Source organism: Mesorhizobium sp. XAP4, assembly GCF_029269325.1.
Taxonomy (GTDB): domain Bacteria; phylum Pseudomonadota; class Alphaproteobacteria; order Rhizobiales; family Rhizobiaceae; genus Mesorhizobium; species Mesorhizobium ciceri.
The window spans coordinates 111064-166981 of sequence record NZ_JARIXW010000001.1 but is presented as its reverse complement, the minus strand read 5'-3'; the positions used below and the strand labels follow the sequence as shown (position 1 = coordinate 166981).

Sequence of the window (55918 nt, the reverse complement as noted above, 5' to 3'; positions counted from 1 at the left end):
TTTCATCGCTGCTTGAGGTGACGATGGCGCGCAGGCCGAACGCAGTGGCGAACTGCAGCGCAAACAGCGACACGCCGCCGGTGCCCTGGATCAGAATGGTCTGACCCGGCACCGGTTTGGTCGCCTCGGCCATGGCGAACCAGGCCGTCAGCGCCGCGATCGGCAATGTCGCGGCCTCGATGTCGCCGAGCGACGGCGGCGCCAGCACCGCGGCGTCCTCGCCGAAGATGACATGATCGGAAAGCATGCCCGACAGCGACGACCCCAGCGTGTGCTTATGCAGCACCGGCGGTGCGTCGCCATCCGGCCAATCGGCGATCACCTGGCCAAGCACGCGCTGGCCGACCTGAAAGCGGCTGACCGCACTGCCGACGGCCACCACTTCGCCCACCGCGTCGGATGTCGGCACGAAGGGAAAGGCAAGGTCGGGGATCAGCACGCCGTCCACGATCATCTTGTCCTTGTAGTTGAGCGATACGGCCTTGGTCCGCACCAGCAAATCGTGCGGCCCTGGCTCGGCCACCTTGCCTTCCACCTGGCTTAGCCTCGACAGGCCAAAACCGCTCATCTGCCAGGATCTGTTGATTGGGGTGCTCATGTCGTCTCGCGCTCCGTGCATTGATGCCAGGCGAGACATTTATGCCTTTCGACTATAGAAAATAGTGCTTCCGTGCGGTATAATTTGACACTGATTGCGGACTAAAAGTCGACAATAGGAAATTGCCATGGAAACGGCCGACCTGCAAGGCACCGTTGCGTTTGTTCAGGCGGTGGAGGCCGGCAGCTTCACTAGCGCCGGCGAGCGGCTGCATGTGACGAAGTCGGCGATCGGCAAATCGATCGCGCAGCTGGAGCAGAGGCTCGGCGTTCGCTTGCTGAACCGCACCACCCGCAGTCTCAGTCCGACCAGCGAAGGCATCAGCTACTATGAAGCCTGCGTCCGGGCCCTGGCCGAGATCGAAGCCGCACAGTCGCTGCTCGCCTCGCGTCGGCAGGTCCCGTCTGGCCGGCTTCGGGTCGACGTGCCGCTGGCCTTCGGCCGACGTTGCGTCGCCCCGGTGCTGTTCGAGATTTCGAGGAAATTTCCGGACCTGACGGTGGAAGTCTCCTTCAATGACCGCCGCGTCGACCTGATCGAGGAGGGCATCGACCTGGCGATCCGCATGGGCGAACTCGATGACAGCCTGTCGCTAGCGGCCAGGCGCCTCTACGCTCAGCGCTCGGCCATATGCGCGGCTCGCGACTATCTCGACAGGCATGGCCGGCCGCAATCGGTCGAGGATCTCGCCGATCACAGCGTCATTGGCTACGGTCGCGAGGGCATCGTCCGCCCCTGGGTGATCAGACATTCCGACGGCCACCTCGCAACCTTCGTGCCCAAGGCGCGGCTCGTTCTCGGCCATGGCGAACCGATGCTGGATGCGGCGCTCGCCGGCTGCGGCATCGCCTTCCTGCCGACATGGCTGGCCGCCGACAGCCTCAAAAGCGGCGATCTCGAAATGGTGCTGTCGGAATGCCTGGTCGAGAACATCGTCGTGCATGCCGTCTGGCCGGTGACGCGCGCGCTCACGCCAAAGGTGCGGGTTGTCGTCGACGCCCTCGTCGAACATTTTTCGGCGCCGCCCTGGGATGCCGCGTGAGCGAAATACCGGTCATTTCTCAAAAATCACGCCGGACTATTTTCGAAGACCGCGCCACAATGCTATTGACCGCTCATGTTATACGTCGAAATCGCTATCGTGGTCGTCCTCATCTGCGTGAACGGCCTTTTGTCGATGTCCGAGCTCGCCATCGTCTCGTCGCGCCCGGCCAGGCTGAAAGCGATGATCGACCGCGGCACCAATGGCGCCGGCCGCGCCCTTGATCTTGGCTCAAATCCCGGCAAGTTCCTGTCCTCGGTGCAGATCGGCATCACCTTGGTCGGCGTCCTCTCCGGCGCCTTTTCCGGCGCCACGCTCGGCGAACGGCTGGCGCAGTTCCTGGCTTCGACCGGCATCCGCGAGACTGTCGCCGACCCGCTAGGCGTCGGCATCGTCGTTGCTATCATCACCTATTTCTCGCTGATCGTCGGCGAGCTGGTGCCCAAGCAGATCGCGTTGCGTGATCCCGAGCGGGTCGCAGCCAGGGTCGCTCCGGCGATGACCATCCTCGCCACGGTCTCGGCGCCGCTGGTCTTCCTGCTCGACTTCTCCGGCCGCACCATATTGTGGCTGCTCGGCCAGCGCGGCGAAAGCGAGGAAAAGGTCACCGACGAGGAGATCAAGATGCTGGTCGCCGAGGCCGAGCATCACGGCACCATCGAATCCGACGAGCGGCGCATGATCGCCGGCGTCATGCGGCTTGGCGACCGCGCCGTGCGCGCGGTGATGACGCCGCGCACCGAAGTCGACTGGATCAATCTGCAATCCGACGAGGCGGCCATCCGCAAGCTGCTCATGGAAACCCAGCATTCGCGCCTGCCGGCAGGCGACGGCGGCGTCGACGTCATGGTCGGCGTCGTCCAGACGCGTGATGTGCTGGCCGCACTGCTTGCCGGCCGCGTGCTCGATCCGCGCAGGCATGTGCGCGCAGCCCCCATCGTCTACGACCAGGCCGACGCGCTCGATGTGCTGCAGAAGCTAAAGGAATCCGACGTGCCGATGGCGCTGGTGCATGACGAATACGGCCATTTCGAAGGCATCGTCACCCCGGCCGACATTCTGGAAGCCATCACCGGCGTGTTCCGCGCCGACACCGACGCCGGCGACGAGGAAAACGCGGTCAAGCGCGAGGACGGCTCGTGGCTGCTCGCCGGCTACATGCAGGCCGACGAGATGGCCGACATTCTCGGCATCGACCTGCCGGAAAACCGCGATTACGAAACCGTCGCCGGCTATGTGCTGTCGCACATGCACCATCTGCCGGCGACTGGCGAGTGCGTCGACGCGCAGGGCTGGCGCTTCGAGGTGGTCGATCTCGACGGCCGCCGCATCGACAAGCTGATCGCCACCCGCCTGGCCGGCGCCCCTCGCGAGGCGGTGCGCTGACGGTCGACGCGATTTGCGGCATTTCGCTCTATCGTTCCCAGAAGGACTTGGCGATCTCTTCCTCGACCTGCTGTATCGTCAGGCCGATATCGTCGATCAGATGCGGATTGTCCTTCGACATTTGCCTGAGCTGCCAGCGAAAGCGTATGCGCTCGCGCCAGGTCCGATCGTGCCAGCTCGCGATGATGCTTCGCAGGGTCTTCAGGAGCCGGCGCGATGCCGGCCGCACGGGCGTTCCCGGCCGCGCTGCACAAGTGAGGGTATTGGTCATGGCAACCTCCATATGGTTTGAGGGCCTGGGGCTCTCGATGAGGTTGAATTCTGCGCGATACGGACGGCGCCGTAATTAAGCCCTCCCAAATAGTTCCCAAAACTTCCAAACGAGCCAGAGCGGCCCTATAGATGCGCCTATGCAGGGATCGCGTTTTGCCTTTGGTCCGTTCGTGCTTGATCCGCGTGCGGGAACGCTGCTTCGGAACGATGTCCCCGTTGCCGTCGGCTATCGCGGGCTGAGCCTGCTTGCGGCACTCGTCGGGCGGCCCGGCGAAATCCTCGGAAAAGCCGAACTGATGGACGCCGCGTGGCCGGGCACGGCCGTCGAGGAAGGCAATCTCACCGTCCAGATCGCGCAGCTGCGCAAGCTGCTTGACCCCGTCGGCGACAACGGCGAATGGATATCCACCGTTCCGCGCGTCGGCTACCGTTTCACGGGGGCCGTCGAACAGCTGGGCGAGGCCAGGCGAAAACCCTTGCCGCTGCCCGACAAACCGTCGATAGCCGTGCTGCCCTTCGTCAATTTCAGCAACGATCCCGAGCAGGATCCCTTCGTGGATGGGTTGACGGAAGACCTGATCACCGACCTGTCCAGAATCTCCGGCCTGTTCGTCATCGCCCGCAACTCGACCTTTGCCTACAAGGGAAAAGCGATGGACGTGCGCGAGATCGCCGGGGATCTTGGCGTGCGCTACCTGTTGGAAGGCAGTGCAAGACGCGCCGCGGGGCGCGTGCGCATCAACGCACAGCTGGTCGACGCCATGAGTGGCGATCATCTGTGGGCGGAACGCTTCGATCGCGGCCTGGAGGATATCTTTGCCGTTCAAGACGAGGTGACAGCCAAGATCGTGGAAGCGCTGCTTGGCCGGCTGCGCGCGCCGCCGCCGCGCAATCGGCCGCGAAATCTGGAGGCCTACGACCTCTGCGTGCGGGCGCGAAAGCTGATCGACGACTCGCCGCAGATGGCGCAGGAAGCGCATCTGATGCTGACGCGCGCGGTGTCGCTCGATCCTGATTATGCCGAGCCCTATCGTTGGCTTGCCATGAACCACTGGATGGGACAGGTGCATTGGGGCGGACCAACCGAGGCTGCCCGCAGCGTTGCCCTGGAACTGGCGCGCAAGGCGGTGGCGATCGATCCCAACGACGCCGGTTGTCGCTGGATCCTGGCTTATCTGCTTGCTTATGAGCGCAGCTTCACTGAAGCGGATGCGGAATTCGCCAAAGCGATCGAGCTCGACCCGAACGAGGCCGACACCTGGGCGGCATTGTCCGACATCGCGGTCCTGGCCGGACGGGTCGAAGAGGGCCTCGAGCACATCGGCAAGGCGTTCCGGCTGAACCCGTTTCCGGCGAGCTGGTACTATCTGACGCTCGGCCAGGCGCAATATGCGGCGCGCGACTACCAAGCCGCTATCGAGACGTTGCGCCGTGACGAGACCTATCGCACAAGCTCACGCCGTTTCCTGGCGGCAAGCATGGCCCAACTCGGCCGGCTCGACGAGGCGCGCGCAGAGGCTGAACTGTTCCTCGTCGGCAACCCGCATTTCACAACCCATCACTGGGCGACGACCGAGCCATTCCGCGACGCCGCTACGCTCGAGCATTTCGTCGATGGTTTTCGCAAGGCCGGTCTTCCGGAGTGACGCGCCGGCATCCGGCCGCCCGCAGCAAAGGCGACGTGGTGGGTCTAGACGTCGGCATGATCTCGGTGGCGCGACACCTTCTCGCGGTTGCCGCAGGTGCGCATGCTGCACCAGCGCCGCTTGCCACCTCGCGACGTATCGAGGAAAAGCCAGCCACAGCGAGGGCAGGAATGCAGCCTGTCGCGCGGCAGGGTGAAGAACGCTTGGATGGACAGCATGGCCAGCAACGCGGTGACGGCGTCCGGATCGCGCCACCGGCCAAGGGCAAGCTCCGGCCTGGTGCCATCCAGCTCGATAGACCCGGCGGCAAGCGAGCTTGCCGTGCGCGAGAACAACACGCCGAGCGGTTCGACCGCAGACGGTTTGCCCGCGGCGATTGGATCGAAAACCTGAAATGACGCCTCCCGCATTTCGCGGACCCCTTCCACGAACCGCCCATCCGCTATCTCGGCAACGGCCTGCGCCTGGCGATCGTCGGCAAGCCCTGAGGCGCTGAACCAGTTCGCAACATCCCGGACGGACTTGAAGAGTTCATTGTCTGCTGCCGGCGCCCGCCGGTCGAACACGGCGTTCGACAGGTCCAAAGCGGGATGCCCGCCTATGAAGTGATCCGGTACCCATTCGGTGTATGCATCGCCCATGGAACATAACCTCATTAACCGGATTATACGGTTACATGATGTAACCACTATCATACGGATACGTGGTGTCAAAGCCAGCGCGTCGCCAGATCGGCGCGGAACCCCTGGGAGGGAGAGGATGTGCAGCAATCGTTACAAGACCCGCCACGAAACCATCAATGTCGACGGCCTCGACATCTTCTACCGTCATGCCGGCGATCCCGGCAGACCGGCAATCCTGCTGCTGCACGGATATCCGACTTCGTCGCACGTCTATCGCAATGTCATCGAACCGCTGGCGGAGACAGCCTATGTGGTGGCGCCGGATCTGCCCGGTTTCGGCTTTTCGTCCGCCCCTTCCACCGATGCCTATGACTACACGTTCGACAACCTGGCCAGCACGATCGAAGCCTTCATCGAGGCCCTCGGCCTCCAGCGATTCTTCCTCCACATCACTGACTTCGGCACGCCCGTCGGCTATCATCTCGCCACACGGCGGCCGGATCGCATCCTCGGCCTGATCGCCCAGGACAGCAACGCTCACGACGAGGGGCTGGGACCGGAATGGGACGCGCCGAAGGCGTTCTTCGCCGAACCGACTGAAGAAAACCGCGCCAAACTGCCGGACTGGATGAATTTCGAGGGGACCCGAAACCAATATATCGGCGGTCTCCCCGAGCGTCTGAAAGTGTTGTTTCCGCCCGAGGGTTGGTATCTCGATACGGAGCGCCTGGCGAGGCCCGGCAACACCGACATTCAGTTCGAACTCTTCACCGATTATGGCTCGCACATCGCGCGCTTCCCGGCCATCCAGGCCTATCTCCGCGACCAACAGCCAGCATGCCTGGTGCTGTGGGGGCGCCACGACGCCTTCTTCGCGCTGGACGAGATCATGGCCTACAGCCGCGACCTCGACGCCGTCGAAATCCATGTCTTTGAGAGCGGGCACATGCTTCTCGAAACGCATCATCGCCAATGCGCGGCTCTCATCGCTCACTTCATGCACGAGGTGGAGACTGGGGTATTTCGCGATCCGGCGGGGCGTTGAACGTCGACGCTCAAACCGCCACTTCGATGGGCTCGGCAAGCCTGGGATTGGCCCGCGCGGCGATCAGGCAGCCGGCGACGATCAGGCACGCTCCCGTCAGCGTGGTCCAGGTCGCCTCCTCGCCGAAGAAGAACCAGCCAAGCGCGACCGCCCAGATGAAGGCCGAGTATTCCGTCGGGATCAGATATTGCGCTTCGGCGCGGGCGTAGGACCAGCTCATCAGGAATTGCCCGGCGAGCGACAGCACCGTCACCCCGGCCAAAGGAAGCCAAAGATCGCTCGGCAGGGCGACGGCAAGCCAGGGTGCCGCGAGGCCGAGCAGGATGGCAACGCAAAGGTTCTGGAACAGCATGATCTCGATCGGCTTGGCCAACTGCGCCTGTTGCCGGGCGAGGATCAGATTGTATCCGTAGAACACCGTCGACACGAGCACCGCTGCCGTGCCGAGCATGGCGTCCTGCGAATAGTCTGCCTGCCCGAACTGGCCGGCCATGATGATGGCGACGCCGGCGATGCCGGCCAACGATGCCCAGACAGCCTGGCGTCGGATCCGTTCGCCCAGCAGCAGCGCGGCGAGAAACAGCGCAAACAAGGGCGCCACGAAGCTGAGCCCGATCGCCTCCGCGAGCGGCAGCCTGGCCAAGCCCCAGAAGAAGGATATCAGCACGACGCCGACAATTGCGGCACGCAGCGCATGCAGCCTCAGCACCGGAATGGTCGGCTTTAAGCGTGGTCCCGCCAACCAGGCTGCGCCCGCGACCACGGCCGCGACCATGCTGCGCCACAGCAAGGTGTTGTAGACCCCGACCGCGATGACCAGGATCTTCATCGCCGCATCCATCCCGGACAGCAGGAAGATCGCAAGCGCGCATACGAGCACCGGGATCATCGGGGAAACGGCGCCGGTCAGGCTGGATGTCTTCACGGCTTCACTCATGTGACGGATCGCAGCCGGATATATCAGGGCAAAGGGCGCGACCAGATGGCAGCCCGGTCGATGTAGCAGTCCAACCCCGATTGGGCCGAGGCTATCGCGACATCAGGGTATCAGCACCATGCCGGCGAGTTGAACGAAACGGACCGCCGCGCCGACTGCATCATCCGGCCACGGCAGGCGACGCACGCACCCATGGCACAGATCGAATTGACGGGGCGGGTTGCCGACGCGGCTGGCCCGTCGCATGTTGCCGGTTGTCTGCAGAACGGATCGGAAAAAATGCACCGCATGGCTTCGGGCGACCTTTATCAGACCTACGATCTTGGTGACTTGCGCATCACCTCCTTGCGCGATGGCTATGTCGACATGCCGATCGGACGGCTTCGGCAACCCGGCGACAAGCCATTTGGCGATGAATTGCCGCAACAAGTCGCATTGGTTGGTGGTCAACTCAGACTGTCCGTCAATGCCTTCGCGATTGACGATGGATACGGAATCATCCTGATCGATACCGGTGCCTCGAACGCTTGGCATCCCACCATGGGCCGACTTCCCGAGGCGCTGGACGAAGCTGGCATCGATGCCGGACGAGTCCGTGCCGTCTGTTTCACCCACACCCATCTCGACCACATCCATGGTCTTGTGCTTGCCGACGGCCGCGACGCTTTCCCGCGCCTGGCGCGTTTGCTCGTTCCCGGGGAAGAACTCGGCTTTTTTCGCGCCGAAGCGCGGCTCGAACGATTTCACGGCATGGCGGAACCCTTCGAAGCCGGAGACCGTATCGGGACACATGTCGACATTGTCGAAGCCCATGGCCATGAAGCGGGACACAGCTGCTTTCGTGTTTCGAGCGGTGGCGAACGCATTCTGATTTGGGGCGACACCGTTCACGTCCCATCGCTTCAGTTCGATCGACCTGAGGTGACGTGGGAATTCGATGCCGATCAGGACCAGGCGCGCGAAAGCCGGTTGCGGTTGCTGGCGCTTGCTGCCGACGATCATTGTTTCGTTGCCGGCGCGCATCTGGATTCGCCCGGTGTCGGCCGCGTCGTCCGATCCGGTGCCAGCTTTCGATTCGAGCCGCTATAATTGAAAAAGGGCGGCGCAAGCGCCGCCCCGGATCCTTGGGAGGATAATTCGAACCGGCGGTCAGGCCGCCTTGACTTCCTCGGCGACGGCGTCGGCCTGACGCGCTGCCTTGAGCACCTTGGCCCACCAGGCAACGTCGTTGACCAGAGCCGTGGCGGCCTGGTTCAGATGCTCGAGGTCTTCCAGCTTCTTCTCGCCCTGGCGGACGGCGAGGAAATCGCCCCAGGCGATATGGACGGCCGACTTGACCGGCGCCATCTGCAATTCGACGGCATGAAGGCGGAGCTGTTCGACGGCGCGAGCGCCACCGACGCTGCCATAGCCGACGAAGCCGGCCGGCTTCTTGTTCCATTCATTGGCGGCGTAGTCGATGGCATTCTTCAGCACCGCCGTCGGGCCGTGATTGTATTCGGCGGCGGTGAAGATGAAGCCGTCGAATTCGGCGACCTTCTTCTGCCAGCGCTGTGCCACTTCGTTCTGCGACGGCGCCCATGCGGAGGATGCGACCTCGTCGAAGAACGGCAGCGGGAAGTCGCGAAGGTCGACGATCTCGACATCGATGTCGGCATGCGACTTGGCGATCTTGGCGATCCACTGGGTTGGCACATCGGCGAAACGAGCGGCGCGCGTCGATCCGACGACGATGGCAATTTTGGGTTTGGACATAAGGGCTCTCCTTGCACGAAGTACTGGTATCATTTGGATACCTGCGCTATATGAGATACTGCAAACGCGATGCACAAGAAGGCACTTTTTTGTTACCGAGGCACCCACACCGCTCTGAAGACTGCCGCGCCATCTCGGAAATCCTGCAGCGCGTCGGCGACAAATGGACCGTTCTGGTCGTCGGCAAGCTGGGCGACGGACCGCTGCGTTTCAACGAATTGCGCGCAGCCGTCGGCGGCATCTCGCAGAAGATGCTGACCACCACCTTGCGCGGGCTGGAGCGTGACGGCTTCGTCACCCGCACCGTGTTTCCAACCATTCCGCCGCGCGTCGATTATGAGCTGACCGAGCTCGGCCACGAGCTGCTGATCCCCGTCAGCGCACTGAGCGAATGGGCGCGCGCCAACACCATGCGCGTCAAGGCGGCGCGCGAAAAATTCGACGGCGCCCGCGTCTGAAACCCTTTCGCCGCAAGGGATTCAGCCCCGCACGCAACATCCGGCTTGTCTGATCGGAAATTCTATCTCGGCTGCGCGGATCGTTGAACCGAATGCACGCGCCGGTTTGGCTGGCGGATTGCCGCTCATGCGGTCCCCTGACGGCTGCCGCTCAGGCTCCTGATGCGCGCACATCGCATCGCGCGGCGGCACAGGTATCACACCGTGCGCCCCGCTCGCCAGGAGCCTGTCCTCCACGCGTGCAGGCGACGCGCGAGATGTCTTCCTTCACCTCCGCGTAAGCGGTCACGCCGAGCAGGCAGGTCGTCGCGACCAGGGCCGCCACGAGCCAACCGTTCAGCAGATGTTGACGCATTGTCTCTCCTCCGATTGCAGCAGGATCGGGCATGGAGGCAACCGTTGGATGTCACGAAACAGGTCCGCCACATGGCCCCTGTTACAAACGGCCATACCCGGCTCGCTCTACCTGATCCCAGCTATGTCGGCGGCAACCGATCCATGGCAGACTGGGTACGATCGGTTGGGTATTTTCCGCCCGGCTGCTACAGGTGAAAGCCGCCATTCGCGTCGAGGTTCATGTCGTCCAAGGAACATCCCGCCATCGACCTGCCATCGGAAGCACTGCTGCCGAGCCCGCTGCTTGTCGTCGAGGACGAGCCGATGATGCAGGTGCGGTTGCGCTCGATCCTGAGGGGCCTTGGCTACGCTCAGGAGGAGCTGTTTTTCGCCGGGTCGATCGCGCAGGCCAAGGCCCTGCTCGTCGACCAACCCTTCGCCATGACGCTGGTCGATGTCGGCCTGCCCGATGGCAACGGCATCGACCTCATCGGCTCCCTGCACGAGCACGACGCGGCGCTGCCGATTCTCGTCATCTCGGCCTGGAGCAACGAAAACACCATCCTCGAAGCCCTGCATGCCGGAGCGACCGGCTATCTCTTGAAGGAGCGCGACGACGTCGAGCTGTCACTTTCGATCCGCAGCACCATTCGCGGCGGCGCGCCGATCGATCCCTTCATCGCCCGGCGCATCCTGGAACTGGTGTCGGCGCCGGCGTCATCCGGGCGCGCCCGTTCCTCCACCGACAGGCCGGGGCGCGGCAAGCCCGCGCTTGCGCCGCCGCCTCCCTTGACGCCGCGCGAGGTCGAGATCCTCAACCTCGTTGCCAAGGGGCTTACCAATCGAGAGATTTCGGGGGTCCTTTCCCTTTCCAGGTTCACGGTCGAATGCCACATTCGCAACATCTACAAGAAGCTGTCGGTCAAATCCCGGACGGAAGCGATTTTCGAGGCGCGGTCGCAAGGCTTCTTGCCCTGATATTCCTGCTCCTCGCGCCGGGCGGCATCGCCCTCGGCGCCGACGGGGCCGTGCCGTTCAAGACGATCGAGGCCGTTCGATCCGGCTGGGACGCCGCCGCGCCGCCGGCCGCCGGCTGGACCAGCGTGACCTTGCCCGATGACTGGGCGACGCGCTGGCCCGGTTTCGACGGCGTGGTCTGGTATCGCCTCACCTTCGACAGGCCCGACGCGGCCGAGCCGCTAGGCCTCGCGCTGAACTACTGGACACTGGCCGGATCGATCTCTGTCAACGGCGCGGAACTCGGCCGCGACGAATTCCTCGTCGAGCCGTTGACGCGCTCATGGAACGTGCCCCGCTACTGGCAGCTCGCTTCCCCGGTCCTGCATGCCGGCACCAACACGCTGCTGATCAGGGTCTCGGGCCTAGCGCCGTACCAGCCAGGCCTTGGTCCGGTCCTGATCGGCCCGCCTTCGGCGACGCGTGCCCATTTTGTCCAGCAATTCTGGATTCGCCGCGAACTGCCGGTCTTCTATCTCGGCGTCACCGCGGCGCTTGGCACCTTTTTCTTCGTCGTCTGGCTGCTGCGCCGAAGCTTGAAGGCCTATGGCTGGTTCGCCCTGATGACGATTGCGTGGTTTTGCTATTCGCTCAATTTCGTGGTGACGAGCCCCTGGCCGTTCGGGGCGACCGACACCTGGCAGCGTTTTATCATGCTCTCCTTCATGGTCATGGCCGCCGCCTTCGTGCTGTTTGTCATCCGCTTTGCCGAGCGCCGCTTTCCCAGGGGGGAAGCCGTGCTGTGGGCCGCGCTGGCGATCGGCGCCGCGGCCCTGTTTGCCACGCCGCATTCCCAACTCGGCCCGATGCTCAACCTGCTGGCCTTGTTGTGGTCGCTGCTTTACATCGGCGCCTGTTTCCTGTCGATCGGCCTGACCTGGCGCAGCAATCGGCTGGACCACATCGTCCTTCACATCGTCAACGCGCTTACCATCGTGGCCATCCTGCATGACCTGATGACCTATCTCGGCATCCTTCTTGGCAATGTCTACTACGTCACGCTGACATCCCACTTTCAGATGGTCGGCATGGCGCTGGTGCTGGCCTGGAACTTCGTCGCCAATATGCGCCGCATCGAGGGGTTCAACGATGAGCTCACGGCCAAGATCGAAACCGCCAGGGAAGAACTCGGCCTCACGCTGCATCAGCAGCATGAGGTCACCCTGGCCAACACCAGGCTGGCCGAGCGCGTCTCCCTTTCCCACAATCTGCACGATGGCATGGGCGGCACCCTGGTCAATTCGATCGCCATGCTGGAGCATGCGCCGCAGAACCTGCCGGCCGATCGCTTCCTGTCCGTCCTCAAGGAACTGCGCGACGAGTTGCGGGTCATCATCGACACCGCCGCCGACGACCAGACGGGCGGCCAGTCGCTGGCCGAGTGGATCGCGCCGCTGCGCCGCCGCCACACGCTGGCATGCGAAAGCCGCGACATCGATTGCGTGTGGAACCTGACCGGGCTGGAGGACTGCCACCTGTCGCTCGCGCGAAGCCTCGATCTCGTCCGCATCCTGCAGGAAGGCCTGACCAACGTGCTCAAGCACAGCCAGGCAAGCCGCGTCGTCATCGACCTGCACCGGCGCGGCGAGACGCTGAGCCTGGCCATAAACGACAATGGCGTCGGCTTCGATGCCGCCTCGCAAGCGCCCGTCCCGGGCACCGGCCTGCGCTCGATGCGGGCACGGGCCGGACGGCTGGGCGGTACGCTCGACACGCGGTCGCGGCGCGGCGAAACCGTGCTGGCCTTGCATGTGCCCGCGGCCTGACCGGCCGATCCCGGCGCGGCGGGCATAGCTAGTTTCAACGATACCCGCCCTTGGTCTCGGGTGCTATGCCCGGGGACATGCACGACTGCGTCGGTGCTGATCTGGGGAGCTTGGCCTTGACAGGAATTGCCATCGTCTCGAAGCGAAGCCTGCTGCGCTCGACCGCTCTCGCGACCTGCCTCCTGGCCCCCCTGGCCTGGAGCCCCGCCATGGCCGACGGTGCTGGCGGACATGGCGCGACCAACTCCGCGGGCCGGGGCGGCGGCCAGGGTGGTAGCGGGAGCGGCGCAGGCGCAGCCGGAACCGGCGGCACCGGGGGAGTTTTGGGCGACGGCGGCAGCAGCGGCAGCAATGGCAGTGTGGCCGGTTCCGGCGGTTCCGGCGGAACCGTCCGCGTCGACGGTGCCGACGGTGGCGTCGGCAGTTCCGCTGCCACCCTGATCAACGATGGCGGCTTCATCACGGGCGGCGGTGGCGGTGGCGGCGGCAGCAACGGAGGTGTCGGCGGCAATGGCGGCAATGGCGTCGCCTCATCCGTAGACGATGCTTCTCTCGCCAACAGCGGCGGTCGTATCGTTGGCGGCGGCGGCGGCGGCGGCGGTGCCGGTGTTGCCGATAGCGGCGGCGGAGGCGACGGCGGCAGCGGCGCCATGTTCTCTGGAGCCCATATTGCCTTGATCAACAGAGGCACCATTGCGGGTGGTGGTGGCGGTGGTGGCGGCTATTCGCGTGGCACCGGCGGTGGTGGTGGCAGCGGCATCGTCATGTCGAGTGGCGGCACGATCGACAACAGCGGCACCGTGCAGGGCGGCACAGGTGGCGCCAGCGGCTATTCCGATCAACGCTACCTTGCCGGATCCGGAGGGGTCGGCATTGCCGGGGCTGGCCTCACCGTGACCAACAGCGGCACCATCGCCGGTGGATTCTCGATCGACGGCAACGGCCCCCAGGCTGATGCGATCCGGTTCAGCGGCGGCGTCAATACGCTGGAGCTGCGGGCCGGCTCGGCGATCAGCGGCACTGTGGAGGCCTTCAGCGCGGCCGACACGTTGAGGCTCGGCGGGAACGTCGACAGCAGCTTCGACGTCTCAGGCGTCGGACAGCAATACCAGGGTTTCGGCATCTACGAAAAGACCGGCAACGGCACATGGACCTTGACCGGCAGCACCAGCGCGGTGACGTCGTGGACCGTCGACCAGGGCACATTGAGGATCGGCGGCGACTGGTCGCTGGGCGATGTCTCGGGCGCCCTGACCTTGAACGGCGGCGCGCTGCAGGTGACCGGCAATCCGCTCAACTTCACGCTGGAGCGCCAGATAATCCTCGGCGCAAGCGGCGGCACGTTCGATGTCGGCGCCGGCAAGAACCTCATCCTCGACGGCGTCGTTTCGGGTGACGGGCAACTCGCCAAGACCAGCGCCGGCATGCTGACGCTGAACAGCGCCAACAGCTATTCGGGCGGCACGGCGGTGCGCGGCGGCGGCCTTGTCGTGACGGCGACAGGCGCGCTCGGCGACGGACTGGTCGCCATAAACTCCAACGGAAGCGGGGGATGGGCCAAGCTCTATTTCTCGGGCAACGACGCCGCCAATCCGGTCAGTGCCGAGGATCTCTCGATCACCGTCGGGTTGGGCGACCTCAACTTCCTGCGCAATGCGACCGCCGGCGCGGCCACCATCATTCTGGCGAAGGACGGCACTGGCGGGCTCAATTTCAGCACCGGAACCGATGCCGGCACGGCCAGCATCATCAACCAGGGCGGCGGCTCGGTCACCTTCACAGGAGCAAGCGCCGCCAATGCTACCATCGTCAATGACGGCCTGGGCATACCGTATTATTTCAGCAGGACGACCTTCGACGACGATTACTCAAGCAATGTATCTTCCTCCGCCGGGGACGCCACGATAACCAACCGGAATGGCGGCTCGACCATTTTCTACGGACATTCGGACGGCGGAACGGCGACGCTGGTCAACGAGGCCGGCGGCACGCTCGATTTCCAGCAGGCATCGCAGGCGGCTGATGCAACCATCCTCAACGGCGCCGGCGGCAGCGTGCTGGTTCGCTTCCGCAACCAGGACTCCGTGCTCGATGTCGGTTCGCTGTCTGGCGACGGGGCCATACTAATCGACGATTCACAGCTGGCGCCGCAGCTTTCGCTCGGCGCGCTCGGTCATGACGACGTCATCGGCGGCACCATTTCCGGAAACGGCTCTCTGACCAAGACCGGCGCGGGCAAGCTGACGCTCAACGGACAGAACAGCTATGCGGGCCTGACTACCGTCGACATGGGAACGCTGGTGGTGGGCGACGCCAGCCATGGCACAGCGAGCCTCGCCGGCGATGTCACGGTGGATTCCGGCGCGCGCCTTGGCGGCATCGGCACCATGGGCGGCAATGTCACCATCCTCGGCACGCACGGCGTCGGCAATTCCATCGGCGTCCAGGCGGTCGGCGGCAACTATGTCAATCATGGCGTCCTGGAGGTCGAGGCGACCCCATCCGGCGCCGACAGGCTGATCGTCGGCGGCACGGTCGACATATCAGGCGCCACGCTCAACCTGGTCCTGACGCCGGCGACAGCCGAGAGCTGGAACCTGCGCAACGGGCCGTACACGATCATCCAGAACAATGGCGCTGCCGATGTCGCCGGCACCTTCGCCTCCGTCGGCAACCTCAACGACCTTCTCTTCCTCGACCATCTCATCAACTACAAGGGCGGCGACGGCAACGACATCACCCTCGCCTTGGCGCGCAACGACGTCGCGGTCGCCAACGTCGCCACCACCCGCAACCAGTTCGCGACCGCCGGAGCCCTCGATCGGCTGGGCGAAGGCAATGCGCTTGCATGGGCCATGCTGCTCATGACCGACAAGGACGCAGCGCGCCTGGCGCTGGATGCCGCGTCGGGCGAGGTTCATGCCTCAGCCAAGGGGATGCTGATCGAGGACAGCCGCTTCGTCGCCGATGCCGCAACCGCCCGCGTCCGGGCGGCCATGGGCGACGTCGCCGCTCCCGCCATGCCAGTGATGGCTTATGGCGAGGGCGGCCCGGAGCTGGTCGAGGCTGACACCAGCCGTTTCGTCGTGTGGGGGCAGGCTTTCGGCTCCTGGGGCACGGCGAGCGGCGACGGCAATGCCGCCGGCCTCGACCGCTCCACCGGCGGCTTCCTCGCCGGCGCCGACACCGTGATCGGCGAAGCCTGGCGGGTCGGCCTGCTGACCGGCTACAGCCACGCCAGTTTCGACGTCGACGATCATGCCTCTTCCGGCTCCAGCGACACCTATCACATCAGCCTTTATGGCGGTAGACAGTGGGACGGCCTCGGCCTGCGCGGCGGCGTCGCCTACAGCTGGAACCGGATCGACACCAGCCGCAACGTCGTCGTTCCAGGCTTCGTCGATGCGCTGACGGCGAAATACGATGCCGGCACCGCGCAGGTCTTCGGTGAGGCCGGCTATCGCCTCGAGACGCGCATGGCTGCCTTCGAGCCCTTCGCCAGTCTCGCCTATGTCAACCTCCACACCGACAGCTTCACGGAAAAGGGGGGCGCCGCCGCACTCATCCGCTGCCTCGACCACCGAGACCACCTTCACCACGCTCGGCTTGCGGGCCTCGGCCGGCTTCGACCTCGGCGGAATGCAAGCAACCGCGCAGGGTACGCTCGGCTGGCGTCATGCCTTCGGCGACACCACGCCGACCGCAGACATGGCCTTCGCCGGTGGCGACCTCTTCACCATTGCCGGCGTGCCGATCGCTAGGGATACAGCCATCGTCGGGGCCGGGCTCGATTTCCGGATCGCCGACAGCACCACGCTGGGGATCAGCTACTCCGGTCAGTTCGGGAAGAAGGCGGCCGACCAGGGCGTCCGCGCCACGATGGAAGTGCGGTTCTGATTTTTCGGCTTGCGTCAGCCTTCGGCGGGAACCGCTTTCGGCTTGCCCTCGCCATCCAGCGCCACCATGACGAAATCGGCATGGGTGACCTTCTCCATCAGGTCGGAGAGGTAGCGCTGCGCCCAGGCTTCGACCTTGAGCGTCATCGAGGTGCGGCCGACGCGCTCGACATGCGTGTAGATGCACAGCGTGTCGCCGATCTTCATCGGCTTGGCGAACGACATCTCTTTCACCGCCGCCGTCACGACGCGGCCCTTGGCGCGCTCGGCGGCGCGGATGCCGCAGGCCAGATCCATCTGCGCCATCACCCAGCCGCCGAAGATGTCGCCCGCCGCATTGGCGTCCGAAGGCATGGCCAGGGTGCGCAGCGTCAGATCGCCAAGCGGCCGTCCTTCAGCGTAGTGCACCATGCGAGAAATCCTTCGAGACTGGCTGCCCTCGATCCCGTATCGTCACGGCGCCAGAAGGTCAACGAGCCACGGCATGGCCACAGGCTCGGACTGGCAAAAGACCTGCGACAGCCGGCGCGCGGTGTCGGCAGCCTTTTGCCGGGCAGCTTTTTCACGATAGGAATTTTTTCTTGACTGGGTGCCCTCAGCTATGGTACATTTTTGCCTATGGTGCTGATTTGCGCCGGTGACCCGCCGCACAGGCGGTTTTTTCGTTTGCTCCGTCAGCCAACACACCGGCGAAGGTTTCCGAGGACCGGTTAACCCCGAGTTCGTAGACCCTGGGCATGGCCATGGGACGGCAGTTCGCATCACCCGGCGAAGATCGATCAGAAATAGCGCCTGAGGTTCGTGCGAATGCGATCGAGCACGCTGTTCCCGGAAAGGTCCGGAGAGAACTCCTTGCCGGTGATCGCCTCATAGGCCTGCGCATAGACATGCGAGGCCTGTTCGACGATCTCGGCCGGTATCTCAGGTATCGGGTCGCTGTAGGGGTTGCAGCGCGCCGAGACCCACGACCGGACGAAATCCTTGTCAAAACTCTCCGGCCGGCTGCCGTCGGCGAGCGCCTGTTCGTAGCTCGATGCGATCCAGTACCGGCTGCTGTCCGGGGTGTGGATTTCATCGGCAAGAATGATGGTCCCGTTCCTGTCGGTGCCGAATTCGTACTTCGTGTCCGCCAGGATCAGGCCGCGCTCGGTGGCGCGCTGCTGGCCGCGGGCGAACAGCCGCAAAGCGTAGCCGGACACGGTGTCCCACTGCGCCTGCGTGAGAAGACCCTGTTCGAGGATCTCGGCTTTCGACAGCGGCTCGTCATGGCCGCCATGCGCGGCCTTGCTGGTCGGCGTGATGATCGGCTCGGCCAGCTTTTCATTGTCGCGCAGACCGTCCGGCAGGCGGATACCGTACATGTCGCGGTCGCCGCGCTTGTAGCGCGTCAGGATCGAGGTGCTGGTGGTTCCCGCCAGATAGCCGCGCACGACGATCTCGACCGGCAGGATGTCGAGCCTCGTGCCGACGACGACGTTCGGGTCGGGGTATTCGAGAACATGGTTCGGACAGATATCGGCGGTTTCCTCGAACCAGTAGCGCGCCGTCTGGGTCAGTATCTCTCCCTTGTAGGGGATCGAGGTCAGGATGATGTCGAAGGCACTGAGCCGGTCGGTGGCGATGATGATGCGCCGGCCATCCGCCAGATCGTAGTTTTCGCGGACCTTGCCGCTGTAGTGGCCCGGCAGTTCGGGAATGAACGCGTCAGGGAGGGTCCGCATATGATTTCCTGCCTTCCGCAGAGTGGCCAGAGCATAATTCCGAAAAGTTATGCGCCAAGATAGTGCCATCGCATAGGCTGTCGGGACGATAGTTATCAAGCGCGATTGTCGGGAATCCCCGCAAACCTGATCGGTTCGACGGTCGCTTTTTTCACAACTGATGCCGGATGGCGCGGCGACTTCGGAATGCCGTCGCGTCTAGGCTGCAGCCAATTTTTCGGAGCCTCCCATTTCCATCATGCAGACCTATGATTTCATCATCGTCGGCTCCGGCTCGGCCGGCTCGGTCCTGGCTGAAAAACTGTCGGCCTCGGGGCGCTTCTCGGTGCTGGTGCTGGAGGCCGGCGGCAGCGACCGCCGCTTCTACGTGCAGATGCCGCTCGGCTACGGCAAGACCTTCTTCGATCCCGGCGTCAACTGGAACTACAAGGCCGAGCCAGACCCGGGGCTCGCCGGCAATGCCGACCACTGGCCGCGCGGCAAGCTGCTCGGCGGTTCGAGCTCGATCAACGCCATGGTCTGGATCAGGGGCGCGCGCGAGGATTTCGATGCCTGGGCCGCCGCCGGCAATCCCGGCTGGGGCTATGACGATCTGCTGCCCGCCTTCAAGGCGCTCGAGGACAACCAGGCCGGCGCGGACCAATGGCGCGGCGTCGGCGGCCCGCTGCATGTCACAGACTGTTCGGGCGCCGTCCACCCGCTGACCAAACGCTATCTCGCCGCCGGCCAGCAGGCCGGCCTGCCCCTCAACCCGGATTTCAACGGCGCTGCCCAGGAAGGCGTCGGCGTCTACCAGATCTCGACCCGCAACGGCCGCCGCATGTCGGCGGCGCGCGCTTTCCTGCGCCCGGCGATGAAGCGCGCCAACGTCCGCGTCGAGATGAAGGCGCTGGCGACCAGGGTGCTGTTCGAGGGCAGGCGCGCCGTCGGTGTCGAATACCAGCAGAACGGCGAGACGAAGTCGGCGCGTGCCGGTCGCGAAGTCATCCTGTCGGGCGGCTCGGTCAACTCGCCGCAATTGCTGCAGCTGTCCGGCGTCGGGCCTTCCGCGCTGCTGAAAGGCCTGGGCACCCGGATGGTCCACGCCAACGAGAATGTCGGCGCGCATCTGCAGGATCATGTCGGCATCAACTACACCTTCAAGGGCAAGCTGCCGACGCTCAACCAGACGCTGCGTCCCTGGTGGGGCAAGCTGCTGGTCGGCATGCAATATATCCTGACCCGTTCGGGCCCGCTGTCGCTGTCGATGAACAATGCCGGTGGCTTCTTCCGCACCGACCCGGCGGCGACGCGGCCCAACATGCAGCTCTATTTCCAGGCGTTCTCGACCGTCATTCCCAAAAGCGGCGAGCGCCCGATCCTGACGCCGGACCCATGGCCGGGCTTTTCCATCGGCCTGTCCAACTGCCGCCCGTCGAGCCGTGGCGAGATCATGATCCGCTCGGCCAACCCGCGCGAGTACCCCAGGATAACGGCCAATGCCTACTCCACCAATGCCGATGTCGAGGAGATGCTGGCGGCGGTGAAATTCGTCCGCAAGATCGCCTCGATGCCTGCCATGGCCGAGATCATCGAGGAAGAGGTTTTGCCAGGCCCGTCAATCACTTCCGATGCAGACCTGATTCAGGATTTCAGGAAGCGCTCGGGCACCGTCTATCATCCGGTCTCGACCTGCCGCATGGGGCCCGATCCGGCGCGCGCCGTCGTCGACCCGCGTCTCAAGGTGCACGGCATCGACGGCCTGCGCGTCATCGACGCCTCCATCTTCCCCGACAACATCACCGGCAACACCAACGCCGCCTCGATCATGACCGGTTGGAAGGGCGCCGAACTGGTTCTGGAGGACCAAAAATGAAGATCACCGACGTCAAGACCTGGGTTGTCGACAATCCGCCGCCCGGCATCGGCGGCAAGTATTTCATCTTCGTCAAGTTGACCACCGATGGCGGCGTGGTCGGCTATGGCGAGGCCTACAACGCCACCTTCTCCGCCCATGTTACCGCCCGGATGGTCGAGGACATGGCCGAGCGCTATCTCGTCGGCCGCGATCCGCACGACATCGAGAACTTCTTCCGCCGCGCCTATTCGTCCGGCTTCACCCAGCGGCCCGACGTGTCAGGCATGGGCTGCTTCTCGGCGCTGGAAATGGCCTGCTGGGACATCATCGGCAAGGAGGCCGACAAGCCGGTCTACAAACTGCTCGGCGGCCAGGTGCACGAAACGCTGCGTTCCTACACCTATCTTTATCCGCACACCGGCAGCGTCCACTCCGAGGATGCGCACGGCAAGAACGTCTACAACGACCCCGATCTCGCCGCCGCCTGCGCGCTCGAATATGTCGAACAGGGGTTCAACGCCGTCAAACTGGACCCGGCCGGCCCCTACACCGCCTTCGACGGCCACCAGCCGCGTCTTGTCGATATCGACCTGTCCACCCGCATGATCAAGGCGATCCGCGAGGCGGTCGGCACCCGCGCCGACATCCTGTTTGGCACGCACGGCCAGTTCACAGCGTCCGGCGCGCTGCGCATGGCGCGCGCCATCGAACCCTATGATCCCTTGTGGTTCGAGGAGCCGGTGCCGCCTGACATGCCCGAAGTCATGGCGCAAGTGGCCCGCGCGACCTCGATCCCGATCGCCACCGGCGAACGGCTGACCACCAAGTTCGAGTTCGCCCGCGTCATCGAGAACCGCGCCGCGACCATCCTGCAGCCGGACCTTGGCCGCTCCGGCGGCATTCTCGAAACCAAGAAGATCGCGGCGATGGCCGAGGCCTACCACATCCAGGTCGCCCCTCACTGCTATTGCGGGCCGATCGTCGGTGCGGCCAACATCCAGCTGGCGGTGACACTGCCCAACTTCCTCATCCTGGAATCGCTGAAGCAGTGGGACGGTTTCCATGCCACGCTCTTGAAGAAGAAGATCGAGTGGCAGGACGGCAATGTCATCCCCTCGAGGGAGCCCGGCCTCGGCGTCGAATTGAACGAAGCGGTCTGCGACGCGCATCCCTATACGGGCAAGGACCTGCATCTGCAGATGATGCAGACCCCGCTGATGCCGTGAGCGAGAGCTACGCCTTCATCGGCCTTGGCCATCTCGGCGGCAACCTTGCCGCCAGCCTGATCCGCAACGGCTTTGCCGTCACCGTCTTCGACCGCGATCCCGCCGCCGTCGAGCGCCTGGTGGCGCTCGGCGCCACTGCCGCGAGCAGCCCGGCCGAGGCCGCCGCCCGGGCCGGCAATGCCATCACGTGCCTGCCTTCGCCCAAGGTCAGCGAAGCGGTGCTGGCCGGACCCGGCGGATTGCTGGAGGGCCTTCCCAAGGGCGGTACCTGGATCGAGATGTCGACCAACGGCCGCGACGAGATTCTTCGCCTTGCGGCCCTCGCCTCGGCCAGGGGCGTCGAGACGCTGGAATGCCCGGTCACCGGTGGCGTGCATCTGGCGGCGGCTGGCAAGATCACCGCGCTGGTCGGCGGCGATCCAGCGCTCTACGAACGTCATCGGCCGGCCATCGAGGCGATGTGCGCAAAGTCGTTCCTGATGGGTCCGGTCGGCTCGGCGGCGGTGATCAAGGTGATCACCAACATGCTCGCCTTCATCCATCTCGTCGCCGCCGGCGAGGCGCTGATGCTGGCGAAACAGGGCGGGCTCGACCTCGCCCAGTCCTACCATGCCATCTCAGCCTCCTCCGGCAACAGCTTCGTCCACGAGACCGAAAGCCAGCTCATTCTCAACGGCTCCTACGACATCGGCTTCACCATGGACCTGGCGCTGAAGGACCTCGGCTTCGCGCTGGCGATGGGCAGGGAATTCAGACTGCCGCTCCAACTGGCGCCGCTTGTGAGTGAGATTTTCCAGATGGGCAAACAGGAATATGGCGGCAGCGCCTGGTCCACCCAGATCGTCAAATTGCTCGAGGATGCCGTCGATACCGACCTGCGCGCGCCCGGTTTTCCGGCCAAGCTGGAACTCTGACATCAGCCAGTTATCAAGCGATTTCAGGACGTTGGATTGATGGGCGGATTCATCTGAATCAATCTGTCAACGGCTTGATTCAGTCTCTGAGCGTCAATGCACCCGGCAGGATCTCGAAGGTCGCGGGTATGCGTCCCGGCGACTCGCCGTCTATATCGACCAGCGCGCCATTCTCTGACGCATCGCCGAGCGGCTCGACCACCACTTTCCTGCCGCGCAGGATGGTGATCGCCGGATGGTTGCGGTGCCGGCCGCCATAGAGCAGCCGGATGTCCCAGATCAGCTTCAGCTTGCCGGCGGCGCGCAGGATGACGATGTCGAACTGCCCGTCGGTGATTTCGGCATCCGGCGCGATCATCATGCCGCCGCCGAAGAACTTTCCATTGGCGACCGCCACCAGCGCCATGCGCGCTTCGACGGGTGCGCCGTCGTCGACCGTGATCCTGACGTCCTGAAAACGGTAGCGGATGAACTCCACCACGGTGCGCCACAGGAACAGTGCCTTGGCCGACATCCTGCCCTTGCGCTTGTCGGCATTGACGGCGCGGTCGGTGGCGCCGGACAGGCCGAGACTGGCGATGTTGATGAAGTGCCGGCTGGCCAGCGCGCCGTGATCGTCGATGTAGCCGATGCGCCCGGCATCGACCTTGCGACCCTTGGCTTCGGCCAACCGCTTCAGCACGGCATCCACCTCTTTCGGCAGGCCGAGCCCGCGCGCGAAATCGATGCCGGTGCCGCACGGCAACAGGCCAAGTTCAGTGATCCGGCCGCTCTCCTGGGCCGCCTGCAGAAGCCCGTCGGCCACTTCGCTGGCGGTGCCGTCACCGCCGGCCGCAATCACCAGATCGAAGCCAATCATTGCGAGATCGATTGCCAGCCTTTCGGCATCGCCTTCGGCCTGCGTTTCGCGCAGCTCGAATTCGCCGAAATGCTTTTTCAGCGACACGGCAACATCAGGCCAATGCCGTTTCAGCCGGCCGCCACCGGCAATCGGGTTGAGAACCACTCCGACTTTCAAAATACCCGCCCTCCCCGGCGCCGGACATGCAGGTCCGATCCTTTGCCGGCATTGAAGCCCGCGACCACCGGCGGAGCAAGGGGCGCTGTCGGCTCGTACGCAAAAAAGCGGGCGGGCTGTCTAAAGCAGCCGGCGCTCGAATTCCCCGGTTTGTGGCTAACGATCCCCGGTAATCCCGCTATCCACAGGGCAGCGGCCATTCCCCAGGACCCTTACTCGGCGTACATTAAACCCATCTCAGGCGGCTACCGATCATCAAGCCGAAAGGCGAAGTGAAAGGCGGATTTCCTGAGGCCCGTACGGCCCGAAGCGAGAGCAGGCTTGCCTGTTTCGAGGGACGGAGCCGAGACCTACGGGGCCGCGGAAAGCGTGCCAACGCCGACGGCGGACCGATGCTGCCATGAAGGACGGCAAAAACCTTCGATGGTGCGCAGGGCAAAGCTCGCAAGGGTGGAGACCGGCGTGGTCCCGAACGGACGCTGCTCTCGGGCGGCGGACTGGCAGGACCGTCAAAATCAAGGCCGGCAAGGCGCGACGACTTTACGGAAGTTGCTGCCGCGACCGTGTCCTGATCTGACAGGGAGGCGCTGGGAGAAATCCCGGCGCCGACTGTCTTTTTGGCCCCCCGATGCCCTTTGGCGGCGATCTTTGCGAGCGCCGCTTCTCCACGCGCTAAAATCGGTTAGTATCGCCTGGTCAGAGCCCGTTTGAAAACGCGCTCTGCCGAGTCGGATGACGTGGTTTTCGAGAACCGAAGCGCAGCGGACCTTTGGGTCCGTGAGCATCGGAAGCGCAGAAAACCGCGTCAGGCGGCCGGCAGAGTAGCGTTTACAAATGGGCTCGTAGAAGGGGGATACTTCATGACGCTCGTCCAGAAGCTTGCCGTTGCCTATGCCTTCCTGTTCTTCGGCGTCGTCGCCATCGGCTACATACCGGCCTTCAACGATGCCGACGGCAATCTGTTCGGCCTGTTCTCGCTGCAATGGTACGATGATCTGCTGCACGCCTTCTCCGGCGTCTGGGCGCTGGCCGCCGCCTTCATCTCGCACCGCCAGGCAGTGTTCTATTTCAAGCTGTTCGGCTCGGTCTACCTTTTCGACGGCGTGCTCGGGCTGGTCACCGGTTCCGGCTGCCTCGATGCCGGTATCTTCATCAACGGCTTCCGCTCCCTCAACGATATCGAATTCCCGGCCCGCTTCTTCGCCAACCTGCCGCACATCGTCATTGGCGGCTTCGCCGTCTATGTCGGCTTCCGGCTGGCCAGGCGCGTACACGACCACTTCGCCACGGCCTGACCAGGCATGTTCCTGTTCCGCTGGCTGAAGCGCATCATCAAGACGATCCTCTGGCTGATCGTCGTCGTCATCCTCATCCCGATCGCCGGGCTGAGCTACGGCTTCCTGACGACGTCGTCGCTCGACAAGACGCCGCTGCCCGGCATTGCCGACGGCGCCCCGCCCAAGGCGCTGGCCGACAAGGTCCGCGCCGAGATTCCGGGTTACCAGCGGCCGGAGGAATCGACCTTCCTCACCTATCCGGAATGGGCGATCGTCTACGCCGCACGCGAATATGCCGGCTTCGTCGACAAGGACCAGCCGAGCGGCTTCCCCTACTGGTCCTATATCGGCCGCTTCTGGCAGGACTACGCCATGGTGATCCGCGCCAGCGCTTCCTACAAGTTCAACTACGCCAACCACCAGATGCTGGTCATCATCGGCACCAGCCACTCGATCGAGCATATATTGCAGTGGGCCTATGAGAACACGGTCGGCCGCATCACCGAGGCGACGACGGCCAAGCGCACTGCCGCCGACATTTATCAGGCCAAGGTCGCGGCGGACTATGCCGCGTTTCTCGACCAGGTGCCCTGGTATCAGTTCCCGTATGCCGACAAGCGTGCCGGCCTGTTTGCCGTGCAGCCGGCGCCGGGCGACAGCTCGATCCGCACCAGCGAACGCAAGCTGGCGTTCGGCCTCGCCGACACCATCAAGCAGGGCTATGCCGACCTGATAAAAAAGGCCCTCGCTGCCACGATGGACCCCGCCTTGCTCGACATCCATGTCTGGGCCAAGGGACCCGTCGGCGAAGCCACGCGCAACGAGCCCGACACCTTGCTCGAACGCGACATGGGCGCTGACGGCACGATCTTCGTCACCAGGCGCTATCAGGTCTTCACCGAAATGATCCCGCGGCTGATCGACAAGGGCGTGTCCTTCGTCGAGTTCGGCGGCAATGACGAGATTATGGTCACCGTGCTCTCCACCGATACGATCGCCGTTCCCGAAGGCATGCGCATCCTGTTCAGCTATCCGCTGCCGGCCGATCAATCCACGCGCCGCACCGGCATGGTCGTCGCCGTGCGTAAGCTGCATCTCGTGCTGCCGGCGCTGATCAAGTCCGGCGCCAGGCTCGAACACGTCTACGATTACTGAGGCCTTTCGGTCACGCCCGGCCAAGATTAGGCATTTCCTGGCCTCCGCCACGCCCATTCCACAATCGCGGCCAAATCCCGCCTTGTTCGCGCGCGAAGGAATGGGAAGAAATGGAAGGGCTGCCGGGGGGCATCTCGAAGGGACAAGACCGTGATCAAGACCGCCCTTGTCGCCATGACCATTGTCGGCTGCGACTGCGACGCCAAGCTTTGCGAATATATCGGCGAGACGCCGGCCAAATGGTCGACCGTCGCCGAGTGCGAAGCCGCGATGAAGAGCCAGATGCTGCACGAGCGCAATTTCAACTATCCGCTCGTCTCCGGCATTTGCCGCACGAAGGGTTCGTCGTCCTCCTCGCAACTGGCCGCGACCGCATCCCGCCCGGAACTGAAGCCCGCCAGCCGCGTCGTCAGAACCGAAAGCCCGCTGCCGCCGGAACTCAGCCACCGGCCGAGCGTCTCGGTCGGTTCGCCGACGACCGCCATGGAAGCCGACGCCGCCCGGCCCGTTGCCTATGAACAGGTGGTCGATGGCGGAACCGGTGTGCTCTATCGCACCAAGAGCGGCTACGCCGTGGTCAAGACCGATCTCGGCCGCGCCGCCTTGGCAACCGCCGACGCCGCGAAGCGCTCTGTGAACTGGCTGGCTGGCCTGATGCCGAAGGGGCTGTAGGCCCGCTGGCGTCTCGGTTCGACGACCGCGTGATCAGGCAGGCACATAGGTCAACCTGATCACGTCGTCGCCAATCAAATCGCTGGCCACAAAGCGAAGCGGCGGCCGGGGGCCGGCGAAGAATGGCTTGCCATGACCAAGCACGAACGGATGGAGGTAGAGTTGGTACGCATCGACAAGACCAAGGTCGGTCAGGCTTCGCGCCAGGCCTGGTCCAGAAACTGAAATCTCCCCGACGAGCTCAGCCTTAAGCCCGCGTATCACCGCCTCGACGTCATCCGCGACAAGTGTTGCGTTAGGGCCGGCCGACTTCAGAGAGCGCGACACAACCCACTTCGGTTGGCTCCGCCACGCCGCCGCGAATTCATGCGCCTCCGCGCTCCACTCAGCATGGTCTTCGTCCCAATAGCGCATGACCTCGTACATGCCGCGACCGTACACACTGCCGCTCAGATTGCGCACTTGCTCTATCCAGTGACGAAAGATCGTCGGGCCCGACGGCATTTTCTGGTGGTCGACATAGCCGTCGAGTGACTGGTTCATTCTGAAAATGAGCTTCGCCATGCTGCAGGATCTCCAACCCAGGGTCTTCAGAATAACTTGAGCCGCCGTTACGCAAAACCCCAGCCGAAATCCAAACTGAGACACGATCCTAGTCCGGCCTGAACCTGACTTTCAGGCTCTGCCAGAACTTGTCGACAAGCGGCTTTTCGGTCGCTGCATCCTCGCCGGCAATGCGGGTGATGAACAGCAGCCCCCGATCGGCCAGGCCGAAGCCGACGATCTCGAAATCGGCGGTGTCGGTGCGTGTCTTCACCTCGGCCCGGATCCCGGTCAATTCCTTGCCGTCGGCGAGTTTGCGCGTGGTCGGCCCCTGCGTCAGCTTGGCGCCGGCCTGCACCGATTCCCTGGTCATCTCCTGCAGCATCAATTGGTTGAGCGACACCGGATTCATGGCGCCATACTCCTGCACGACGACAATCGTGCCCAGCGCCGAGGCCATCAGATACTGCGTGATGTCATCGCCGAGATCGGTCTTGGTCACCGAAATGCCGCTGGGGTGGACGAAGGAAAAATCGCTGCCGGAAAAGGTAGCGAAGTCGTTGCGCGCGAGCGTCACCTTGCTCTGCTTGCCGCCGGGCAGCGTCACATCGGCGCTCTCGCCGGGATCGATATCGACCGTCACGCCGTCGATGGTCAGCTTGAAGGCCTTGAGATCCTCGCCTCCGGCCGGTCCGGCGCACAGCGCGATGAGGGTGAGTGCCGCCGCCGATACCATCCGCATGGCTGTTCTCCTGCTTCTTACGACACCCCGCTCAGCGCCTTGATGGCACGGTAGAAGGTCGAGGAAAACAGTTCCGTTGGGTCATACTGCCGCTTCGCCGCCAGGAAGGCCGGCAGTTCGGGATAGGAGCCCAGCAATTCCCTGGCCGTATAATGCAGCTGGTAAGGCAGGAAGAAGCGCCCGCCATGCTTGATCGTCACGTCGATCAGCGCCCGCGTCAGCGCCCGCATCCTGGCATTGCCGTCGGCATCGGTCGGCTGGTTGACGTAGAGCACCAGCGAATAGGCCGGCTCCGGCGCGTAGGTCAGCGCCACATCCTCCCTGTGGACGATGCGCACCGAAGCATTGAGCACCGGCAGCGTCTGGTTGCGCAGGATCTCGCGCGCTTCCGCGATGAATTCGACATAGGCGGCACGCGGAATAAAATATTCGTGCAGGATGTCGGTCTCTTCCATCTGATCGTTGAACAGATAGGGCACCGAATCGTGCATCGGGTTGTTGCGGGTGACGAGACAGGCCTCGCCCTCGGCCATGGCCGAGGTGCGCGCCACCGTGCAGCTTTCGAATTTCGGCTCCAGTGTCTTTTCGGTGAACCACTTCAATTCCTGGAACAGGCTGCCCCATTTCGCCAGGTTGATGATCACCCGCTTCAACCCGACCGATCCCGGTTCGCCGATCTCGGGCTGATCGGCCGGCGGCCGCTCGGCCACCTTGTCGTAACGGTAGACGATCATGTCCTCGAGGAAATTGCCGGGCGCCGTCGACAGATGGCCGTAGAACAGGCCGATATCCTTGTTCGGCTCCAGCACCTTGGCGAAGAATTCCGGAAAATCGTCCGATTTGATGATTTCGCGCGAGGTGCGGTAGACGGCGTTGTCGACGATATCGAGCGTCGCCTCCAGCACCACGCCGAACAGGCCGTAACCGCCGACGACGTGGCGGAACAGGTCGGTGTTCTCGATGGGCGAGCAGGTCGTCACCGAACCGTCGGCCAGCATCACCCGCATCGAGCGGATCGAGCCCGCCACCGAACCCGCCTGGTGGTCCATGCCATGCGCATTGACCGACAGCGAACCGCCGACCGAGAAGATGTCGGTCGACTGCATCGCCTTCACCGCGAAGTGCGGATGCAGAAGGTTCTGGATGTCGTGCCAGCGCGCGCCCGGCTGCAAGGTCATGGTCTTGGCCGCCGCATCGACGGTGACCCTGTTGAACTTTCTGAGGTCGAGCACCAGCGCGTTGTCGTCGAAGGCATGCCCGCCCATGGAATGGCGGATGGCGGCCAGCGATATTTTCAGCCCATTGGCACGCGCGAAGGCCAGGGCCTTGGCGATGTGCTCGTCCCCGCTGACCTCGACCACGCCGTAGACCGGCGTCATCGACAGGCCGCTGGCATCGTTGATGTCACCACCCTTTGCCGACCAGGGCAGTGACGCATCGAAGGCCGGCGCATTGTCCAGCGGCTTCAGAGGCAGCGCGAAGCCGTCTATATCGGCTATCCGTCCTGCGTTCTTCGGCCCCGAAGGTCCGCGTGCCAGCCGCGCCACCGTGTTGCCGCCCCACAGCACCGCGCCGCCGACGACGGCCGCACCCAGCAGCAATCGCCGCGACAGGCGAAACCCTTTTTGCTCGTCGGCCATGACTATCCCCCGCTGGCCAAGGGATAGCGCGGCTCTTTGGCAAAAACCATAGCGGCGCCGCCGGGACGGCGTTTTGCCTGGCGTCGAGGGTGGAGGGCACGAAATGGCCGGTCCCCTGAGGACCGGCCAGAATGGAACAGGGCCTGAAATTGCGTCAGCAGGCTTGCCGACGAACGACGCTGACGCCTTACGAGGCCTTCTTGATCGACGTCACGATGCCGGTCTTGTCATCGACGGTCACCGCCACCTTGGCGCCGACCTTCAGTTTCCCGATCGTCGCTTCGGGCGACAGCTGGTAGATCTTGCCGTCGTCGAGGGTGATCGACTTGGTCGTCGGATCGACGGCCTGAATGGTGCCCTGAACGGTCGCGGCATAAGCGGTGCCGAGGAAGGCGAGCAGAGCAGCGGTGGTTGCGAGGGTCTTCTTCATTGGTAAGCACTCCGTGCTGTTTCACTTTTCCGGACCGCCGCCTTGGGAAACGACAGCACCGGACGGCCTGAAACTGGACGGAAAGCGCACCCTCCGCAAATCACATTGGGTGAATTTTCGCAAACAATATCATAGGCTTAATTCCGACACATTATCTGCGACCTAGATCATTTCAGGCCGCTTCGGCTCCCCCAATGAACGCACTTCTGTCCGCGAAAAGAGTCACTTGGCCGATTGTGACGGGCGGCTTTCGATCACCACGCAGCCGCCGCAATCCATCTCGGGCGGCATCACGAAACAGAGCGCTGACCGATCGTCGATACACATTTTGTTTCGCGGATCAGTTCAAAAACCGCCACGCCAACGCTGATCAAACTCGCGCTACGGTTGCAAACCGACGTCGAATGCGGGATGGTGTCGACCGTTGACATGAAGGGGGGCCTTCCATGAAGCTTGCAGTCCGGACTGCGATGTCCCTGATGCTGGCGCTTGCTCCAGGATTGGCCGGCGCACAAGCCACGGATCCGGGCGACGACTAAACAATTATCTTCACTCCCGGCGACCCAGAGATGGCAGCGGCGACGCGCAGGCGCTCGCCAGCCTGGACGACTTCCTGGCACTGTCCGAGGCGCCTCCCGCCGACACAGAGAGGTTCAAATTGAAGGTCAAGGTACGGGACGGCAACGTCACCGAACACTTCTGGGTCATACCGTTCCGCCGCACCGAAACCGGATTTGTCGGCATATTGGCAAACCAGCCGGAGGAAGTGCACAACGTCGTCCTCGGCCAGAACATAGAATTCACCAGGGACGATATTTCCGACTGGGGATACACACGCGGCGGACGTCAGGTCGGCAGCTTCACCGTGTGCGTCATGTTCAACAAAATGTCGAAAGAAGAGGCGGACTACATGCGTGACAAATACGGCTTCGAGTGCTGAAAGCGCAGCCCGATCAACCCGCTTCGTCCTTCGCGCCGATCTTGCGCACAAGTGCCGCCGTCGCCAGCATCGCGCCCATGTCCGATATCATCGGCGCGACATGCCTGCTGTAGTCGAGCGGCACCGAAATATCCGGCAGCTCGAAGAAGTTCTTCGTCTGCGGCAACAGTAGGAAACCATCGCTGCCGTTGAGCGCGACGCGGGCTGGGTCGTCCGGCCAGGTTTCGCCAAGCCATTTCAGCGCCTGCGCCAGCCGGCCGCTCACCAATGGCTGTGCCGCCCCGAGATTGTCGGTGCGGAACTCGTAGGCGGCATCGAGCAAAGCATCGCCGCTGGACAGCTCTTGCAGCTTGCTGGCAAATATGCCGCGAAAGAAGCTGATCACCGCGTTGGTCCGCCGCGTCGCCACCAATATGCCGGGAAACGGCGCGATGGTCTCGAAAGCGACGATGACGCCCTGGAAGGCGGTCGAGGAGCCCTTGCCCGACCCTTCCCGCAGATGCGCCTCGTACAGTTCGAACGGAAACCCCTCATAGCGGCCCGCCACGATGTCGTCGAACGCCTGCCGGTTGAACGGACCAACCGCCGTGCGCGGCAACCGGTCGAAGGAATTCGGCGTCACGCCATGCTGGTAGCGCATGTCGGCGATGAAGCCGAATATGATCGGCAGCAGCGTCTCGCGGAACGATTGCTGCAGCCGCGTCGCCGGTTTCCTGGCCTGGAAATAGAGCAGGATCGAAGCCGCGAAGCCGATCACATAGAGAAATACATGCGGCGTCGAGACCCATTGCTCGTTGGGGTCGGCGACCTTGTTGAACAGCCAGGCGACCAGCACCACGGCCACCAGCACCAGCCCCACGAACACCGGCACCCGCCAGCGCACCTGCCGGACCGCCGAAGCCCTCGCCGCTTCATAGGCCTCGATGTCTTTTCGGATGCCGGCGATGACCGTTTCGCTCGGCATGAAATCCGCTGATTCCACCGCTACCCCCGCAATCCTGCCTCTGCGGGAGCATGATAGTTGGTTTTGCAAGGGCCGCCAGATGGTTAAGCGGGAACGCCTTCATCGGTTGGTGGAGAAGGGAAGACCGCTTTCAGTCGCTCCGCGACCCTGTCACGCATTCGGCCCTCCAAAGCCTCCATCAACACCAGCCGCTCGTGGTCGCCAGCGCGCAGGCGCATGAAGGGATGCATCCGGTAAGACGCGATCCTGCCGCGCGTACCGGCATCGGCACTGACATCGACAACGAGGATAGAGCCGATGCGGCCCGGCCATGGCTGCCGGGCAAAGGCGGTACCGAGGAAATCGCCGAGCCCATAGGCGACGATCGTCCCGTCAATCTTTTCCACCGGCTGCACGACATGGGCATGATGGCCCGCGATCAGCCCGGCGCCCTGCCCGGCCAGCCGCCTGGCCAGCGCTCGCGTCCCGTCGCGCGGAAAATGTCGGAACTCCCAGTCCCAATGCGGCACGGCGCAGAGAAGGTCCAAGCCAGCGGGTGGCCAGCTCGCCGGATCGCTGTCCATCGAAACGCGCCCGGCAAACAGTTTTTCATCGGCGTTCCGCCACAGCGTGAAGGCGGCGAAGCCGATATCAAGCGATCCAACCTGAATCGGTACAACCGGACCGTCGGCCAGGCCGATCGTGCGGATGCCGAGCCGCAGCAACGCCGCGATTGTCTCGTCGAAACCGGCGATGCCCTGATCCAGCACATGGTTGTTGGCCAGCGACAGCACGAGTTTTTCGCGCGCAACACCAACCGCCGTCAGCGCCTCGGCCAGGAACGGCTCGCTCATCGCATGATGCGTGCCGAGCCTTGTGCCCAGCACCGCGCTTGGCCTGTCCACAACAGGGCTTTCGCAATTGCCGATCACCAGATCGGCAGCGCCGAGCAGCGCCTTGATCGCCGGATCGCAATCCGGCGCGCTGCGGTTGGCCACCGCCGAGATGTCGCCGACAAAGGCAAGCCGCACCGCTTGCTTCGGCGGTGGATCCATCAGCGTCCCGGCCATCGGCGCAAAGTCTTGAGCGTCGCCGGCCAGTGACGGCTTCAGGAAACGCGGCAGCCAGGACAGCTTGTAGGAAAACGGATAATTCGACACGCGATGCCCAATTGTTTGCCCTGTGTAGACCGTCCGCCGGGCGGGTTGAAGCGCGGCGCTGCAAATGGTGTATGTTTGCACTGCGCGACAAAACATTGGGGGGAAAAGATGACACGACTGGCAGGCCTGCTGACATCCGCTTTCATTCTGCTCCTGCCGCTGTCTTCCGCGTCGGCGGCAATGCCAGAAGCGGCAACCACATTGTTTGAGGCGAAGACCGTGGCCGCGCGCGACACCGCTCTCTCGACGCTGGAGGCTGCCGCGCCAAAAGACCCGGCATCCGCCTATGCGGCCGGGGCGGGCGAGTTCTTTACCGCACTGGAGATCCTGGCCACCGGCCTGCACCGTCATGGTTTCGAAAGCCCGCAATCCTTCATGCTGCCGCTGATGCGGTTGCCGGTGCCCGACAATCCCAATCCCGAGCCGCTCACTTACGAGCAGTTCCGCGCCATCCTGGTCGGCTTCCGTGACCGGCTGGAGAAATCCGCAGCCACGTTTGCCTCGGTGCCGCCCGATGCCGATATCGGCATGGTCATCGATCTCACCCATGCCGGCATCGACCTCAACGAGGACGGCACCATCGCGCCGGACGAGAGCATGGCGGCGATCATCGCCTCACTCTCGCGCGGCGGTATCTCGTCGGACGCCGCCGCCCCCACGCTCACCTTCCGCTTCGACCGCGCCGACGGCTACTGGCTGCAGGGCTATGCCGAGTTCCTGATGGCGCAGGCCGATTTCTGGCTTGCGCATGATTTCAGGAGCACCTTCGACGGCTCGTTTCACATGCTGTTCCCGCGCGCCAAATTGCCGCTGCAGGATATTCTGGTGCCGCCGGCCGGCGATATGGGCTCGAGCATCTTCTCCTCGGAATGGCGCATCGCCGATTTCATCTCGATGGTGCATCTCGTCAACTGGCCGGTGATCGAACCGGAGCGCCGGCAAGCAGCGCGCCGCCACCTGCTGGAAATGATCCGGCTGTCGCGCGAGGACTGGAAGGCGATCCGCGCCGAGACCGACAATGACCGCGAATGGCTGCCTGGACCGCAGCAGAAGGGCGAGAACCCGCTCACCGGCCTCGAAGTCGGCGAGGAGCAGGTCCAGGCCTGGCTCGCCGCCTTGACCATGGCCGAGGATCTCCTGGAAGGCCGCAAGCTGCTGCCGCATTTCCGCGTCACCGCCAGTACTGGGCTTGGCATCAACATGAAGCGCTTCTTCGACGAGCCAAAAAACTTCGATCTCGTGCTGTCGATCACCGGCCCGGCCATCGCGCCCTACCTCGAAAGCGGCGAGCTCGCGACCAGCGACGATTTCGACCAGATCCAGCGCCAGTTCGGCGGCGGCGGGTTTTTGACGTTTGCGCTTTGGTTCAACTGAGGGTGGGCCGTTTGAGGCCGCCTTCCCGCGAGAAATCTAGCATGGCAGGCAACGGTTTTACCGGAAACACGCGCGCCTTTTGTAGGCAGGTCTGCCGGCAGTCGGTTCGCTGCATACACCGCGCGGAGGCGCTGCGTAAAAATTAGCAGTGGCTGTTTTGCTTGACTCGGCCGCCAAAAACAGGCAGCAAAACCAGGTCGGAAGGGCGACAACACCACTTTCCTGGCCGTGGACGAAGGCTGATTTGGCCAAAATCCACATCTCGTCGTTGGTTTTGAGAGGAATTGATTAACCAACTTTGTCCATATTTTGAAGCAATCGGCAACCAACTACAGACGCGGCAAACGCGTCGGGGACCACCTGGGATCACTCACAGAATGGTCGTCGCGGCTCTCAAGGCCACGTACGGGGAAACCGATTGAAGCGAGATTGGTTGCATGGCGTTGTTGAGTACACACAAAAAAAACCGGGGACAGCGTGAGGGCGGCGAGTTCGTCGATGCTCCACGTTCCCCTTCCTTCAACGCTGGCCGGGTGGCCCGCTGGGTCGCGCTGCCTTGCGTCAGCACCGCCATCGGCCTTTGGTTGATCGGCACCATGGCTGGCCTCAGTTCCGTCGGCGCCTCTCTATCGGCAACTTCGGTTGGCCTGCCCCAGACACTGTCGACACCGGGATCGCTCGCACTTGCCGATCCGCTGAAACAGCACTTTTTGAAAGCACCCTTCGTGCTGGCCAACGCCAATGGCGGCACTCAGGCCCTGCATGATCATTCGGTGCAGTGCGGCGCCAGCTGTTTCAAGCTGGCCAGGGTAAGCGCTGGGGCGGAAAAATCCGGACGCCTTGTAGCGCAGGCAAAGCCGATGCCCGCCGCCGTGAAGTCGAAAGCGCAGGAGCGCTTCGAACGCATGGAAGCGTCGCTTTCGCCGATGAAGCTGGCCGCTGCCTTTGCCGACGCCGGAAAGCCTGCCGCCAATGCCAACACCCGCCCGGTGATCTCCACAGTCGCACCGCGAATTGCCGAGGCGTCGTTGGTGCCCTCCGTCCAGCTCACAGCCAGCCTGTCCGATAACATGCCAGTTCCGGCGGCCGAACGTTTCGCCCGGCTGGATACCGACTCGGTGGTCGTTCAGACCGCACCGCCTCCGATGGGCTTTGCCCAATCCGGTACGCCGGACAATTCGCAGTTGGCGCTTGCTCTGGTGCAGTCCCTGCCGGCCGATGACGAGGCGTTCGCCTCACCACTGCCGATCGAGGAATCGTCAGCCGATGTCGTGGTTTCACCCGTCGAAACCCAGCAGGATCAACCCGGCGATGCCGCCTCCCTGCCGGACGCTCTGACCGACGACGTGCCGTTGCCGACCCGGCGTCCGCAATTCGACGCGCCGCAGCCCAAAGTGGTCCAGCAGGAGCCTAAGTCCGTCCAGCAGCCTAAGTCCGTCCAGCAGCCGAAATCCGTTCAGCAGCCGAAGCCGGCACGCGAGACGGTCCAGCAGGCCCAGCCGGCAAAACCGACGCGGCAAGGCCGGCCGGCCGATGGCGGCGATGTGCTGGCCTATGCCAAGCCCGACACCCCGTCGGGCGGCCTTGGCAAGGCGTTCAGGAACCTCTTCAACTCGCCAGCCGCCAGGAGCGGAGCCGGCAATGGCGTCGCCGTGTACGACATCAGCAGCGCGACCGTCTACATGCCTGACGGCTCGAGGCTCGAGGCGCATTCAGGCATCGGCGCCATGGCGGACCAGCCGCGTTATGCCGACCAGAAGAATCGCGGACCGACGCCGCCCAACACCTACAATCTGTCGATGCGCGAGTCGCGCTTCCACGGAGTGGAGGCCTTGCGCCTGACACCGGTCGATGGCCGCAACAAATACAATCGCAACGGCCTGCTGGCCCATACCTACCTGCTCCGGGGCCGCTACGCCCAGTCGAGCGGCTGCGTCGCCTTCAAGGACTATGCGCGCTTCCTCGCCGCTTTCAAGAAGGGCAAAATCAAACGCCTCGTCGTGGTGCCGCGCCTGAACGGGTCGGCGACGCAGGTCGCATCAGCCGCCAGGGGCGTGTAACGACAAGAGGCTTTCGGGCGCCTTCCCGCTGCTCCTGACAGCCTGCTGTCAGGAGCAGCGCTGTCCGGCACGCCTCTCCCCACCGCGCTCTTTCCATTTTGGCCAGGAAATCCCATATTCGGGACATGGCCAAATCTCCCGATCAGAAAACGCCGCCGACGGCGAACGACGACCGCGCCGCGCCGAAGCGGCGCAGCCCGCTGACCGATTTCCTCGACGCCTCCGAGCCGCTGCACAAAGGCGGCTTCGCCGAGATGCCGCAGCCGGAGCTCTCTGGCACGCCGCTGACCGGTTCGATCGCGGATTGGGCCGAGCAGATCGAGCAGGAAGCCGAAAACGAAGGACGTCTTGTCGCCAAGGGTGACGGCGGCAAATCGCCGAAGCCGTCGAAGAAGATACCCGAGCGCTCAAGCTCGCCGGGGCGCAGTTCGCGCGGCACCTCGATGGGTGGCGCGGCGTCAGCCAGGGAGCGCACGGCAGCCGGCCTCAATCCGGTCGCCGGCCTCGACATCTCGCTGGAGGACGCGGAGACCATGGCCTCGGGCAGCGTCACCGCGACGGTGGCGGCACTGTCGGCGCTGATCGAATCCGGCAATCCGCTGCACAAGGACGGCGTGCTGTGGACGCCGCACCGCCCTGCCCGCCCCGAAAAATCCGAAGGCGGCATCGCCATCAAGATGGTGTCGGAGTTCGAGCCGGCCGGCGACCAGCCGACCGCGATCAAGGATCTGGTCGAAGGCGTCGATAACCACGACCGCACCCAGGTGCTGCTCGGCGTCACCGGCTCAGGAAAAACCTTCACCATGGCCAAGGTGATCGAGGAGACGCAGCGCCCTGCCTTGATCTTGGCGCCGAACAAGACGCTTGCCGCGCAGCTCTATTCCGAGTTCAAGAAATTCTTCCCGGAAAACGCCGTCGAGTATTTCGTCTCCTACTACGATTATTACCAGCCGGAAGCCTACGTCCCGCGCACCGACACTTTCATCGAGAAGGAATCCTCGATCAACGAGCAGATCGACCGCATGCGCCACTCGGCGACGCGTTCGCTGCTTGAGCGCGACGACGTCATCATCGTCGCCTCTGTGTCCTGCATCTACGGTATCGGCTCGGTCGAAACCTATACGGCGATGACCTTCCAGATGCAGATCGGCGACCGGCTCGACCAGCGCGCGCTGCTCGCCGATCTCGTCGCCCAGCAGTACAAGCGGCAGGACATCAACTTTGTCCGCGGCTCGTTCCGCGTGCGCGGCGACACCATCGAAATCTTCCCGGCCCACCTGGAAGACCGCGCCTGGCGCATCTCGATGTTCGGCGACGAGATCGAGCAGATCACCGAATTCGACCCGCTGACCGGCCAGAAGACCGGCGAGCTGAAAAGCGTCAAGATCTACGCCAATTCGCACTATGTGACGCCGCGCCCGACGCTGAACCAGGCGATCAAGTCGATCAAGGAAGAGCTCAAGCACCGGCTTGTCGAACTGGAGCGGGCCGGCCGCCTGCTTGAGGCACAGCGGCTGGAACAGCGCTGCCGCTTCGACCTCGAAATGCTGGAAGCCACCGGCTCGTGCGCCGGCATCGAGAATTATTCGCGCTATCTCACCGGCCGCCAGCCGGGCGATCCGCCGCCGACGCTGTTTGAGTACATTCCCGACAACGCACTGGTCTTCATCGACGAAAGCCATGTCACCGTGCCGCAGATCGGCGGCATGTATCGCGGCGACTTTCGCCGCAAGGCGACGCTGGCCGAATACGGCTTCCGTCTGCCGTCCTGCATGGACAACCGGCCGCTGCGCTTCGAGGAATGGGATGCCATGCGTCCGCTTTCGGTCGCGGTCTCGGCGACCCCTGGCGCCTGGGAGATGGAACAGGCCGGCGGCGTCTTCGCCGAGCAGGTCATCCGTCCGACCGGCCTGATCGATCCGCCGGTCGAGGTCCGCCCGGCCAAGAGCCAGGTCGACGATGTCGTCGGCGAGATTCGCGATACCACCAAGGCCGGCTACCGCACCTTGGTCACCGTGCTGACCAAGCGCATGGCCGAGGATTTGACCGAGTATCTGCATGAACAGGGCATCCGCGTCCGCTACATGCACTCCGACATCGATACGCTGGAGCGCATCGAGATCCTGCGCGATCTGCGCCTCGGCGCCTTCGACGTGCTGGTCGGGATCAATCTTCTGCGCGAAGGCCTCGACATTCCCGAATGCGGCTTCGTCGCCATTCTCGACGCCGACAAGGAAGGTTTCCTGCGATCGGAAACCTCGCTGATCCAGACCATCGGGCGCGCCGCCAGAAACGTCGACGGCAAGGTCATCCTCTATGCCGACCAGGTGACCGGCTCGATGGAACGGGCGATGGCCGAAACCAACCGTCGCCGCGAAAAGCAGATGGAGTGGAACGCGGCCAACGGCATCACACCGGAATCGGTCAAGTCGCGCATCTCCGACATTCTCGATTCGGTCTACGAGAAGGACCACGTCCGCGCCGATATCTCGCAGTTCACCGACGGTGCCGGCGCCATGATGGGCAACAACCTCAAGGCCCATCTCGACGCGATGGAAAAGCAGATGCGCGATGCCGCGGCCAATCTCGACTTCGAGAAGGCGGCCCGCATCCGCGACGAAATCAAGCGCCTGCGTGAGATGGAACTGTCCATCTCCGAAGACCCGCTGGCCAAATACGCCGACATGGAAAGCCCGGCCTCCGGCCGCGAAAAGGGCAAGCACAACAAGGGCGTGGCCAAACATCGTACAGCAGAGGAACAGGAGCGTTTTCGCAAGCTCGACGCAGCGCGTGCCGCCGAAGAGGCAGCCAAGGCTGCCCGGCCCAACCTCTTCCGCAAGCCTGATCTCGACGAGATGGGCGCCGATGGCACTGTGCCGGTGAAAAAGCCGCTGTTTTCGAAACCCTCGATCGACGACATGGGTCCAGGTACCGACATGCCGACGCCGGCCGGCGCGGTGTCGCGCTCGCTGTTCAAGAAACAGTCGGCATCCGAGGCACATGGTTCCGATTTCGGCATTCCCGGGGACGCCACAAAGCCGCTGTTCAAGAAGAACTCGCTGGACGAGATGACGGTGCGGCGGACGGAAAAACCGATCGAAGGAAAAGTGCCGGCCAAGCCGCAGCCAATCTCCCCCCTCGTGGGGGACGAATCCGCCAAGCCAGTTGTTCGCCAGCGAACAGGCATTGGCTCCTACGAAGACCCCGCCGACGCCCGTCGGGAAAAGCGCCGGCCGGGCAAGACGGGTAGGCCGGGAAAGTAGCGCCTTCCCCTTCTCCCAGAAGGGGAAGGGAAGCGCTCCGCCGCCGCCGCATTCCGCCGACCCACTTGCCACCAGCCCCGCCTTTGGTGTAATCGCTCCCCACACTCGAACGTCTTGAAAGGAGGGCTCACGTGTTTACGTTTCATCGTCACCATCGTCAGCGTGGCCCGATTTCTGCCCTGCGAGCTTGCTTGCAGGGCTGACCAGGGACGGTCCGGGTTTTTCCCGCTTCGATTTTTTGGTCTGCCCTTCGTGGTGCGTAATGCCGAGCCTGATGGCCGGAAAGCGCACCGTCAAAGTGGACCGGAGTAGTCTCCGGCAAGACCAGAGAAATCAAAATGGCCCTGATCAGCCTCAAATCCCTCGGCGTCACCATGAGTGCGCCGCTGTTTGCCAATCTCGACCTCACCATCGGCACCGGCGACCGGCTCGGCATTGTCGCCGCCAATGGCCGCGGCAAGTCGACTTTGCTGAAATGCCTGACCGGCGAGATTGAGCCGACCTCCGGTGACATCACCCGCACGCGCGGCCTGCGCGTCGGTCATGTCGAACAGTCGGTTGCCCAGGCCCTTCTCACCCGTACGTTCCGGCAGGTGGTGGCGGATGCCTTGCCGTCCGAGCAGGCCGAAAGCGAGATGTGGCGTGTCGACGTGGTTCTGGATTCACTCGACGTGCCCGAGCCGATGCGCGAGCGGCCAATGCAGGCGCTGAGTGGCGGCTGGCAAAGGCTTGCGCTAATCGCACGCGTCTGGGTCACCGATCCGGACGTGCTGTTGCTCGACGAGCCGACCAACCATCTCGACCTTGTCCGCATCAGCCAGCTCGAAACCTGGCTGAACACGCTGCCGCGCGAGGTGCCCGTCGTCATCGCCAGCCACGACCGCGCCTTCCTCGACGCCACCACCAACCGGACCCTATTCCTGCGCCCGGAACAGTCGCCGGTGTTTGCCCTGCCCTACTCCCGCGCCAGGCAGGCGCTCGACGAGGTCGATGCTTCGACCGAGCGCAAGTTCCAGCGCGACATGAAGGTGGCGCAGCAATTGCGCCGGCAGGCGGCCAAGCTCAACAACATCGGCATCAATTCGGGCAGCGACCTTTTGACGGTGAAGACCAAGCAGCTCAACCTGCGGGCCGAAAAACTGGAAGAAGCGGCCGCACCGGCGCACCGCGAAAAGTCGGCGGGTGCCATAAAACTGGCCAATCGCGGCACCCACGCCAAGGTGCTGATCACGCTCGACGACGCGGCTGTGGAAACACCCGACGGCACCCCGCTGTTTCGAACCGGCAAGCGCCATATCTGCCAGGGCGACCGCATCGTGCTGCTCGGCCGCAACGGCGTCGGCAAGTCGCGCTTCGTCACCCTGATCCGCAATGCCATTGTCGAACCGGACACGGTGCCGAATGTGAAGGTGACGCCGTCGACGGTGCTAGGCTACAGCGACCAGGCGCTGTCGGGCATCAGCGGCGACGACACGCCGCTGATGCTGGTCTCGCGCCGCTACGATGTCGGCGAGCAGCGTGCCCGCTCGCTGCTGGCAGGCGCCGGCGTGGTCATCGAGATGCAGGAGAAAAAGATCGGTGCGCTGTCCGGCGGCCAGAAGGCGCGGCTGATGATGCTGGCGCTGAGGCTCGCCAATCCCAACTTCTATCTGCTGGACGAGCCGACCAATCATCTCGACATCGACGGCCAGGAAGCCCTGGAAGCGGAACTGCTGGCACATCAGGCAAGCTGTGTGCTCGCCTCGCACGACCGCTCCTTCATCCGCGCCATCGGCAACCGCTTCTGGCTGATCGAGAAACGGCGGCTGACCGAAGTCGAAGACCCAGAGGATTTCTTCCGCTCGGTGGCGGAGGGCGCTGGCTAATCGGTGAACAAAACTGCCGATGAAGTTCCGGCCTGTCGAGCGCAGGCCGGAGTTTCGTATCATGTTACGAGACGTCTTCTTGACTTCCGAAGCGTATCATGCCATGGTACGCCACTCGGGTCGGCAAGATGATACGCTCCTTCAAAGACAAGACCAGCGAAGCCGTTTCGAACGGCAAGGCTCCGAAGGGCTTCCCATCGGACCTTGTCCGCTCAGCCCAGCGGAAGCTGTTCATGATCGACAACGCCGCCGAACTGTCGGATCTGAAGACCTCCCGGCAACAGGCTTGAGCCGCTGAAAGGTAACCGTGCGGGCCAGCATTCGATCCGCATCAACGATCAATTCCGCGTCTGCTTTGGTGGGTGGAAGGGCAAGCGGAGGATGTTGAAATCACCGACTATCATTGAAGAGGGTTCAAAATGCTGAACATCAACCCACCTATCCATCCCGGAGAAATTCTCCGTGAGGAATATCTCGTGCCGCTCAATCTGAAGCCTTACACGCTGGCCAAAAAGCTGCATGTGCCCCGCACACGCATCGAGCGCCTGGCCAGCGAGACGACACCGGTAACGCCCGACACCGCTTTGCGCCTTGCGAAGTTCTTCGGAACCACGCCGCAGTTCTGGATGAATATGCAGGCGAGCTACGACCTCGCCGTAGAGGGAGAGGCGAAGAAGGCCGATCTTGAAACAATCGAACGTCTACAAACCGCGGCCTGAAGTAATCGCGTTAGCAACAACCCGCTTCAAGCAGGCTACGGAGCTAGCGATAAAAAATCTCGACGGTCTGTCGGATAGCCTCAGCCCGTCGCGTCCTTGGGATGCCGACACGATGATGCCGGCCCAACCCAGGGAGAATTATCATGTCGGTTCTTTCGTCCATCGGTCGCATCGCAACCCGGTATGCGGCAGCGCGCGCTCGTCACCGCAGCGAACGCGTCCTGCGTTCACTGCCTGCCTCGCTGCGCAAGGATATCGGGTTTCCGGACGTCTTCGATGCGCAAAACGGCCGCCGCCCCTGACCTCGCGGGGCGCCAGTCAGTCATGCGTATCGCCCGAAAGCGGCGTCGCCTGCATCGATACGCGTTTTTCGAAAGCCTCGAACCAGCGCGTCAGCAGTGCCCGTGAGCGAAAAGGCGGAAGGTGACGGAACGCCATCCAGGACAGCGTGGTGGCCAAGGCAATGTGGCCGATATGGAGCGGCGCCTCGTCGTCCAGCGTGCTCTCGATCCAGTCGTAGCTCGCCTCGATCTTTTCCCGGTATCCGTCGGCGAGAGCACCATAGCGCAACTTTTCGGGTCTCCTTTCCGTCTCCCAGCGCAAGGCTATACCCGTCTGCGCCAGGCCCTGGGCGACCGCCTGCAACCGCAATGCCTGCCAGCGCGCCTCGCCGTCGTGCGGCAGCAGCTTGCGACCGTCATGCAGCGTGTCGAGATAGGCGCAGATGACATCGGAATCGAAGATCGGCGACGCGTCGGGCCGCAACAGCACCGGCACTTTGCCGAGCGGGTTTTCGGTGTAGACGCGGGCATTGCGCAAAGTCGGACTGGTCTCGTGATGAATGACCTCCAGCCGATCGGCAATGCCAACCTCGTGGGCGAAGACGAGCGCCTTGCGCGCGAAGGGTGAGTGGGTCTGATAGTAGAGGATCATTGTCGTCCCAGGATTTGAAGAGGCGTTCGCCTGATCCATCTGTTCTAGCCTGCGAGCCGAGAGAATTGCGCTCTGATTGGGCGCGGTCGACGCAAGTTCGTTTCACGCCTCTCGTCCAACTGCGGCTGCGTGGACTGTCCAGGGCCGGTCGGCCAAAAAAATCTGCCGGCCATGTAGGAACGCCGGCACCTCATCCGTCCTTTGGCTCGCAAGGCCAAACGCAAAGAGGAACAACAGATGACCGATCAGACCCCCGTTCAGCCCGCGGCCAAAGTGCTCGGCGGATTGACCCCCTATCTGCAGCTGGATGGCGCCTTCAAGGCTGCCGAATTCTACAAGAAGGCCTTTGGTGCCGAGCAGGTCTTTGCCTATCCGGCGGACGAAAAAGGCCGGACCATGCACATCCACCTCCACATCAACGGCTCGACGCTGATGCTCTCCGACTTCTATCCCGAAAACGGCATGCCTGCCGTCAAGCCGCAGGGTTACACCATGCAGCTTCACCTCGGCAGCGACGACATCGAAGCCTGGTGGAAGCGAGCCGTCGATGCCGGCTGCGAAGTCGCCGTGCCGCTCCAGATCATGTTCTGGGGTGACCAGTGGGGCAATATGCGCGACCCGTTCGGCGTCGAATGGGCGATGAACGCGCCGGTCAAGAAAGCCTAATCTTTCGCAAATGGCGAAGTCCCTCACCGGCTGGCGTCGGTGAGGGATTGTGAACTTCCAGGAGGAGACCCACAATGTCCTATGTCGATGGCTTCGTGCTTGCCGTGCCCAAGGCAAATCTCGATGACTACAAGAGGCTGGCCAACCTCGCAGGCCCTATATGGATGGAACACGGCGCGCTCGGCTATGTCGAATGCATCGGCGACGACGTGCCCTATGGCGAGGTCACTTCGTTCCCGCGCGCCGTGCAGGCCAAGGACGACGAGATCGTCGTCTTCGCCTGGGCCGTCTATGAGTCGCGGGAGAGCCGCGATGCCGTCATGGCCAAAGTGATGGCAGATCCGCGCCTGAAGGCCGATTGGGCGGACATGCCGTTCGACGGGAAGCGCATGATCTTCGGTGGCTTCAAGCCATTCATAGAGCTTTGAGCAGCCGGTAGCAGATTGGCAGAAGCCCCTCAGCTTCGTCATCCTAGGACGAAGCAGGAGCGAAGCTCCGTCGCGAAGGCCTTAGGATGACGACGCGGGTGCTTAGGCCAATCTCTAAGGCCACGATCAGCTAGAGAGCGTTGCGCTAATCCAGCCTGTCCAGAAGCGGCTTCAGCCGGTCACCATAGCGCTTCCATAGATCGACCGACCCCTGATACATCGGCTGGCGCACCTGTGCGGCTGAAGCCGTGCGCACCGGTCGGTCGGTCTCGTGGAACGATAGTGCCGCGTCGTCCCAGGGCAGGCCGAGATGGGCGATCAATGCCCGCGTCTGGCCTTCCTGGTCGGCGACAAAATCCTCGTAGCGTACATCGTGCACGACGCCTGGCAGCACCGTGTGCCAATGCTTCATGATGTCGGTGTAGAGATTGTGGAAGTCGGCGAGCTCGCCGAGATCGTAGCCATAGCGATGGCTGTCACCGCGGAAATGCACCTTGTAGATCGACAGGCAGGTGGCCGCCGCATCGCGCGCGCAGTGGATGATCCTGGCCTTCGGCATCATCATGTGGATGAAGCCGACAAGCAGGAAGTTGCCCGGCATTTTGTCGGTGACGTGGCGCATGTTCGGATAGCGGGCATGGAGCATGTCGAGATAGGCTTGGCCTGCCTCGGCAAAATCCGAATCGCCCGTATCCGATACGCCCCATGGGAAGCCACCCGGCATAGTCGCCGGGAACTGCCTGCCGACCGCCTTCTTCAAGATGCTGAGCTCGCCTGCGCCATAGACCTGCGGATGGCTGGCAATGATCTGCTCGACCAGCGTCGTGCCCGAACGCGGCATGCCGACAATGAAGATCGGCGTGTCGTCGCTGATTGAGCTGGGCCTGTGCTTCTCGAAGAAGCCGGCATCGAAGGTGGCCTTCATCGCCTCGAACTCGGCCCGCGTCCTGGCCTGGTCGTAGTCGATGCCTTTGCGGCGGATCGCATTGCCCTCGGCGAAATAGTCGAAGGCCCGGCCATAATCCTTGAGATCGTCATTCGCCTTGCCGAGTCCGAAGGACAGCTGCATGCGCGCCAGGCTGTCCTGCGGCGCCTTGGCATGCTGGGCTTCCATGCCCCCAAGCTCGCTGTCGCGCTCCTTCTGGCGCTTGACCTGCGTCAGCATCAGCCAGGCTGTGGCCATGGCGGGGTTGATCGCCAACGCCTGCCGGAACAGGTCGGCCGCCTCGTCGAGCTTGCCCTTTTCCATCAACCCGACGCCGAGCCCGTGCAGCAGGTCGGCATCCTTGGGTCGGATCGCCAGCGCTTCGCGGAAGGCAGCCAGCGCCTCATCCAGCCGCCCGGCTTCCTGCAGGGTTTCGGCAAGCCCGATGCGGGCGCGCACATGAAATGGGTTGCGTGCAACCGTGCCGCGATAAATCTCTTCGGCCTCTTCGAACTGGCCGACCTGTTTCAGCGATGAGCCGAGATTGTCGCGCGCCGCGAGTTGGTCCGGCCGCAGATCTACTGCGCCGCGGAAGAAATCGATGGCCGCAGCAGGGCGGCCGAGGTCGCGCATCACCGTACCGAAATTGTTGAGGAAATCGGGATTCGTCGGCTGCAGGCTCACCGACCGTTCGATGAGATCCAGCCCTTCTTCGCTGCGCCCGGTCTGGTGAAGCAGCAGTCCCAGGAAATGCGCCGCGGCCGCGTGCTTGGGCTGACGCGCCAGCACCTGCCGGTAGATCGTCTCAGCCTCTTGCCGGCGCCCGGCCTGATGCAGTTGCAACGCCTGCTGCACATACTGGTCGAGGCCCAGCGGCGGCTGTCCGCCTGCGCCAGACCTGGCTCCCGCACCCGCCGCTCGTCTTTGATCTCTGTTGATGGGAAACCTACCGTGTTTTATCCGCCTGTGGCGATCTAGGCCATCGGCGCCGCAGGTTCAAGGCTTCGCTTGCTGTCTCATCCTTTCGTCGGTGCGGAAAGATCAAATCAGCACACCGCGATCCGGCCCCAGCAAATCTGGCTCGAGGCCACGGAGCGCGCGTTCATCGATATCAACTCGGCCCGCTCAACACTCGTTCGTGCCCGCGAACTTGGCCACGCAGTGGCAATCGACGACTTCGGCACCGGCTACTCCAGCCTGTCCTATCTCGAGGGGCTGCCGCTCGATGCGCTCATAATCAACAAATCGTTCATCGATACGATCAGCACGAATTCCGCCACCAATTCCGTCACCGCGCATATCATCGACATGGCCAAGACACTAAAGCTGAAGATCATTGCCGAAGACGGGGAAACGCAGGCGCAGGCCGACTACCTCGCGGCGCGCGACGTCGACTACGGCCAGGGCCGGCTGTTTGCCAGACCCATGCCCGCGTCCGAGTTCATCGCCGACTGTCGCCAGGTGAAACCGACGGCTTGATGCTTGTCGTCCTCAACGAGGCGCAGCGTTCTCAGCACGGCCCGTCGCCAACGACGCGATACTCCGCGGCACGGGCTTCGCAGGAATTGGGGAAGGTGCGCATTTCGCCATGCCGGCGCGCGCACACCGGCGCATATTCGCGGGTGCAGAACGTCTGCTCTTCACCACCGCCGCCGCCGCCACCGCCGCCACCGTCGCGGCACGGACCGTCGCGCACGATGCGGTAGCCGGCCCGGTCGGCAAGACAGGCATTGGCGAAGGTCTGGCGATCGCCGCCGCGCCGGGCACAGACCGGCTCGTACTGCTTGCTGCAATATTGCGGTTCCGGCCGGGGCGGACGCGGACGCGGCCCTGGTCCGTCATCGACGACGACGGTGCAGGCGGCAAGAAGTGCCGACAGCAACAGGATGACAAAACCCTGCCGCGAAAAGATTGCCGCCAGATATTTCATGATGATCTCCCACGATCGCGTCCCCGGTTGCCGATCCTCGCCATTCCCTTGCCAAATGCAACCCCCGTTTGCAGCCCTTTCAGTCGGAAACGCGCTGGGGCTGTAGGCGGCGTCGACCTCCTCGGCCCCTCGACATCTGGCCCATTCGTGGCCCGGTTCTGGCCGATGACCCGGCCGGCAAGCAAGCCTATGCCGAGCCCATCGATGCTCAGGTCAGTCGATTGATGCGTCGGGACGCGCCAGTACGGCGGCCCGCGGCGGTATCTTGCAACCATCACGTTTCCGTGCGATAAATTCCGTGTTCGGGCATTTGCGACCCGGAGAGCGGAACGTTTTGGACGACCTTTCCCCGATACTGTGAATCTCTGACGGCCCCGTTTTCGGCGGGGGGTTTGACCATGCGCCAATGCATGACTGCCGAAGCAACCACCGGGAACTGCCCTTTGCGCCAGGCGGCGGGCGGGACCACCAAAGACTGAACGGGTGAAGGAGTTTCCCCAATGGCCCAGACCGGCACCGTTAAATTCTTCAACGCGACCAAAGGCTTCGGTTTCATCACGCCCGATGGTGGCGCCAAGGATGTGTTCGTCCATATCTCCGCGATCGAAGCTTCCGGCTTGCGCACGCTCGTTGACGGCCAGAAGGTCACCTTCGACGTCGAGCCGGACCGCATGGGCAAGGGCCCCAAGGCCGTCAACCTCCGCGCAGCCTGAGCCATCGGCGCGCCGCATGTCACTTAGACGTGCGACGGAGGCTCCATGCCTGCACCTGGCCTGGAGAGGGATCTGAATTTTGAAAGGCGCGGCGATCTTCGTCGCGCCTTTTCCTTATCGAAGGCGCGGGCCAGTGATGTCGCCCAAGCGGCCGGGTTCTGGGCAACGACTTGCATAAAAACAAAGACCCGAAGCATGCCGCAACGTGCTTTAGACGCCTGCAAAACTTTCTCTTGCCGATGACGCTAAAATAAAGGACAAATTTCCACTCGGGCATTTGCCGGCCCGAGACTGGAGTTTATGGGACAAAGGAGCTTCCCATGCCGCAGACCGGCACCGTCAAATTCTTCAATCATGCCAAGGGCTTCGGCTTCATCACGCCCGATGATGGCGCGAAGGATGTTTTCGTCCATATTTCAGCTGTGCAGGCGTCCGGTCTTCCCGGCCTCGAGGATGGGCAGAAAGTGTCGTTCGATACCGAGCCGGATAAGCGCGGCAAGGGTCCCAAGGCCGTCAACCTGTCGGTCGGCTGAGCCGGCTCCGAACCGGCGCTCCCGGGCAGATCGCTCCCTCGAGAGCCTGTGATTTTTGACGTCCGTTTTGAATAAACACGTTAAAATCCGTTCAGCCCCCGTTCAGCCACGGTCGCATATTAGTCTTCGGTAAAGCCGGACCGCATCCCCGAAACTGCACGGGCCGGAACGAAGGAGACCGACATGAACCGAATTTTCAAAACCGCCGTCCTGGCCGCTGCCGTGGCCGCCACCACGCTCACGGCCTTGCCCGCCGCGAATGCGCGCGACTGGCGCCGTCATCATGGCCATCATGGCAATGGCGATGCCATTGCCGCCGGCGTGCTCGGCCTCGCGGCCGGGGCGCTGATCGGTGGCGCATTGGCCAATGACCGCCCGCCGCCCGACGCTGACCGCTACTATGATGACGGTTACTACGATCGTGACGTCGTGGTGCGCCCGGCCCCGGTCCGCCGCTATTATGCGGAGCCGCGGGTGGTCTACGCCAATCGTTATGCCGAACCGTGGACGCGTGACTGGTACGAATATTGCTCGGACCGCTACCGCAGCTTCAATTCCCGTACCGGCACGTTCACCGGCAATGACGGCGAACAGCATTTCTGCACTGCCAACTAACCAAGGGCTTCCCTGCCCCAAAACAGAAAAGCGCTGACCGCAAGGCCAGCGCTTTTTTGTTGTGGTCTCTACAATGTCAACGGTCTGCTTGAGGCTGATGAAAAACAGCTACGGTTCCGAGCCTGGTTCAAGTCAAAAAAGGATTGGTCCGCCTCTCCTCGCCAAAACGTCCGCCGGGACCGTGGCCACAGATGAAGCCGATGTCGTCGCCGAGCGGCAGGAGCTTGTCCTTGATCGAAGCGATCAGCGCCGCGTGGTCGCCGCCCGGCAGGTCGGTGCGGCCGACCGAGCCGCGGAACAGCACGTCGCCGACATGGGCGAACTTGGCTGCGCGGTTGTAGTAGACGACGTGACCGGGCGCATGGCCGGGGCAGTGCAGCACCTCGAACACATGGCCGCCGAACGACACGGTCTCGCCTTCGGCCAGGAACCGGTCGGGCACGCAGTTGCGCGCTCCGGCGATGCCGTAGCGCTTGCCCTGGTTTTCCAGATTGTCGAGCAGCGACTTGTCGGCCTCATGCGGACCGATGATCTCGACGCCGAGCGCCTCCTTCAACTCCATTGCACCGCCGGCATGGTCGATGTGGCCATGCGTTATCCAGATAGCTCCGGCTGAGATCGCATTGTCCTTCAGCACCGCCAGTACCTTGTCGATATCGCCGCCCGGATCGACGACGACGCCATGCTTGTCATCCATGTCGAACAGGATGGTGCAATTCTGCTGGAACGGTGTGACCGGCACGATGCCGGCATTGAGCTGACCCATGATCGTCCTTTCGATGTTCACGGGTGATGTAGAGGTGCCGACAAAGGGCGTCCACCCTCGAAAGACGAACAGTTAGTAGCCCCAAAACGGAAATGGGCGGCCGAAGCCGCCCATTTGAAAAGACCGAAACGGCCTGCTTACTTCTTCATGGCGCCCATGACCGCGCCGAGAATGGCGGTCAGGATCGCGCCGCCGCCGGCGCCGCCGACGATGTTCTGCAGGTTCAGCGCGCTGCCGAGACCGCTCGTTGCTGCTGCCGCAGCCGCCGGATCGACCGCACCGCCACCCAGCAGGCTGCCGAGGATCGCCGCACCACCGACGCCGCCAATGGCTCCGCCCAGGATTTTGGGAAGCTGACCCATCGCCGCCGTCTTGAGCGCCGCACCGACCGCCTGACCACCGATGATGCCAGTAATCACCTGTATGATGATCGGAAGAAGCGTGTTCATGTCCATATGATTAGTCCCTCCATAGCTGTCAGCCTCCCGGGCCGACACCATCATGAGACGCCGAATTGGACGAAAGTCAAATGCAGAAACGCTGAAATAAAAGGGGCGGCCCGAAAACCGCCCCTACTTCTTAAAAAAGCTGTGGCTTTCGTTATTCTGCGGCGATCGCGTGCTTGGGCTGAACGGCCGCAGAATAGTCATTCATAAGATTCTTGGCTATTTCGCCGACCTCGAATCGGTAAGGCCCGATCTCCGAAACCGGCGTCACTTCCGCTGCCGTCCCGGTCAGGAAGCACTGCTCGAAGCTTTCCAGCTCTTCCGGCAGGATGGCGCGTTCAATTACCTCCAGGCCGCGATCCTTGGCCAACCCGATGACCGTGCGGCGGGTGATGCCGTCGAGGAAGCAGTCGGGCTTGGGTGTGTGGATCTTGCCGTCCTTGACGAAGAAGATGTTGGCTCCGGTCGCTTCGGCGACCTGGCCACGCCAGTCGAGCATCATGGCGTCGGCATAGCCCTTGGCCTCGGCGGCGTGCTTGGACATGGTGCAGATCATGTAGAGCCCGGCGGCCTTCGACTTGGAAGGCGCGGTGCGCGGGTCGGGCCGGCGCCATTCCGCCACATCGAGACGGATGCCTTTCAGCTTCTGCGCAGGATCGAAATAGCTTGGCCATTGCCAGATGGCGATGGCGCAGTTGATGCGGTTGTTCTGCGCCGAGACGCCCATCTGCTCACTGCCGCGCCAGGCGATCGGCCGGACATAGGCGTCCTGGAAACCCTGCTTCTTGAGAAGCGTGGAAGAGGCGTCGTTGAGTTCGGCCACCGAATACGGGATCTTGAAACCGAGCAGGCGTGCCGATTCATGCAGGCGCTCGGTGTGTTCGTTGAGCTTGAAGATCTCGCCGCCATAGGCGCGCTCTCCCTCGAAAACAGCGCTGGCGTAATGCAGCCCGTGCGTCAGCACATGGATCTTGGCGTCACCCCATTGGACGAATTCGCCGTTCATCCAGATGAAGCCATCGAGTTGATCGAAGGGAACGGATGCCATGGTAACCTCCCACGGGCGGCAGCCCGGATAGTTGTATCGTTGTGTGTTTCGTGTCGGCCGCCCAAAGCGGCTTTTATGGTGGAGCGTAGGCGGATAATTGCGCTCTGGCAAACTTAGGAAATTCCGGAAAAACCGGCTTCCCTTGCCTTTTCGTTCGCAATCCGCCCAAAAGCTTGTCAAAAATTACCATTGCAGGGAAATTACGTCAATAGTACTGACATAATCTCTCTTTCCCACGGAGAAATAATGACGGATCGAAGCCCAGCCGCCGGAAAACCGATCAGGACCGCAATGTCGGTCGAGGACGGCATCGACTTCGCCATCATCGAGCTGCTCTTCTTTGCCTATCGCGACTTCACCTCCGATCCGGACCAGATCCTGGCCGATTACGGCTTCGGCCGGGCCCACCACCGGGTGCTGCATTTCGTCAACCGCAGGCCGGGCCTGACGGTCGCCGAACTGCTCGACGTGCTGAAGATCACCAAGCAGAGCCTGGCCCGTGTGCTCAAGCAACTGATCGACACCGACCATATCGTGCAGTTGCAAGGTCCGCGCGACCGCCGCCAGCGCGAACTTTATCCGACAGCCAAGGGCCGTGCGCTGGCGCTGGCGCTGGCGCGGCCACAGTCGCGCCGCATCCATGCTGCATTGGGGGATTCCGGAGTAACCGAACGGACCTTGGTGGAACGGTTCCTCGAAGCGATGGTCAATCCGGAACTGAGGGCGCAGATCGACGTTGGGTCCGCAAAAATGTCAGGGAAAAGCCATGGAGAGCACTGAACGGGTCGATCACGCGGCCGCGCCGGACGACGACGCGCCGCATCTGCTTGTCGTCGACGACGACACCCGCATCCGCAATCTTCTCAAGCAGTATCTGACCGAAAATGGCTTTCGCGTCACCGTTGCCGGCAATGCCGGCGAAGCCAGGCGCAAGCTTGCCGGCCTCGACTTCGACCTTCTGGTGCTGGACGTCATGATGCCCGGCGAGACGGGCGTCGACCTGACCAAGTCGCTGCGGGCCGAAAAGAACGTACCGATCCTGATGCTCACAGCGCTGTCGGAGACCGACAGCCGCATCTCAGGGCTGGAGGCTGGCGCCGACGACTATCTGCCAAAGCCGTTCGATCCGCGCGAGCTGATCCTGCGCATCAACAACATCCTGCGCCGCGGTGGCCCGGCGACCACGCCCAAGGTCGAGCAGTTGGTCTTCGGCCCCTATACCTTCCAGATCGCCCGGCGCGAATTGAAGCGTGGCGGCGAGGCGTTGAAGCTGACCGATCGCGAGCAGGAGATCCTGGCGATCTTCGCCGCGCGGGCGGGCGAGACGATACCCCGCCACGAGCTTGTCGGCGACGATTCGGAAGTCGGCGAGCGCACCATCGACGTCCAGATCAACCGGCTGCGCCGCAAGATCGAGCGCGATCCGTCCAATCCGGTCTGGCTGCAGACCGTACGCGGTATTGGGTATCGGCTCAGCGTGGAATAGAATGCCGCCTGCGGCCGGCTGAACGGCTGCGGGCAAGCGAAAAGAGCGAATGGCAACCACGGAACTGGAACAGCCGGGCAATGGCGGCTTGAGCGCACGCGCCGCGCGGACGCTGAAGGCGGTGCCGCGCGCCTGGAACCGCTTCTGGCGCCTCGTCTCGCTCTATATGCCCAAGCGGCTCTATGCCCGCTCGCTGATCATCGTCATCGCGCCGATGATCCTGCTGCAATCGGTCGTCGCCTTCGTCTTCATGGAACGTCACTGGGCAACCGTGACGCAGCGCCTGTCGCAGGCCACCGTGCGCGACATCGCCGCCATCATCGACCTGATCGAGACCTATCCGCGCGATGCCGACTACACCAACATAATCCGCATCGCCCAGGACCGCATGCAGCTGAAGGTCGACCTCTTGCCGCCCGACCCACTCCCCGCGCCCGGTCCAAAGCCGTTTTTCTCGATTTTGGATGATGTTCTCTCGTCCGAGATCACCCGCCAGATCAACCGCCCGTTCTGGATCGACACGGTCGGCAACTCCAACATCGTCGAGGTGCGCGTGCAGCTCGAGGGCAAGGTGCTGCGCGTCTTCGTGCGCCGCAGCCAGGCCTATGCCTCGAACACCCACATCTTCCTGATCTGGATGGTCGGCACCTCGCTGGTGCTGCTGATGATCGCCATTCCCTTCCTGCGCAACCAGATCCGGCCGATCCTGATGCTTGCCGAAGCCGCCGAAAGCTTTGGCAAAGGCCGGCCGATGCCGCGCGATTTCCGGCCGCGCGGCGCCGAGGAGGTTCGCCGCGCCGGCTTTGCCTTCATGCAGATGCGCGAGCGCATCGAACGCCAGATCGAACAGCGCACCGCCATGCTGACCGGCGTCAGCCATGACCTCAGAACCATCCTCACTCGCTTCAAGCTGCAGCTGGCGCTTTCCGGCGGCAAGGCCGAGACCAAGGCAGCGCTCGACCAGGACATCGACGACATGCAGTCGATGCTCGAAGGCTATCTGTCCTTTGCCCGCGGCGAAGCTTCGGAAGACGCCGGACGGTTCGATCTCGAGGCCTATTTCGAAAAGCTCGACGAGGAAGCCAGGCTGCGCAAGCGTAAGCTGTCGACGACGCTTGCCGGCGATCACGATGTGCATGTGCGGCCCAATGCCTTTGCCCGGCTGATGTCCAACGTCATCGGCAACGCCTTCCGCTATGCCAAGACGGTGGAGGTCAACGCCACCCATGGCCGCGGCTCGCTGCTGGTCACCATCGATGACGATGGTCCGGGCATTCCCGCCGATCGACGCGAAGACGTGTTCAAGCCTTTCGTGCGGCTCGACGAGGCCCGCAACCTCGATGCCAGCGGCACCGGGCTCGGCCTGTCGATCGCCCGCGACATCGCCCGCTCCCATGGCGGAGACATCACTCTTGAAGACAGCCCGCTCGGCGGACTGCGCGCCATCATCAAGGTTCCGGCATAACCGGGCACGATTCCGAAAAGTGGAAACGGCTTCATCCGCCCGTCATGAAACCATGATCAAGAGCGCGCATGAAGCGCGCGACCTCAATTGATTCGGCCTTGCCGCCTCACTTCGACCCCGTACCTGTCCGGGTGCGCTGGAGCGAAGCGAGAGCAGCAGGCTGGTCGCCGTTCCGGCATCGTCTCAAGGCAACCGTCGACCTTTCAAGCAAAGGGCCGCCATGCGCATACTGATGGTCACCGATGCCTGGCGCCCGCAGGTCAACGGCGTCGTCCACACGCTGGAGCGGCTCACCGAGACGCTGAAGTCCTTCGACGTCGCGGTGGATTTCCTGACGCCCAATATCTTTCGCACCCTGCCCTTGCCGACCTATCCCGACATCAGGCTGGCGCTGACCACGCCCGGCCATGTCGCGCGCCTGATCGACGCCGGCAAGGCCGACCACATCCACATCGTCACCGAAGGACCGCTGGGCATCATGGCGCGGCGCTATTGCCGCAATGCCGGCCGTCCATTCACCACCAGCTATCACACGCGCTTTCCCGAATATCTCAGCGCCCGCCTGCCGGTGCCGGAAAGCTGGGCCTATCGCTGGCTGCGCGATTTCCATAATTCCGGCCAGGGCACGCTGGTCGCCACCCAGTCGCTCGCCGACGACCTTTCCGCGCGCGGCTTCACCAAGCTGCGGCCATGGACGCGCGGCGTCGACACCGACCATTTCCGCCCGGACAGGAAGAAGGACCTCGGCTTCCCCGGCCCGATCTTCCTCTGCGTCGGCCGCGTCGCCATCGAAAAGAACCTGGGTGCTTTCCTCGACCTCGACCTGCCCGGCAGCAAGGTGATCGTCGGCGAAGGCCCCGAGCTTGCCAGGCTGAAGGCGAAATATCCGCAAGCGCATTTCCTCGGCCATCGCCCCAACGACGAACTGGCCGAGATCTATGCCTCGGCCGACGTCTTCGTCTTCCCGAGCCGCACCGACACGTTCGGCAACGTCATCATCGAGGCACTGGCCAGCGGCACGCCGGTTGCCGCCTATCCGGTGACCGGGCCGATCGACATTGTCGGCGATGGTTTTGGCGGCGCGGTCTCCAACGATTTGCGCGAGGCCTCACTCGCCGCGCTCAACGTCGACCGTGCCGAGGCCCGCGAACGCGCCATGCGCTACAGCTGGAAGGCCTGTGCGGAAATGTTCCTCGACACGGTCGAGGAAGCACTGGGCACACCGCGAAAGCTGGCGGCCTGATCGTGCTTTTCGTTATCCAAGGGCGAAGCTGACACACCGCCACGGATGACAAAGCGCGGCGACGCACAATCAACCGTTAGTCTGCCACGGCACCTTGTTTCAAAGGGATGTTCGGCATGACGTATTGTGCGACTTCGAAGCCATGACCAAGTCAGATTGACAACGCAGTTCAGGGCTGCGTAGTCATCCATACTTGAGCCGCGCCGTCATCTCGCCCTCCCAACGACATGGAGAATCCTTGGCAATTGTCGGCGACTCAAAATTTACCATTTCTACCTACATTGCGGCATGCTCGAAGCAACAGTCAGCAACAAAATCAACAGTTACACGAACCATTTCATCAGGCCCGAAGGTACCTTGCTGATAGTTCTGCTGGTGGTGGCTTTCTTGCCCGTACTGCTCGTCGACATACCCGCTATGGCAGACTATCCAAATCATCTCGCA

At 63.3% G+C, this 55918-nt stretch carries 53 protein-coding genes and 3 pseudogenes (2 of these 56 running past the window's edge); 35 read left to right on the top strand and 21 right to left on the bottom strand.

The window, feature by feature from the left end; genetic code table 11:
• A protein-coding gene (locus P3C39_RS00845) for an NAD(P)-dependent alcohol dehydrogenase (protein ID WP_275952449.1) crosses the window boundary here: on the bottom strand, positions 1-598 show its 5' portion. Its footprint begins 425 nt before the window's first position; 598 of the gene's 1023 nt are visible here — the first part of the coding sequence; its start codon is at positions 596-598; its stop codon lies beyond the left edge, outside the window.
• A gap of 127 nt (positions 599-725) precedes the next feature.
• On the opposite strand from P3C39_RS00845, the gene P3C39_RS00840 reads away from it, so the two are divergent.
• Both P3C39_RS00840 and P3C39_RS00835 read left to right on the top strand, forming a co-directional pair.
• The gene (locus P3C39_RS00840; protein ID WP_027162120.1) at positions 726-1640 is read left to right on the top strand and encodes a LysR family transcriptional regulator; all 915 of its coding nucleotides are present in this window, start codon (positions 726-728) and stop codon (positions 1638-1640) included.
• A gap of 75 nt (positions 1641-1715) precedes the next feature.
• Positions 1716-3026 carry a hemolysin family protein gene (locus tag P3C39_RS00835; RefSeq protein ID WP_024504164.1) on the top strand — a complete coding sequence of 437 codons (1311 nt, stop codon included), beginning with the start codon at positions 1716-1718 and terminating at the stop codon, positions 3024-3026.
• Positions 3027-3054: 28 nt separating this feature from the next.
• On the opposite strand, the gene P3C39_RS00830 is transcribed toward P3C39_RS00835, so the two are convergent.
• On the bottom strand, positions 3055-3297 hold the full coding sequence (locus P3C39_RS00830; RefSeq protein WP_127366201.1) for a DUF1127 domain-containing protein: 243 nt from the start codon (positions 3295-3297) through the stop codon (positions 3055-3057).
• Between the two features lie 139 nt (positions 3298-3436).
• On the opposite strand from P3C39_RS00830, the gene P3C39_RS00825 reads away from it, so the two are divergent.
• Entirely contained in the window at positions 3437-4945 is a 1509-nt protein-coding gene (locus P3C39_RS00825; protein WP_275952448.1) for a winged helix-turn-helix domain-containing tetratricopeptide repeat protein, read from the top strand.
• Positions 4946-4989: 44 nt separating this feature from the next.
• Here P3C39_RS00825 and P3C39_RS00820 read toward each other — a convergent pair whose 3' ends face one another.
• Positions 4990-5586 (bottom strand): CGNR zinc finger domain-containing protein, encoded by a 597-nt coding sequence (locus P3C39_RS00820; protein ID WP_275952447.1) that lies wholly within the window; start codon positions 5584-5586, stop codon positions 4990-4992.
• Between P3C39_RS00820 and P3C39_RS00815 the strand changes: the two genes are divergently transcribed.
• Positions 5585-6613 (top strand): alpha/beta hydrolase, encoded by a 1029-nt coding sequence (locus P3C39_RS00815; RefSeq protein ID WP_275952446.1) that lies wholly within the window; start codon positions 5585-5587, stop codon positions 6611-6613. The genes P3C39_RS00820 and P3C39_RS00815 overlap by 2 nt on opposite strands.
• A gap of 10 nt (positions 6614-6623) precedes the next feature.
• Here the strand turns inward: P3C39_RS00815 and P3C39_RS00810 are convergent, their stop codons facing one another.
• Positions 6624-7550, bottom strand: coding sequence for a DMT family transporter (locus tag P3C39_RS00810; RefSeq protein WP_013530053.1), 927 nt, complete (start codon positions 7548-7550; stop codon positions 6624-6626).
• A 192-nt stretch (positions 7551-7742) separates the two neighbouring features.
• Between P3C39_RS00810 and P3C39_RS00805 the strand changes: the two genes are divergently transcribed.
• The gene (locus P3C39_RS00805) at positions 7743-8639 is read left to right on the top strand and encodes an MBL fold metallo-hydrolase (RefSeq protein ID WP_346016424.1); all 897 of its coding nucleotides are present in this window, start codon (positions 7743-7745) and stop codon (positions 8637-8639) included.
• 60 nt (positions 8640-8699) lie between these two features.
• On the opposite strand, the gene P3C39_RS00800 is transcribed toward P3C39_RS00805, so the two are convergent.
• Positions 8700-9305, bottom strand: a complete 606-nt coding sequence (locus P3C39_RS00800) for an NADPH-dependent FMN reductase (protein ID WP_013530052.1) — start codon at positions 9303-9305, stop codon at positions 8700-8702.
• 89 nt (positions 9306-9394) lie between these two features.
• Here P3C39_RS00800 and P3C39_RS00795 point away from each other — a divergent pair, with 89 nt between their 5' ends.
• Positions 9395-9763 carry a helix-turn-helix domain-containing protein gene (locus P3C39_RS00795; protein WP_024504168.1) on the top strand — a complete coding sequence of 123 codons (369 nt, stop codon included), beginning with the start codon at positions 9395-9397 and terminating at the stop codon, positions 9761-9763.
• A gap of 151 nt (positions 9764-9914) precedes the next feature.
• Here the strand turns inward: P3C39_RS00795 and P3C39_RS00790 are convergent, their stop codons facing one another.
• Positions 9915-10118 carry a hypothetical protein gene (locus P3C39_RS00790; protein WP_081714341.1) on the bottom strand — a complete coding sequence of 68 codons (204 nt, stop codon included), beginning with the start codon at positions 10116-10118 and terminating at the stop codon, positions 9915-9917.
• A gap of 221 nt (positions 10119-10339) precedes the next feature.
• On the opposite strand from P3C39_RS00790, the gene P3C39_RS00785 reads away from it, so the two are divergent.
• From P3C39_RS00785 to P3C39_RS00770, 4 genes and pseudogenes are all read left to right on the top strand, one after another.
• A complete protein-coding gene (locus P3C39_RS00785) occupies positions 10340-11077 on the top strand; it encodes a response regulator transcription factor (RefSeq protein WP_275952445.1) in 738 nt (245 codons plus the stop codon).
• Positions 11078-11127: 50 nt separating this feature from the next.
• Positions 11128-12882 carry a 7TM diverse intracellular signaling domain-containing protein gene (locus tag P3C39_RS00780; protein ID WP_275952444.1) on the top strand — a complete coding sequence of 585 codons (1755 nt, stop codon included), beginning with the start codon at positions 11128-11130 and terminating at the stop codon, positions 12880-12882.
• Between the two features lie 65 nt (positions 12883-12947).
• A pseudogene (locus tag P3C39_RS00775) lies at positions 12948-16385 on the top strand (autotransporter domain-containing protein); the annotation flags it as partial.
• Positions 16306-16779, top strand: coding sequence for an autotransporter domain-containing protein (locus P3C39_RS00770; RefSeq protein WP_346016423.1), 474 nt, complete (start codon positions 16306-16308; stop codon positions 16777-16779). The pseudogene P3C39_RS00775 and the gene P3C39_RS00770, both read left to right, overlap by 80 nt.
• Positions 16780-16793: 14 nt before the next feature.
• Here P3C39_RS00770 and P3C39_RS00765 read toward each other — a convergent pair whose 3' ends face one another.
• Together P3C39_RS00765 and P3C39_RS00760 are read right to left on the bottom strand one after the other, a co-directional pair.
• Complete coding sequence (locus P3C39_RS00765) at positions 16794-17189, bottom strand: hotdog domain-containing protein (RefSeq protein WP_013530049.1); 396 nt, start codon at positions 17187-17189, stop codon at positions 16794-16796.
• Positions 17190-17557: 368 nt separating this feature from the next.
• Positions 17558-18499: a phosphoribosylaminoimidazolesuccinocarboxamide synthase gene (locus P3C39_RS00760; RefSeq protein WP_275952442.1), complete on the bottom strand. Its 942-nt coding sequence runs from the start codon at positions 18497-18499 to the stop codon at positions 17558-17560.
• A 238-nt stretch (positions 18500-18737) separates the two neighbouring features.
• Here P3C39_RS00760 and P3C39_RS00755 point away from each other — a divergent pair, with 238 nt between their 5' ends.
• From P3C39_RS00755 to P3C39_RS00745, 3 genes are read left to right on the top strand one after another with little or no spacing between them, the layout of a single operon-like run.
• The gene (locus P3C39_RS00755) at positions 18738-20354 is read left to right on the top strand and encodes a GMC family oxidoreductase N-terminal domain-containing protein (protein WP_275952441.1); all 1617 of its coding nucleotides are present in this window, start codon (positions 18738-18740) and stop codon (positions 20352-20354) included.
• Positions 20351-21562: a mandelate racemase/muconate lactonizing enzyme family protein gene (locus P3C39_RS00750; protein ID WP_224675170.1), complete on the top strand. Its 1212-nt coding sequence runs from the start codon at positions 20351-20353 to the stop codon at positions 21560-21562. The genes P3C39_RS00755 and P3C39_RS00750 overlap by 4 nt, the downstream gene beginning before the upstream one ends.
• Entirely contained in the window at positions 21559-22476 is a 918-nt protein-coding gene (locus P3C39_RS00745) for an NAD(P)-dependent oxidoreductase (protein WP_275952440.1), read from the top strand. Before P3C39_RS00750 ends, P3C39_RS00745 begins: the two co-directional genes overlap by 4 nt.
• Before the next feature lie 79 nt (positions 22477-22555).
• Here P3C39_RS00745 and P3C39_RS00740 read toward each other — a convergent pair whose 3' ends face one another.
• Positions 22556-23494 carry a diacylglycerol kinase family protein gene (locus P3C39_RS00740; protein WP_275952439.1) on the bottom strand — a complete coding sequence of 313 codons (939 nt, stop codon included), beginning with the start codon at positions 23492-23494 and terminating at the stop codon, positions 22556-22558.
• 860 nt (positions 23495-24354) lie between these two features.
• On the opposite strand from P3C39_RS00740, the gene P3C39_RS00735 reads away from it, so the two are divergent.
• From P3C39_RS00735 to P3C39_RS00725, 3 genes are all read left to right on the top strand, one after another.
• A complete protein-coding gene (locus P3C39_RS00735; RefSeq protein WP_013530043.1) occupies positions 24355-24789 on the top strand; it encodes a DUF4383 domain-containing protein in 435 nt (144 codons plus the stop codon).
• A 6-nt stretch (positions 24790-24795) separates the two neighbouring features.
• Positions 24796-25926, top strand: coding sequence for a hypothetical protein (locus P3C39_RS00730; RefSeq protein WP_275952438.1), 1131 nt, complete (start codon positions 24796-24798; stop codon positions 25924-25926).
• Positions 25927-26076: 150 nt separating this feature from the next.
• Positions 26077-26598, top strand: a complete 522-nt coding sequence (locus P3C39_RS00725; protein WP_127384774.1) for a hypothetical protein — start codon at positions 26077-26079, stop codon at positions 26596-26598.
• A gap of 33 nt (positions 26599-26631) precedes the next feature.
• On the opposite strand, the gene P3C39_RS00720 is transcribed toward P3C39_RS00725, so the two are convergent.
• From P3C39_RS00720 to P3C39_RS00705, 4 genes are all read right to left on the bottom strand, one after another.
• Positions 26632-27162, bottom strand: a complete 531-nt coding sequence (locus P3C39_RS00720) for a dihydrofolate reductase family protein (protein ID WP_127384775.1) — start codon at positions 27160-27162, stop codon at positions 26632-26634.
• A gap of 88 nt (positions 27163-27250) precedes the next feature.
• Entirely contained in the window at positions 27251-27883 is a 633-nt protein-coding gene (locus tag P3C39_RS00715) for a hypothetical protein (RefSeq protein ID WP_127370028.1), read from the bottom strand.
• Between the two features lie 17 nt (positions 27884-27900).
• Complete coding sequence (locus P3C39_RS00710) at positions 27901-29523, bottom strand: FAD-binding oxidoreductase (RefSeq protein WP_275952437.1); 1623 nt, start codon at positions 29521-29523, stop codon at positions 27901-27903.
• 187 nt (positions 29524-29710) lie between these two features.
• Positions 29711-29953: a DUF1344 domain-containing protein gene (locus P3C39_RS00705; RefSeq protein ID WP_013530037.1), complete on the bottom strand. Its 243-nt coding sequence runs from the start codon at positions 29951-29953 to the stop codon at positions 29711-29713.
• A 658-nt stretch (positions 29954-30611) separates the two neighbouring features.
• Between P3C39_RS00705 and P3C39_RS00700 the strand changes: the two genes are divergently transcribed.
• Entirely contained in the window at positions 30612-30893 is a 282-nt protein-coding gene (locus P3C39_RS00700) for a DUF2314 domain-containing protein (RefSeq protein ID WP_275952436.1), read from the top strand.
• Positions 30894-30906: 13 nt separating this feature from the next.
• Here the strand turns inward: P3C39_RS00700 and P3C39_RS00695 are convergent, their stop codons facing one another.
• A complete protein-coding gene (locus P3C39_RS00695; RefSeq protein ID WP_164747158.1) occupies positions 30907-31857 on the bottom strand; it encodes a DUF3137 domain-containing protein in 951 nt (316 codons plus the stop codon).
• Between the two features lie 83 nt (positions 31858-31940).
• A complete protein-coding gene (locus P3C39_RS00690) occupies positions 31941-32996 on the bottom strand; it encodes a CapA family protein (RefSeq protein ID WP_063168830.1) in 1056 nt (351 codons plus the stop codon).
• A 108-nt stretch (positions 32997-33104) separates the two neighbouring features.
• Between P3C39_RS00690 and P3C39_RS00685 the strand changes: the two genes are divergently transcribed.
• The 7 genes and pseudogenes from P3C39_RS00685 to P3C39_RS00655 all read left to right on the top strand — a co-directional run bounded on the left by P3C39_RS00685 (position 33105) and on the right by P3C39_RS00655 (position 42579).
• Positions 33105-34370 carry a hypothetical protein gene (locus P3C39_RS00685; protein ID WP_127384777.1) on the top strand — a complete coding sequence of 422 codons (1266 nt, stop codon included), beginning with the start codon at positions 33105-33107 and terminating at the stop codon, positions 34368-34370.
• 437 nt (positions 34371-34807) lie between these two features.
• A complete protein-coding gene (locus tag P3C39_RS00680) occupies positions 34808-36430 on the top strand; it encodes a tlde1 domain-containing protein (RefSeq protein WP_275952435.1) in 1623 nt (540 codons plus the stop codon).
• Between the two features lie 125 nt (positions 36431-36555).
• Positions 36556-39693 carry an excinuclease ABC subunit UvrB gene (gene uvrB, locus P3C39_RS00675; protein ID WP_063168832.1) on the top strand — a complete coding sequence of 1046 codons (3138 nt, stop codon included), beginning with the start codon at positions 36556-36558 and terminating at the stop codon, positions 39691-39693.
• 338 nt (positions 39694-40031) lie between these two features.
• Positions 40032-41558: an ABC-F family ATP-binding cassette domain-containing protein gene (locus P3C39_RS00670; RefSeq protein WP_063172929.1), complete on the top strand. Its 1527-nt coding sequence runs from the start codon at positions 40032-40034 to the stop codon at positions 41556-41558.
• Between the two features lie 128 nt (positions 41559-41686).
• Positions 41687-41965, top strand: a pseudogene (locus P3C39_RS00665) (type II toxin-antitoxin system RelE/ParE family toxin).
• A 12-nt stretch (positions 41966-41977) separates the two neighbouring features.
• Entirely contained in the window at positions 41978-42277 is a 300-nt protein-coding gene (locus P3C39_RS00660) for a HigA family addiction module antitoxin (RefSeq protein ID WP_027039367.1), read from the top strand.
• A gap of 143 nt (positions 42278-42420) precedes the next feature.
• Positions 42421-42579, top strand: a complete 159-nt coding sequence (locus P3C39_RS00655; protein WP_013530026.1) for a hypothetical protein — start codon at positions 42421-42423, stop codon at positions 42577-42579.
• A gap of 16 nt (positions 42580-42595) precedes the next feature.
• On the opposite strand, the gene P3C39_RS00650 is transcribed toward P3C39_RS00655, so the two are convergent.
• Positions 42596-43210, bottom strand: a complete 615-nt coding sequence (locus P3C39_RS00650; protein ID WP_275952434.1) for a glutathione S-transferase — start codon at positions 43208-43210, stop codon at positions 42596-42598.
• A gap of 237 nt (positions 43211-43447) precedes the next feature.
• Between P3C39_RS00650 and P3C39_RS00645 the strand changes: the two genes are divergently transcribed.
• Positions 43448-43876 carry a glyoxalase/bleomycin resistance/extradiol dioxygenase family protein gene (locus tag P3C39_RS00645; protein WP_013530024.1) on the top strand — a complete coding sequence of 143 codons (429 nt, stop codon included), beginning with the start codon at positions 43448-43450 and terminating at the stop codon, positions 43874-43876.
• Between the two features lie 74 nt (positions 43877-43950).
• Entirely contained in the window at positions 43951-44304 is a 354-nt protein-coding gene (locus P3C39_RS00640) for a DUF1428 family protein (RefSeq protein ID WP_024504189.1), read from the top strand.
• 145 nt (positions 44305-44449) lie between these two features.
• Here P3C39_RS00640 and P3C39_RS00635 read toward each other — a convergent pair whose 3' ends face one another.
• Positions 44450-46072, bottom strand: coding sequence for a sulfotransferase (locus P3C39_RS00635; RefSeq protein ID WP_224621480.1), 1623 nt, complete (start codon positions 46070-46072; stop codon positions 44450-44452).
• A 195-nt stretch (positions 46073-46267) separates the two neighbouring features.
• Between P3C39_RS00635 and P3C39_RS00630 the strand changes: the two are divergent.
• A pseudogene (locus tag P3C39_RS00630) lies at positions 46268-46708 on the top strand (EAL domain-containing protein); the annotation flags it as partial.
• A gap of 31 nt (positions 46709-46739) precedes the next feature.
• Here the strand turns inward: P3C39_RS00630 and P3C39_RS00625 are convergent.
• Positions 46740-47159, bottom strand: coding sequence for a Kazal-type serine protease inhibitor domain-containing protein (locus P3C39_RS00625; protein ID WP_275952433.1), 420 nt, complete (start codon positions 47157-47159; stop codon positions 46740-46742).
• Positions 47160-47659: 500 nt separating this feature from the next.
• Between P3C39_RS00625 and P3C39_RS00620 the strand changes: the two genes are divergently transcribed.
• The 3 genes from P3C39_RS00620 (at position 47660) to P3C39_RS00610 (ending at position 49020) form a co-directional block, all read left to right on the top strand.
• Entirely contained in the window at positions 47660-47872 is a 213-nt protein-coding gene (locus P3C39_RS00620; RefSeq protein WP_006202520.1) for a cold-shock protein, read from the top strand.
• Between the two features lie 320 nt (positions 47873-48192).
• The gene (locus tag P3C39_RS00615) at positions 48193-48405 is read left to right on the top strand and encodes a cold-shock protein (protein ID WP_013530020.1); all 213 of its coding nucleotides are present in this window, start codon (positions 48193-48195) and stop codon (positions 48403-48405) included.
• A 183-nt stretch (positions 48406-48588) separates the two neighbouring features.
• Positions 48589-49020, top strand: a complete 432-nt coding sequence (locus tag P3C39_RS00610; RefSeq protein WP_013530019.1) for a BA14K family protein — start codon at positions 48589-48591, stop codon at positions 49018-49020.
• A 127-nt stretch (positions 49021-49147) separates the two neighbouring features.
• On the opposite strand, the gene P3C39_RS00605 is transcribed toward P3C39_RS00610, so the two are convergent.
• The 3 genes from P3C39_RS00605 to P3C39_RS00595 form a co-directional block, all read right to left on the bottom strand.
• Positions 49148-49786 (bottom strand): MBL fold metallo-hydrolase, encoded by a 639-nt coding sequence (locus P3C39_RS00605; RefSeq protein WP_024505622.1) that lies wholly within the window; start codon positions 49784-49786, stop codon positions 49148-49150.
• Between the two features lie 137 nt (positions 49787-49923).
• Positions 49924-50241, bottom strand: a complete 318-nt coding sequence (locus P3C39_RS00600) for a hypothetical protein (protein ID WP_013530017.1) — start codon at positions 50239-50241, stop codon at positions 49924-49926.
• A 145-nt stretch (positions 50242-50386) separates the two neighbouring features.
• Positions 50387-51280 carry a branched-chain amino acid aminotransferase gene (locus P3C39_RS00595; protein WP_013530016.1) on the bottom strand — a complete coding sequence of 298 codons (894 nt, stop codon included), beginning with the start codon at positions 51278-51280 and terminating at the stop codon, positions 50387-50389.
• 246 nt (positions 51281-51526) lie between these two features.
• Between P3C39_RS00595 and P3C39_RS00590 the strand changes: the two genes are divergently transcribed.
• From P3C39_RS00590 to P3C39_RS00570, 5 genes are all read left to right on the top strand, one after another.
• On the top strand, positions 51527-52060 hold the full coding sequence (locus P3C39_RS00590; RefSeq protein WP_024505623.1) for a MarR family transcriptional regulator: 534 nt from the start codon (positions 51527-51529) through the stop codon (positions 52058-52060).
• Positions 52047-52766, top strand: coding sequence for a response regulator transcription factor (locus tag P3C39_RS00585; protein ID WP_013530014.1), 720 nt, complete (start codon positions 52047-52049; stop codon positions 52764-52766). Before P3C39_RS00590 ends, P3C39_RS00585 begins: the two co-directional genes overlap by 14 nt.
• A gap of 49 nt (positions 52767-52815) precedes the next feature.
• Positions 52816-54231, top strand: a complete 1416-nt coding sequence (locus P3C39_RS00580) for an ATP-binding protein (protein ID WP_013530013.1) — start codon at positions 52816-52818, stop codon at positions 54229-54231.
• A gap of 220 nt (positions 54232-54451) precedes the next feature.
• Positions 54452-55474 (top strand): glycosyltransferase family 1 protein, encoded by a 1023-nt coding sequence (locus P3C39_RS00575; RefSeq protein WP_027162148.1) that lies wholly within the window; start codon positions 54452-54454, stop codon positions 55472-55474.
• A 288-nt stretch (positions 55475-55762) separates the two neighbouring features.
• Positions 55763-55918: the start of a hypothetical protein gene (locus P3C39_RS00570; RefSeq protein WP_275952429.1), read on the top strand. 1419 nt of this gene lie beyond the right edge of the window; the window shows 156 of its 1575 coding nt (coding positions 1-156); the start codon lies at positions 55763-55765; its stop codon lies beyond the right edge, outside the window.

Excerpts from the sequence above, each read along its gene's own strand:
- P3C39_RS00840 (WP_027162120.1), top strand. The coding sequence starts at position 726 with ATGGAAACGGCCGACCTGCAAGGCACCGTTGCGTTTGTTCAGGCGGTG.
- P3C39_RS00835 (WP_024504164.1), top strand. The coding sequence starts at position 1,716 with ATGTTATACGTCGAAATCGCTATCGTGGTCGTCCTCATCTGCGTGAAC.
- P3C39_RS00830 (WP_127366201.1), bottom strand. The coding sequence starts at position 3,297 with ATGACCAATACCCTCACTTGTGCAGCGCGGCCGGGAACGCCCGTGCGG.
- P3C39_RS00825 (WP_275952448.1), top strand. The coding sequence starts at position 3,437 with ATGCAGGGATCGCGTTTTGCCTTTGGTCCGTTCGTGCTTGATCCGCGT.
- P3C39_RS00815 (WP_275952446.1), top strand. The coding sequence starts at position 5,585 with ATGGAACATAACCTCATTAACCGGATTATACGGTTACATGATGTAACC.
- P3C39_RS00820 (WP_275952447.1), bottom strand. The coding sequence starts at position 5,586 with ATGGGCGATGCATACACCGAATGGGTACCGGATCACTTCATAGGCGGG.
- P3C39_RS00810 (WP_013530053.1), bottom strand. The coding sequence starts at position 7,550 with ATGAGTGAAGCCGTGAAGACATCCAGCCTGACCGGCGCCGTTTCCCCG.
- P3C39_RS00805 (WP_346016424.1), top strand. The coding sequence starts at position 7,743 with ATGGCACAGATCGAATTGACGGGGCGGGTTGCCGACGCGGCTGGCCCG.
- P3C39_RS00800 (WP_013530052.1), bottom strand. The coding sequence starts at position 9,305 with ATGTCCAAACCCAAAATTGCCATCGTCGTCGGATCGACGCGCGCCGCT.
- P3C39_RS00790 (WP_081714341.1), bottom strand. The coding sequence starts at position 10,118 with ATGCGTCAACATCTGCTGAACGGTTGGCTCGTGGCGGCCCTGGTCGCG.
- P3C39_RS00785 (WP_275952445.1), top strand. The coding sequence starts at position 10,340 with ATGTCGTCCAAGGAACATCCCGCCATCGACCTGCCATCGGAAGCACTG.
- P3C39_RS00770 (WP_346016423.1), top strand. The coding sequence starts at position 16,306 with ATGCCGGCACCGCGCAGGTCTTCGGTGAGGCCGGCTATCGCCTCGAGA.
- P3C39_RS00765 (WP_013530049.1), bottom strand. The coding sequence starts at position 17,189 with ATGGTGCACTACGCTGAAGGACGGCCGCTTGGCGATCTGACGCTGCGC.
- P3C39_RS00760 (WP_275952442.1), bottom strand. The coding sequence starts at position 18,499 with ATGCGGACCCTCCCTGACGCGTTCATTCCCGAACTGCCGGGCCACTAC.
- P3C39_RS00755 (WP_275952441.1), top strand. The coding sequence starts at position 18,738 with ATGCAGACCTATGATTTCATCATCGTCGGCTCCGGCTCGGCCGGCTCG.
- P3C39_RS00750 (WP_224675170.1), top strand. The coding sequence starts at position 20,351 with ATGAAGATCACCGACGTCAAGACCTGGGTTGTCGACAATCCGCCGCCC.
- P3C39_RS00735 (WP_013530043.1), top strand. The coding sequence starts at position 24,355 with ATGACGCTCGTCCAGAAGCTTGCCGTTGCCTATGCCTTCCTGTTCTTC.
- P3C39_RS00730 (WP_275952438.1), top strand. The coding sequence starts at position 24,796 with ATGTTCCTGTTCCGCTGGCTGAAGCGCATCATCAAGACGATCCTCTGG.
- P3C39_RS00720 (WP_127384775.1), bottom strand. The coding sequence starts at position 27,162 with ATGGCGAAGCTCATTTTCAGAATGAACCAGTCACTCGACGGCTATGTC.
- P3C39_RS00715 (WP_127370028.1), bottom strand. The coding sequence starts at position 27,883 with ATGCGGATGGTATCGGCGGCGGCACTCACCCTCATCGCGCTGTGCGCC.
- P3C39_RS00710 (WP_275952437.1), bottom strand. The coding sequence starts at position 29,523 with ATGGCCGACGAGCAAAAAGGGTTTCGCCTGTCGCGGCGATTGCTGCTG.
- P3C39_RS00705 (WP_013530037.1), bottom strand. The coding sequence starts at position 29,953 with ATGAAGAAGACCCTCGCAACCACCGCTGCTCTGCTCGCCTTCCTCGGC.
- P3C39_RS00695 (WP_164747158.1), bottom strand. The coding sequence starts at position 31,857 with ATGCCGAGCGAAACGGTCATCGCCGGCATCCGAAAAGACATCGAGGCC.
- P3C39_RS00685 (WP_127384777.1), top strand. The coding sequence starts at position 33,105 with ATGACACGACTGGCAGGCCTGCTGACATCCGCTTTCATTCTGCTCCTG.
- P3C39_RS00680 (WP_275952435.1), top strand. The coding sequence starts at position 34,808 with ATGGCGTTGTTGAGTACACACAAAAAAAACCGGGGACAGCGTGAGGGC.
- uvrB (WP_063168832.1), top strand. The coding sequence starts at position 36,556 with ATGGCCAAATCTCCCGATCAGAAAACGCCGCCGACGGCGAACGACGAC.
- P3C39_RS00670 (WP_063172929.1), top strand. The coding sequence starts at position 40,032 with ATGGCCCTGATCAGCCTCAAATCCCTCGGCGTCACCATGAGTGCGCCG.
- P3C39_RS00660 (WP_027039367.1), top strand. The coding sequence starts at position 41,978 with ATGCTGAACATCAACCCACCTATCCATCCCGGAGAAATTCTCCGTGAG.
- P3C39_RS00655 (WP_013530026.1), top strand. The coding sequence starts at position 42,421 with ATGTCGGTTCTTTCGTCCATCGGTCGCATCGCAACCCGGTATGCGGCA.
- P3C39_RS00650 (WP_275952434.1), bottom strand. The coding sequence starts at position 43,210 with ATGATCCTCTACTATCAGACCCACTCACCCTTCGCGCGCAAGGCGCTC.
- P3C39_RS00645 (WP_013530024.1), top strand. The coding sequence starts at position 43,448 with ATGACCGATCAGACCCCCGTTCAGCCCGCGGCCAAAGTGCTCGGCGGA.
- P3C39_RS00640 (WP_024504189.1), top strand. The coding sequence starts at position 43,951 with ATGTCCTATGTCGATGGCTTCGTGCTTGCCGTGCCCAAGGCAAATCTC.
- P3C39_RS00625 (WP_275952433.1), bottom strand. The coding sequence starts at position 47,159 with ATGAAATATCTGGCGGCAATCTTTTCGCGGCAGGGTTTTGTCATCCTG.
- P3C39_RS00620 (WP_006202520.1), top strand. The coding sequence starts at position 47,660 with ATGGCCCAGACCGGCACCGTTAAATTCTTCAACGCGACCAAAGGCTTC.
- P3C39_RS00615 (WP_013530020.1), top strand. The coding sequence starts at position 48,193 with ATGCCGCAGACCGGCACCGTCAAATTCTTCAATCATGCCAAGGGCTTC.
- P3C39_RS00610 (WP_013530019.1), top strand. The coding sequence starts at position 48,589 with ATGAACCGAATTTTCAAAACCGCCGTCCTGGCCGCTGCCGTGGCCGCC.
- P3C39_RS00605 (WP_024505622.1), bottom strand. The coding sequence starts at position 49,786 with ATGGGTCAGCTCAATGCCGGCATCGTGCCGGTCACACCGTTCCAGCAG.
- P3C39_RS00600 (WP_013530017.1), bottom strand. The coding sequence starts at position 50,241 with ATGGACATGAACACGCTTCTTCCGATCATCATACAGGTGATTACTGGC.
- P3C39_RS00595 (WP_013530016.1), bottom strand. The coding sequence starts at position 51,280 with ATGGCATCCGTTCCCTTCGATCAACTCGATGGCTTCATCTGGATGAAC.
- P3C39_RS00590 (WP_024505623.1), top strand. The coding sequence starts at position 51,527 with ATGACGGATCGAAGCCCAGCCGCCGGAAAACCGATCAGGACCGCAATG.
- P3C39_RS00585 (WP_013530014.1), top strand. The coding sequence starts at position 52,047 with ATGGAGAGCACTGAACGGGTCGATCACGCGGCCGCGCCGGACGACGAC.
- P3C39_RS00580 (WP_013530013.1), top strand. The coding sequence starts at position 52,816 with ATGGCAACCACGGAACTGGAACAGCCGGGCAATGGCGGCTTGAGCGCA.
- P3C39_RS00575 (WP_027162148.1), top strand. The coding sequence starts at position 54,452 with ATGCGCATACTGATGGTCACCGATGCCTGGCGCCCGCAGGTCAACGGC.